The 52507-nt window shown below is 71.2% G+C and carries 65 protein-coding genes (1 of these 65 cut by a window edge); 30 read left to right on the forward strand and 35 right to left on the reverse strand.

The window, feature by feature from the left end; all coding sequences use genetic code 11:
• Positions 1-81: 81 nt before the first annotated feature.
• From B351_RS0101045 to B351_RS0101065, 5 genes are all read right to left on the reverse strand, one after another.
• Complete coding sequence (locus B351_RS0101045; RefSeq protein WP_039730704.1) at positions 82-666, reverse strand: hypothetical protein; 585 nt, start codon at positions 664-666, stop codon at positions 82-84.
• 41 nt (positions 667-707) lie between these two features.
• Positions 708-1142, reverse strand: coding sequence for a VOC family protein (locus B351_RS0101050; protein ID WP_019397202.1), 435 nt, complete (start codon positions 1140-1142; stop codon positions 708-710).
• 29 nt (positions 1143-1171) lie between these two features.
• The gene (locus B351_RS0101055) at positions 1172-1378 is read right to left on the reverse strand and encodes a hypothetical protein (RefSeq protein ID WP_019397203.1); all 207 of its coding nucleotides are present in this window, start codon (positions 1376-1378) and stop codon (positions 1172-1174) included.
• Positions 1379-1392: 14 nt separating this feature from the next.
• Positions 1393-1779: a hypothetical protein gene (locus B351_RS15975; protein ID WP_019397204.1), complete on the reverse strand. Its 387-nt coding sequence runs from the start codon at positions 1777-1779 to the stop codon at positions 1393-1395.
• A 91-nt stretch (positions 1780-1870) separates the two neighbouring features.
• Complete coding sequence (locus B351_RS0101065) at positions 1871-2692, reverse strand: transglutaminase family protein (RefSeq protein ID WP_019397205.1); 822 nt, start codon at positions 2690-2692, stop codon at positions 1871-1873.
• 128 nt (positions 2693-2820) lie between these two features.
• On the opposite strand from B351_RS0101065, the gene B351_RS0101070 reads away from it, so the two are divergent.
• Positions 2821-3165, forward strand: coding sequence for a cupin domain-containing protein (locus B351_RS0101070; protein WP_019397206.1), 345 nt, complete (start codon positions 2821-2823; stop codon positions 3163-3165).
• A 4-nt stretch (positions 3166-3169) separates the two neighbouring features.
• Here the strand turns inward: B351_RS0101070 and B351_RS0101075 are convergent, their stop codons facing one another.
• Positions 3170-4594 (reverse strand): GGDEF domain-containing protein, encoded by a 1425-nt coding sequence (locus B351_RS0101075; RefSeq protein WP_019397207.1) that lies wholly within the window; start codon positions 4592-4594, stop codon positions 3170-3172.
• 190 nt (positions 4595-4784) lie between these two features.
• Between B351_RS0101075 and gnd the strand changes: the two genes are divergently transcribed.
• Positions 4785-5684 carry a phosphogluconate dehydrogenase (NAD(+)-dependent, decarboxylating) gene (gnd, locus tag B351_RS0101080; RefSeq protein ID WP_019397208.1) on the forward strand — a complete coding sequence of 300 codons (900 nt, stop codon included), beginning with the start codon at positions 4785-4787 and terminating at the stop codon, positions 5682-5684.
• Between the two features lie 7 nt (positions 5685-5691).
• Here the strand turns inward: gnd and B351_RS0101085 are convergent, their stop codons facing one another.
• On the reverse strand, positions 5692-6750 hold the full coding sequence (locus B351_RS0101085; protein ID WP_019397209.1) for an oxidoreductase: 1059 nt from the start codon (positions 6748-6750) through the stop codon (positions 5692-5694).
• 162 nt (positions 6751-6912) lie between these two features.
• On the opposite strand from B351_RS0101085, the gene B351_RS0101090 reads away from it, so the two are divergent.
• Both B351_RS0101090 and B351_RS0101095 read left to right on the forward strand, forming a co-directional pair.
• Positions 6913-7263, forward strand: coding sequence for a BON domain-containing protein (locus B351_RS0101090; RefSeq protein WP_019397210.1), 351 nt, complete (start codon positions 6913-6915; stop codon positions 7261-7263).
• Positions 7264-7484: 221 nt separating this feature from the next.
• Positions 7485-9629: a glycoside hydrolase family 3 N-terminal domain-containing protein gene (locus B351_RS0101095; RefSeq protein WP_407059570.1), complete on the forward strand. Its 2145-nt coding sequence runs from the start codon at positions 7485-7487 to the stop codon at positions 9627-9629.
• Positions 9630-9697: 68 nt separating this feature from the next.
• Here the strand turns inward: B351_RS0101095 and B351_RS0101100 are convergent, their stop codons facing one another.
• The 7 genes from B351_RS0101100 to B351_RS0101130 form a co-directional block, all read right to left on the reverse strand.
• Entirely contained in the window at positions 9698-10009 is a 312-nt protein-coding gene (locus B351_RS0101100; RefSeq protein WP_019397212.1) for a hypothetical protein, read from the reverse strand.
• An 89-nt stretch (positions 10010-10098) separates the two neighbouring features.
• A complete protein-coding gene (locus B351_RS0101105) occupies positions 10099-10596 on the reverse strand; it encodes a hypothetical protein (protein WP_019397213.1) in 498 nt (165 codons plus the stop codon).
• Between the two features lie 79 nt (positions 10597-10675).
• Positions 10676-11947 (reverse strand): dicarboxylate/amino acid:cation symporter, encoded by a 1272-nt coding sequence (locus B351_RS0101110; protein ID WP_019397214.1) that lies wholly within the window; start codon positions 11945-11947, stop codon positions 10676-10678.
• Complete coding sequence (locus B351_RS0101115; RefSeq protein ID WP_019397215.1) at positions 11944-12753, reverse strand: L,D-transpeptidase; 810 nt, start codon at positions 12751-12753, stop codon at positions 11944-11946. The genes B351_RS0101110 and B351_RS0101115 overlap by 4 nt, the downstream gene beginning before the upstream one ends.
• Before the next feature lie 3 nt (positions 12754-12756).
• Complete coding sequence (locus B351_RS0101120) at positions 12757-13602, reverse strand: MurR/RpiR family transcriptional regulator (RefSeq protein ID WP_026010208.1); 846 nt, start codon at positions 13600-13602, stop codon at positions 12757-12759.
• A gap of 44 nt (positions 13603-13646) precedes the next feature.
• Positions 13647-14744 carry a dipeptide epimerase gene (locus B351_RS0101125; protein WP_019397217.1) on the reverse strand — a complete coding sequence of 366 codons (1098 nt, stop codon included), beginning with the start codon at positions 14742-14744 and terminating at the stop codon, positions 13647-13649.
• A gap of 10 nt (positions 14745-14754) precedes the next feature.
• Entirely contained in the window at positions 14755-16200 is a 1446-nt protein-coding gene (locus B351_RS0101130; RefSeq protein WP_037035043.1) for an SH3 domain-containing protein, read from the reverse strand.
• Positions 16201-16448: 248 nt separating this feature from the next.
• On the opposite strand from B351_RS0101130, the gene B351_RS0101135 reads away from it, so the two are divergent.
• The 9 genes from B351_RS0101135 (at position 16449) to B351_RS0101175 (ending at position 25915) form a co-directional block, all read left to right on the forward strand.
• Entirely contained in the window at positions 16449-17858 is a 1410-nt protein-coding gene (locus B351_RS0101135; RefSeq protein WP_019397219.1) for a transglutaminase domain-containing protein, read from the forward strand.
• A 30-nt stretch (positions 17859-17888) separates the two neighbouring features.
• Positions 17889-20918: a TonB-dependent receptor domain-containing protein gene (locus B351_RS0101140; protein WP_019397220.1), complete on the forward strand. Its 3030-nt coding sequence runs from the start codon at positions 17889-17891 to the stop codon at positions 20916-20918.
• Between the two features lie 56 nt (positions 20919-20974).
• Positions 20975-22534, forward strand: coding sequence for a serine hydrolase (locus tag B351_RS0101145; protein WP_026010210.1), 1560 nt, complete (start codon positions 20975-20977; stop codon positions 22532-22534).
• On the forward strand, positions 22488-23234 hold the full coding sequence (locus tag B351_RS0101150; RefSeq protein WP_019397222.1) for a M15 family metallopeptidase: 747 nt from the start codon (positions 22488-22490) through the stop codon (positions 23232-23234). Before B351_RS0101145 ends, B351_RS0101150 begins: the two co-directional genes overlap by 47 nt.
• Positions 23235-23247: 13 nt before the next feature.
• Positions 23248-23436 carry a CPXCG motif-containing cysteine-rich protein gene (locus tag B351_RS0101155; protein WP_019397223.1) on the forward strand — a complete coding sequence of 63 codons (189 nt, stop codon included), beginning with the start codon at positions 23248-23250 and terminating at the stop codon, positions 23434-23436.
• 54 nt (positions 23437-23490) lie between these two features.
• On the forward strand, positions 23491-23883 hold the full coding sequence (locus B351_RS0101160) for a hypothetical protein (RefSeq protein WP_019397224.1): 393 nt from the start codon (positions 23491-23493) through the stop codon (positions 23881-23883).
• Positions 23884-24090: 207 nt separating this feature from the next.
• Positions 24091-24441, forward strand: coding sequence for an EF-hand domain-containing protein (locus tag B351_RS0101165; RefSeq protein WP_019397225.1), 351 nt, complete (start codon positions 24091-24093; stop codon positions 24439-24441).
• A gap of 116 nt (positions 24442-24557) precedes the next feature.
• A complete protein-coding gene (locus tag B351_RS0101170; RefSeq protein ID WP_019397226.1) occupies positions 24558-25280 on the forward strand; it encodes an HAD family hydrolase in 723 nt (240 codons plus the stop codon).
• A 65-nt stretch (positions 25281-25345) separates the two neighbouring features.
• Positions 25346-25915, forward strand: a complete 570-nt coding sequence (locus tag B351_RS0101175) for a hypothetical protein (protein WP_019397227.1) — start codon at positions 25346-25348, stop codon at positions 25913-25915.
• Positions 25916-25941: 26 nt separating this feature from the next.
• Here B351_RS0101175 and B351_RS0101180 read toward each other — a convergent pair whose 3' ends face one another.
• Genes B351_RS0101180 through B351_RS0101195 form a run of 4 tightly spaced genes read right to left on the reverse strand, consistent with a single transcriptional unit; the run spans position 25942 to position 27055 of the window.
• The gene (locus tag B351_RS0101180) at positions 25942-26184 is read right to left on the reverse strand and encodes a hypothetical protein (RefSeq protein WP_019397228.1); all 243 of its coding nucleotides are present in this window, start codon (positions 26182-26184) and stop codon (positions 25942-25944) included.
• Entirely contained in the window at positions 26181-26600 is a 420-nt protein-coding gene (locus B351_RS0101185) for a hypothetical protein (protein ID WP_125076984.1), read from the reverse strand. The genes B351_RS0101180 and B351_RS0101185 overlap by 4 nt, the downstream gene beginning before the upstream one ends.
• 43 nt (positions 26601-26643) lie before the next feature.
• Positions 26644-26835, reverse strand: coding sequence for a hypothetical protein (locus B351_RS15980; RefSeq protein ID WP_028915483.1), 192 nt, complete (start codon positions 26833-26835; stop codon positions 26644-26646).
• 10 nt (positions 26836-26845) lie between these two features.
• A complete protein-coding gene (locus B351_RS0101195; protein ID WP_019397231.1) occupies positions 26846-27055 on the reverse strand; it encodes a hypothetical protein in 210 nt (69 codons plus the stop codon).
• A gap of 575 nt (positions 27056-27630) precedes the next feature.
• On the opposite strand from B351_RS0101195, the gene B351_RS0101200 reads away from it, so the two are divergent.
• From B351_RS0101200 to B351_RS17490, 5 genes are all read left to right on the forward strand, one after another.
• Complete coding sequence (locus tag B351_RS0101200) at positions 27631-28923, forward strand: peroxiredoxin (RefSeq protein ID WP_019397232.1); 1293 nt, start codon at positions 27631-27633, stop codon at positions 28921-28923.
• A 150-nt stretch (positions 28924-29073) separates the two neighbouring features.
• The gene (locus tag B351_RS0101205; RefSeq protein WP_026010212.1) at positions 29074-30360 is read left to right on the forward strand and encodes a dipeptidase; all 1287 of its coding nucleotides are present in this window, start codon (positions 29074-29076) and stop codon (positions 30358-30360) included.
• Between the two features lie 63 nt (positions 30361-30423).
• Complete coding sequence (locus B351_RS0101210; protein WP_019397234.1) at positions 30424-32973, forward strand: TonB-dependent siderophore receptor; 2550 nt, start codon at positions 30424-30426, stop codon at positions 32971-32973.
• A 368-nt stretch (positions 32974-33341) separates the two neighbouring features.
• Positions 33342-34247: an SDH family Clp fold serine proteinase gene (locus B351_RS0101215; RefSeq protein WP_019397235.1), complete on the forward strand. Its 906-nt coding sequence runs from the start codon at positions 33342-33344 to the stop codon at positions 34245-34247.
• A gap of 22 nt (positions 34248-34269) precedes the next feature.
• A complete protein-coding gene (locus tag B351_RS17490) occupies positions 34270-34464 on the forward strand; it encodes a hypothetical protein (protein ID WP_125076988.1) in 195 nt (64 codons plus the stop codon).
• A gap of 135 nt (positions 34465-34599) precedes the next feature.
• Here the strand turns inward: B351_RS17490 and B351_RS0101220 are convergent, their stop codons facing one another.
• From B351_RS0101220 to B351_RS0101290, 14 genes are all read right to left on the reverse strand, one after another.
• A complete protein-coding gene (locus tag B351_RS0101220) occupies positions 34600-34827 on the reverse strand; it encodes a hypothetical protein (RefSeq protein ID WP_019397236.1) in 228 nt (75 codons plus the stop codon).
• Positions 34824-35342, reverse strand: coding sequence for a hypothetical protein (locus B351_RS0101225; protein ID WP_156810390.1), 519 nt, complete (start codon positions 35340-35342; stop codon positions 34824-34826). The genes B351_RS0101220 and B351_RS0101225 overlap by 4 nt, the downstream gene beginning before the upstream one ends.
• 104 nt (positions 35343-35446) lie before the next feature.
• Entirely contained in the window at positions 35447-37459 is a 2013-nt protein-coding gene (locus B351_RS0101230; RefSeq protein ID WP_019397238.1) for a ParB/RepB/Spo0J family partition protein, read from the reverse strand.
• A gap of 7 nt (positions 37460-37466) precedes the next feature.
• Positions 37467-37793: a hypothetical protein gene (locus tag B351_RS17495; protein WP_156810391.1), complete on the reverse strand. Its 327-nt coding sequence runs from the start codon at positions 37791-37793 to the stop codon at positions 37467-37469.
• Between the two features lie 125 nt (positions 37794-37918).
• Positions 37919-38155, reverse strand: a complete 237-nt coding sequence (locus tag B351_RS0101240) for a hypothetical protein (protein ID WP_019397240.1) — start codon at positions 38153-38155, stop codon at positions 37919-37921.
• Positions 38148-38630: a hypothetical protein gene (locus B351_RS0101245; RefSeq protein WP_019397241.1), complete on the reverse strand. Its 483-nt coding sequence runs from the start codon at positions 38628-38630 to the stop codon at positions 38148-38150. Before B351_RS0101245 ends, B351_RS0101240 begins: the two co-directional genes overlap by 8 nt.
• Positions 38627-38896, reverse strand: coding sequence for a hypothetical protein (locus B351_RS0101250; protein ID WP_019397242.1), 270 nt, complete (start codon positions 38894-38896; stop codon positions 38627-38629). The genes B351_RS0101245 and B351_RS0101250 overlap by 4 nt, the downstream gene beginning before the upstream one ends.
• Positions 38893-39183 (reverse strand): hypothetical protein, encoded by a 291-nt coding sequence (locus B351_RS0101255; RefSeq protein WP_026010213.1) that lies wholly within the window; start codon positions 39181-39183, stop codon positions 38893-38895. Before B351_RS0101255 ends, B351_RS0101250 begins: the two co-directional genes overlap by 4 nt.
• 14 nt (positions 39184-39197) lie before the next feature.
• On the reverse strand, positions 39198-39488 hold the full coding sequence (locus tag B351_RS0101260) for a hypothetical protein (protein ID WP_026010214.1): 291 nt from the start codon (positions 39486-39488) through the stop codon (positions 39198-39200).
• The gene (locus B351_RS0101265) at positions 39488-39781 is read right to left on the reverse strand and encodes a hypothetical protein (protein WP_019397245.1); all 294 of its coding nucleotides are present in this window, start codon (positions 39779-39781) and stop codon (positions 39488-39490) included. Before B351_RS0101265 ends, B351_RS0101260 begins: the two co-directional genes overlap by 1 nt.
• Positions 39778-40059: a hypothetical protein gene (locus B351_RS0101270; protein ID WP_019397246.1), complete on the reverse strand. Its 282-nt coding sequence runs from the start codon at positions 40057-40059 to the stop codon at positions 39778-39780. The genes B351_RS0101265 and B351_RS0101270 overlap by 4 nt, the downstream gene beginning before the upstream one ends.
• A 109-nt stretch (positions 40060-40168) precedes the next feature.
• Positions 40169-40354, reverse strand: a complete 186-nt coding sequence (locus tag B351_RS0101280) for a hypothetical protein (protein WP_019397248.1) — start codon at positions 40352-40354, stop codon at positions 40169-40171.
• On the reverse strand, positions 40351-40581 hold the full coding sequence (locus B351_RS0101285) for a hypothetical protein (protein ID WP_019397249.1): 231 nt from the start codon (positions 40579-40581) through the stop codon (positions 40351-40353). The genes B351_RS0101280 and B351_RS0101285 overlap by 4 nt, the downstream gene beginning before the upstream one ends.
• Entirely contained in the window at positions 40578-41069 is a 492-nt protein-coding gene (locus B351_RS0101290; protein WP_019397250.1) for a hypothetical protein, read from the reverse strand. Before B351_RS0101290 ends, B351_RS0101285 begins: the two co-directional genes overlap by 4 nt.
• A 233-nt stretch (positions 41070-41302) precedes the next feature.
• Here B351_RS0101290 and B351_RS0101295 point away from each other — a divergent pair, with 233 nt between their 5' ends.
• Positions 41303-41632, forward strand: coding sequence for a hypothetical protein (locus B351_RS0101295; protein ID WP_019397251.1), 330 nt, complete (start codon positions 41303-41305; stop codon positions 41630-41632).
• 6 nt (positions 41633-41638) lie between these two features.
• Here the strand turns inward: B351_RS0101295 and B351_RS0101300 are convergent, their stop codons facing one another.
• Together B351_RS0101300 and B351_RS0101305 are read right to left on the reverse strand one after the other, a co-directional pair.
• Complete coding sequence (locus B351_RS0101300) at positions 41639-42007, reverse strand: hypothetical protein (RefSeq protein WP_019397252.1); 369 nt, start codon at positions 42005-42007, stop codon at positions 41639-41641.
• Positions 42008-42024: 17 nt separating this feature from the next.
• Entirely contained in the window at positions 42025-42498 is a 474-nt protein-coding gene (locus tag B351_RS0101305; protein WP_019397253.1) for a helix-turn-helix domain-containing protein, read from the reverse strand.
• 71 nt (positions 42499-42569) lie between these two features.
• On the opposite strand from B351_RS0101305, the gene B351_RS15990 reads away from it, so the two are divergent.
• Both B351_RS15990 and B351_RS15995 read left to right on the forward strand, forming a co-directional pair.
• Complete coding sequence (locus B351_RS15990; RefSeq protein ID WP_019397254.1) at positions 42570-42806, forward strand: hypothetical protein; 237 nt, start codon at positions 42570-42572, stop codon at positions 42804-42806.
• Entirely contained in the window at positions 42796-43005 is a 210-nt protein-coding gene (locus B351_RS15995; protein ID WP_019397255.1) for a hypothetical protein, read from the forward strand. Before B351_RS15990 ends, B351_RS15995 begins: the two co-directional genes overlap by 11 nt.
• A gap of 65 nt (positions 43006-43070) precedes the next feature.
• Here the strand turns inward: B351_RS15995 and B351_RS0101320 are convergent, their stop codons facing one another.
• Positions 43071-43379, reverse strand: coding sequence for a hypothetical protein (locus B351_RS0101320; protein ID WP_125077006.1), 309 nt, complete (start codon positions 43377-43379; stop codon positions 43071-43073).
• A 225-nt stretch (positions 43380-43604) separates the two neighbouring features.
• Here B351_RS0101320 and B351_RS0101325 point away from each other — a divergent pair, with 225 nt between their 5' ends.
• The 9 genes from B351_RS0101325 to B351_RS17060 form a co-directional block, all read left to right on the forward strand.
• On the forward strand, positions 43605-44075 hold the full coding sequence (locus B351_RS0101325; protein ID WP_019397257.1) for a phage regulatory CII family protein: 471 nt from the start codon (positions 43605-43607) through the stop codon (positions 44073-44075).
• Between the two features lie 69 nt (positions 44076-44144).
• On the forward strand, positions 44145-44288 hold the full coding sequence (locus tag B351_RS17500; protein WP_019397258.1) for a hypothetical protein: 144 nt from the start codon (positions 44145-44147) through the stop codon (positions 44286-44288).
• Positions 44289-44487: 199 nt separating this feature from the next.
• Positions 44488-46944, forward strand: a complete 2457-nt coding sequence (locus tag B351_RS0101335; protein WP_019397259.1) for a DUF5906 domain-containing protein — start codon at positions 44488-44490, stop codon at positions 46942-46944.
• A gap of 330 nt (positions 46945-47274) precedes the next feature.
• Entirely contained in the window at positions 47275-47886 is a 612-nt protein-coding gene (locus tag B351_RS0101340; protein WP_019397260.1) for a hypothetical protein, read from the forward strand.
• A complete protein-coding gene (locus B351_RS0101345) occupies positions 47883-49847 on the forward strand; it encodes a phage terminase large subunit family protein (protein WP_019397261.1) in 1965 nt (654 codons plus the stop codon). The genes B351_RS0101340 and B351_RS0101345 overlap by 4 nt, the downstream gene beginning before the upstream one ends.
• 12 nt (positions 49848-49859) lie before the next feature.
• The gene (locus tag B351_RS0101350) at positions 49860-50180 is read left to right on the forward strand and encodes a hypothetical protein (protein ID WP_019397262.1); all 321 of its coding nucleotides are present in this window, start codon (positions 49860-49862) and stop codon (positions 50178-50180) included.
• 58 nt (positions 50181-50238) lie between these two features.
• A complete protein-coding gene (locus B351_RS0101355; RefSeq protein WP_019397263.1) occupies positions 50239-50457 on the forward strand; it encodes a hypothetical protein in 219 nt (72 codons plus the stop codon).
• Between the two features lie 29 nt (positions 50458-50486).
• Positions 50487-52058, forward strand: coding sequence for a phage portal protein (locus B351_RS16000; protein WP_019397264.1), 1572 nt, complete (start codon positions 50487-50489; stop codon positions 52056-52058).
• On the forward strand, positions 52055-52507 hold the beginning of the coding sequence (locus B351_RS17060) for a ClpP-like prohead protease/major capsid protein fusion protein (protein WP_019397265.1). 1869 nt of this gene lie beyond the right edge of the window; only the first 453 of its 2322 coding nucleotides appear in the window; the start codon lies at positions 52055-52057; its stop codon lies beyond the right edge, outside the window. Before B351_RS16000 ends, B351_RS17060 begins: the two co-directional genes overlap by 4 nt.

Raw genomic sequence — 52507 nt, forward strand, 5'->3', positions numbered from 1 at the left:
GTCCGGCGGCTGGCCGGCCTGGTTCATGGCCGGGGTGCTGCTGGCGCCGCTGCTTGCCGCGGCCGTGGTGCTGGCGCGGCGCTAGGGTCGCGGTGCCGCTTCCGGTGCGCGCGGCTTGCCCGCGCGCCTGGGCTTGGCGCCGCGGGGCGAAGCAGGCCGCGGGCGCGGTGCGGGCTTGGGCACGCGTGCCCGGGGCGCGGAGGGCTTGCTGGCCTCGGCAGTCGCGGCGCTGGCAACCAGGCCCGGCGGGATCGCGTCCCAGCCCTGGAACAGCGCGCCCCACATCGGGTTGTTGGCCGGGAAGCCGAGCCCGGCCTCGTCCAGCGCCGCGGCGGTATCGCGGCGCCAGTCGCGCATCGCGTCCTGCAGGCCGCGGGCGAACGCGGCCTGCACCGCCACCGCGACCTGGGCCGCGGCCTGCTGGTCGCCGAAGCGCTGTTGCACCTGGCGCCAGAACGCGTCGGCCGGCAGCGCGGCCAGCGCCTGCCAGTCGTGTCTGCCCAGCGCCTGCAGTCCGGCATCGCTTTCCAGCACGCCTTCCTCGACCAGGCGTTGCCAGAAATCCAGCCATTGCCGCGCGGTGTCCTGCAGCAGTGCGGCCAGGCGTGCCTGCAGTTGCAGGTTGGTGCGGTACAGCGCCTGCGGCAATGCGGTTTGCGCTTTCATTGCACTCCTCCCTGATGCGTGTGCGGCGGTGGCCGCGTCGCTCATTCCCGGAACCGGACGCGGACCGAGGCGGCGCTGCGTTCGGCGGGGCCGTGATGCACGGCCTCGATGTTGTTGCCGTCCGGATCAAGCACGAAGGCCGCGTAGTAGCCCGGGTGGTAGGGACGCAGCCCCGGGGCGCCGTTGTCGCGGCCGCCGGCCGCCAGCGCCGCGGCATGGAAGGCGTCGACCGCGCCACGGTCGGCCGCCTGGAAGGCCAGGTGCACGCGTCCGGTCGGCTCGCCGGCGGCGGCCTCGCTGTCGATCGCCGAGACGAACAGCTCGTCGATCCAGAACCAGCCTTCGCCGCTGCCGCCGAGGGGAATGCCGAGCGTCCCGGCCACCGCGGTGTAGAAACGCTGGCTGGCGGGCAGGTCGCGCACCACCCGCTGCAGGTGGTCGATCAGGCGGCCACGGTGAAGCTCCATCGTCTCCATGTCGGGCTCCGGCGGATCGGTGCAGCGGTTCAGCGGCGCGGACGGTCCGGGGACATGCGCTCGTAGTCCTCCGGCACCGCGTGGTTGCGCTCCGGATCGGTGTCGGGCATGTCCGGGCCCTTGTGCCGGCCCTTTTCGTTGGCGTAGCGGTCCGGGGTGTTCGGCTTGTCCTGGTCGGCGGCCGGGCGCTTGTCGCGGGTGCTGTGGGTTTCGGGCGGGGCAGAGGGACGGGTCATCCGGATCTCCTGGGCTACTTGCGCGGGCTGGCCGCGGCGTCGGGCTGCGGCTCGGCGGCCGGGCGCGGCTTGCCATCGTGTTCGTGCGCGCTGCCGGGGGTCAGGTGGTGGTGGCGCGCCGCCTGCAGTTCCTGCGCGGTGACGTAGCCGTCGCCGTCGGCATCGTGCGCGGCGAAGTCCTCGGCGGTGCGCTGGCTGCCGGCGGTGAACTCGGCCAGCGACAGGCGGCCGTCGCCATCGATGTCGGTGCCGGGCAGGGCATCGGCCTGCCCCGGGAGGCCGGCGTGCGCCTCCTGCGGCGCCGTGGTGGCGGGTGGGTCGACGTCCTGGTCCTGGGCCAGGGCAGGACCGCAGCCGAGCACGCCGGCCAGGGCCAGGATGGCGGGCAAACGGGTTTTCATGGCTGTTCCTCGCGGCGTGGGCGGCATGGCCGGACCGCCATCTGCGCACGCCGGGCGTAAAGACGGGGGCGAGGAAACGTGAAGGCCGGCCTCAGGACGCCAGCGCCAGGGCGGCCACGTCGATGCCGGCCGCTGCCGCCGCGGCCGCGGCCTCTTCCAGCGCCCAGACCTCCACGCTTTCCGGCTCGCACAGGCCGAAGGTGCAGCTGGTGGCCACGTCGGCGGCATCGCGGCCACGCGCCACCGGCACCCGTGCCGGGCAGGCGCCGCCGGTGCGCGGATCGAACGCATGCCAGCGGCCGTCGAACCAGGCCTCGATCCAGGCGGGAAAGCGCGGTTCCGGGGTGGTGCCAGGCGGCGGATAGCCGGTGCAGTAGCGCGCCGGCACGCCCACGCCGCGGCACAGGGCGATGGCCACGTGGGCGAAGTCGCGGCACAGGCCCTGGCCGTCCTGCAGGGCGCGCAGCGCGCCGCGGGTGCAGTCGGCGGTCTCCGGGACGTAGTCGATCGAGCGCGCCACGTGCGCGCAGATCGCCTGCACCCGCACCCGGTCCGAGGGCAGGTCGCCGAAGCGGGCCTGGGCATGGCGCAGCAACGGGCGCACCTCGCAGTGGCGGCTGGGCTGCAGGAACGGCCCCAGGTCCTCCGGCGCCGGCGCCACCGCCGGGCGGAAGCTGCCGTCGCGCACCAACGCCTCGCCGCGCAGCACCAGCAGCCCGGCCGGCGCCAGAAGCCGGGTGCAGGTATTGCCGAAGCGGTCGCGGTAGCGGTGCAGCGGCACCTGCGGCGAAGTCCATGCCGTCGGCCCGGACAGCAGGCGGTGGGCCTCGCTGTCGGCCACGTCGAGCATCGCCACCATCGGGGTGGACTGGGCGAAGCGGTAGGCGATGCGGAAACCCAGCCGGAATGGCATCGGGGCGGCCCGAGGGGGAAGTGGTGCCATTGGGCCGGGCGCGCACGCAAGGGCGCGTGAAGCGGCGCGGGTGACGGCCGCTTCACGCACGCCGCGCCAAGGTCGCCGGATCTTCGCCAGGAGTTCCCATGCGCCACCAGCGACTACGCTTCGGCCGCGGTTTCCGCGTGCTGTTCGAACACCGTCGGGTGCAGGCGGCGCAGATGGTGCTGGCGCCGGGCGCCAGCGAGGGCGGGGAGGGCAATCGCCACCGCGGCGCCGACCAGTGGCTTTACGTGGTTTCCGGCAATGGCGTGGCGATCGTCGCCGGGCGCCGGCAGCGGCTGGCGCCCGGCAGCCTGCTGCTGGTTGAGCGCGGCGAGGAGCACGAGATCCGCAATACCGGCCGCACCCCGTTGCGCACGGTGAACTTCTACGCGCCGCCGGCGTACACCGGCGCCGGCAACGAGCGCCCGGCCGGACGCCCGCGCTGAGCCGTCAGTGCACCGCGACCACGCGGTTGCGGCCGTCCTGCTTGGCCCGGTACATGGCGCGGTCGGCGCGGTTGAGCAGGTGCTCGCGGTCCTCGCCCAGCTGGCGCACGGCCACGCCGGCGCTGAAGCGTACCTCGATGCGCCGGCCCTCGTGCAGCAGCGGGCGCGCCGCCAGGGTGCGCTGCAGGCGCTGCAGCAGCGCGGCGGCCTCCTCGAGGGTGGTGCGCGGCAGCACGACCACGAATTCCTCGCCGCCGTAGCGGGCCAGCAGGTCGTCCTTGCGCAGGCCTTCGCCCAGCACCTGCACCACGTGGCGCAGGGCGGCATCGCCGCCGGCATGGCCGAAGCTGCCGTTGAGCCGGCGGAACTCGTCCAGGTCCAGCACCGCCACCGCCAGCGGCCAACCCTCGCGCTCGGCCCGCGCCAGCAGCTGCGGGTACTGCTCCTCCAGGCCGCGGCGGTTGAGCGCGCCGGTCAGCGGGTCGCGGCTGGCCAGTTCGCCGATGTCGCGCAGCTGCGCTTCCAGCTCGCGCACGCGCGCCTCGGCCGCCTCCACGTCCGCCCGCGCGGCCTGCAACTGCTCGTGCGAGCGCAGCGCCTGTTCCTGCAGGCGGCGGGTGTCGTCGAGCACGTCCTCCAGGCGGTGGCCGAGGTCGGCGATGGTGCGCGCCTCGCGGATCGCCGCCAGGTGCGCCTGCAACCGGTCCTGGTACTCGCCGGCGCGGGCGGCCATGCCGTCCAGGCTCTCGACGAAGGACACCATCATCACCCGCATCGCGTCCTTGGACTGTTCGATGCCCTGGCGCAGCAGGCCCTGCTGGTAGGCCAGCTCGCGCAGGCCCTGGCGGGTGGCTTCCAGGGTCTGCAGGTCCGGGTCCTGGCCCAGCAGGCGGCGCACCGCGGCGACCTGGCCGCGCAACCAGCTGCCGTCGTCCAGCAGTTCGAACAGGTTTTCCAGCAGCAGATCGAACAGTTCCAGCAGCAGGCGCTGCTGTTCGGCGGCCTCGCCGGCGTGCACGCCGACCTGGTGGCACAGCTCGCGCACCCGGGTCGCCAGCGGCGACAGGTCCGCGCCGGGCGACCAGCGCTTGAGGTCGCCGGCCAGGGCGGTCGACTCGTCGGCCAGGGCCGGAAGCGGCCGCAGCAGCGAGGCCAGGGCCACGCCCACCGCCTGCCGCAGCAGGTCCCGCAGCTGCTCGGCCTCGGCCGCGGCCGGCGCATCCAGGGCGGCGGCGAAGTCGCGCAGGTACTTGTCCAGGAACTGGTGCAGCACGCGCGCGGCGGTGGCCCAGTCGGCGGCATCGGTAGCCGAGGCCAGGCGCCGGCCGAGGTCGCCCAGCTCGCCCGGCAGCGTGGCCATGCCGCGCGCGAACACGGGCAGCACGTTGCCGGCGTCGGGGACGACGCCGTCGCTGGGGACGGAGCGCACTGCGGACTGGCCGCTGGCGGCTCCGCGGTCTCGGAGGGACATGCGCATGGCTCTCGGGCGCGGAACCTGGCTGGAGGAACGCCTCGTTAGCGGCCGCCGGCGGCCGGGGTTTAGCCCGGGACGGACCTTTCCACGGGCGCTGGCGCCGGTTGTGCGAGGCTTGACGCCCCTACCCACGACAGGAGAACCCATGGATATCGGCATGGTCGGACTTGGCAGGATGGGCGGCAACATGGCCCTGCGCCTGGCCCGTGGCGGCCACCGGGTGGTCGGCTACGACCCCGGCGCCACCGCCCGCGGCGCGGCGCCGGAACTGGAAACCGTCGAATCGCTGCAGGCCCTGGTCGAGGCGCTGCCGGCCCCGCGCGCGGTGTGGCTGATGGTGCCGGCCGGCGCCCCGGTCGACTCCACGCTTGACCGCCTGCTGCCGCTGCTGCAGCCGGGCGACGTGGTGGTCGACGGCGGCAACTCCAACTACCGCGACAGCGAGCGCCGTGCCGCGCGCTGCCGCGACGCCGGCGTGCATTTCCTGGACTGCGGCACCAGCGGCGGCGTGTGGGGCCTGCAGGAAGGCTACAGCCTGATGGTCGGGGGCGAGGCCGAGGCGGTGGCGCTGCTGCGGCCGGTGCTGGAGACCCTGGCGCCGGCGCCGGACCGCGGCTGGGGCCACGTCGGGCCCAGCGGCGCGGGACACTTCACCAAGATGGTCCACAACGGCATCGAGTACGGGATGATGCAGGCCTACGCCGAAGGCTTCGCCATCATGCAGCGCAAGGAATCGATGGCGCTGGACCTGGCCCAGGTCGCCAGGATCTGGCAGCACGGCAGCGTGGTGCGTTCCTGGCTGCTGGACCTGGCGACCGATGCGCTGGAGCGCAACCCGACCCTGGAGGGCATCGCCCCCTACGTGTCCGATTCGGGCGAAGGGCGCTGGACCGTGGCCGAGGCGATCGACCTGGACGTGTCGGCGCCGGTGATCACCCTGTCGCTGCTGGAGCGGCTGCGCTCGCGCGAGAACGATTCCTACGCCGACAAGCTGCTGGCGGCGTTGCGCCAGGGCTTCGGCGGGCACGGCATCCGCCCGGGCTGAGCCGCGCTCAGCCGGAGTATTCGAAGGCCACCTCGCGGCGGCCGGCATCGCTGCGTTGCGCCGCCTCGATCAGCGCCATCGCCAGCAGCGCGCTCTCGGCGGTCACCGGCGGCAGGCCGCCGTGCAGGATGGCGTCGCGCACGCCGGCGTAGTACGCCGGCCAGTTGCCGGGCAGCGCCGGCGCGGCCGCGTCCTCGGCGACCGAGCCGTCGGCGCCCACCCGCAGCAGACTGCCCGGGCGTGGGTCGCGTCCCCACCCGCCGTGGCTGGGACGCAGGCCGGCGCGCAATGCGTCCTCCTGCGGATCCAGGCCGTGCTTGATCCAGCTGCCGGCGCTGCCGTGCACGGCGAAGCGCAGGCCGTGGCCGGGCACCAGCGAGCCGCCATGCAGCAGCACCCGCAGGCGTGGATAGCGCAGCTGTACGTGGAAGTAGTCCACCGCGGTGGCGCCGTGGCGCTGCATGCCCAGGTCGGCGGTCACCGCCAGCGGCGGGCCGAACAGCTGCAGCGCCTGGTCGGCCAGGTGCGGGCCGAGGTCGTACCACAGTCCGGCGCCGGGGCCGGCGCGGTCGCGCCAGCGGTCCGGCACCTGCGGGCGGAAGCGGTCGAAGTGCGAGTGCAGCTCGGCCACCTCGCCCAGCGCGCCGGCGTCGAGCAGGGCGCGCAGGGTGAGGAAGTCCGCGTCCCAGCGCCGGTTGTGGAACACCGACAGCACCTTGCCGGCCTGGCGTGCGGCTTCCGCCACCGCGCGGGCCTCGTCCAGGTGCAGGGCGAACGGCTTGTCCACCACCACATGCTTGCCCGCCTGCAGTGCGGCGCGCGCGATCGGCGCGTGGCTGTCGTTGGGCGTGGCCACCACCACCAGGTCCACGGCCTGGTCCTCCAGCACTTCGGCCACCTGCGCGCAAACCCGCGCCTGCGGATGGTCGGCGGCAATCTCCGCGGTGCGACTGGACACCACGCTGTGCAGGCGCAATCCGGGCGTGGCCGCGACCAGCGGCGCGTGGAACACGCGGCCAGCCAGTCCGTAGCCGACCAGGGCGACGTTCAGGACATCCGGGCTCATGGAAGAGATTCCAGCGGCAATGCGCCGATTAGACGTGCGCATGGCCGCCATCGCAACTGGTTCAGGCGCTTGAACCAATCACGAATCCATCGCGCGCGGTTCACCCGTGCTGGACGCTGCCCTGGCGGAGACTGGCCGCCCATTCGCCAAGGAGCCAGACCCATGCGCAAGAACGCCACCGTGCTCGCCGCCACCTTTGCCGCCCTGCTGTTCTCCGGTGCCGCCATGGCCGGCGACAACGATCCGCAGAAGAAGAAGGCCGCCGACGCCGATTCCAGCCAGCCGGTGTCCGACACCTGGATCACCACCAAGGTCAAGTCCAGCCTGCTGGCCGACAGCGACGTGTCCGGCACCAAGATCGAGGTCGACACCGTCGACGGCGTGGTCTACCTGACCGGCACCGTCGGCAGCCAGGCCCAGGCCGACGAGGCCAAGCGCATCGCCGGCGAGATCGACGGCGTGGCCAAGGTCGACACCAGCCGCCTGAAGGTCGACGCCCAGGCCTCGCGCTGATCGGCCTGCTGTTTTTTGCGGCACCCGTCACGGGTTGCCGCCGCGGCGCGGGGCCACGGCCCCGCGCCCTTCTTTTGTCCGCGGCACGGCGCGTGCCGCGGACAGCGAGCGTCAAGGGGCCGCGGTGGCCGCTCCGCTAGAATCGCCGCACCCCCGCACTGCCCGCACCGATGCCGACCACCCTTCCCGCCGACCCGCGGGTCGAATCCCTGATCCCGCGCATGACGCTGGAGGAAAAGGCAGGCCAGCTCGGCGTGTTCGCCGACATGGTCCGCCCCTTCGCGCCGGACGTGAATCCCGAGACCAACGTGCGCAATGCCACCGAAGTGCTGGAGCAGGTGCGCGCCGGCCGCGTCGGCACCCTGTTCAACGGCGTCGGCGCCGAGGCCGGGCGCGAGATCCAGCGCGTGGCGGTGGAGGAGAGCCGGCTGGGTATTCCGGTGCTGCTGGCCGCGGACGTGATCCACGGCATGCGCACCGTGTTCCCGATCCCGCTGGGCGAGGCCGCCAGCTTCGAGCCGGACCTGGCCGAGCGTACCGCCCGCGCCACCGCCATCGAGGCCACCGCCGCCGGCATCCACTGGACCTACGCGCCGGCGGTGGACATCGCCCGCGACCAGCGCTGGGGCCGAGGCGCCGAGGGCGCCGGCGAGGACGTGTACCTGGGCCGCCGCTTCGCCGCCGCGCGCGTGCGCGGTTTCCAGGGCCCGGACCTGCGCGCGCACGATTCGTTGCTGGCCACGGCCAAGCACTTCGTGGCCTACGGTGCGGTGAGCGCGGGCCTGGACTACAACTTCGTCGAGATCGCCGAAGGCACCCTGCGCGACGTCCACCTGCCGCCGTTCAAGGCAGCGGTCGACGCCGGCGCGCTGGCGGTGATGACCGCCTTCAACGACATCAACGGCATCCCGGCCAGCGCCAACCACGCGCTGCTGACCGGAGTGCTGCGCGGGGAATGGGCGTTCGCCGGCGTGGTCGTGTCCGACTACACCGCCGACATGGAGCTGATCGCGCACGGCTATGCCGCCGACGAGCGCCACGCCACCGAGCTGGCGTTCTCCGCCGGCATGGACCTGAGCATGCAGAGCGGCTTCTACGCCGCGCACCTGCCGGCGCTGGTGGAATCGGGCCGCATCCCGATGGAGAAGCTGGACGCGGCGGTGCGCCGGGTGCTGTCGCTGAAGGCGGCAATCGGCCTGTTCGACGACCCCTACCGTTCGCTGGACCCGGCGCGCGAGGCCGATGCCTCCTGGCGCGAGGCGCACGAGGCGCTGGCGCGCGACGCCGCGCGCCGCTCGATGGTGCTGCTGAAGAACGAGGGCGGGCTGCTGCCGTTGCGCCGCGACGCGCGCATCGCCCTCATCGGCCCGTTCGCGCGCGACCTGGACAACATCGAAGGCTGCTGGACCCTGTTCGGCGACCGCAGCCGTTACGTCAGCCTGGAAGCCGGCCTGCGCGCGGCGCTGCCGGACGGCGGCGCGCGCCTGCGGGTGGTGGATGGCTGCGGGCTGGAGGCGCCATTGCAGGGCGGCATCGAGGCCGCGGTCGCGGCCGCGCGCGAGGCCAACGTGGTCGTGCTGGCGGTGGGCGAGCCGCAGCGCTACAGCGGCGAGGCGCAGTCGCGCACCCAGATCGTGCTGCCGCCGGCGCAGCAGGCGCTGGCCGAGGCGGTGGCGGCCACCGGCACGCCGGTGGTGGTGCTGCTGCGCAACGGCCGCGCGCTGGCGCTGCAGGGCGCGGTGCGCGACGCGCAGGCGATCCTGGTCACCTGGTTCCTGGGCAGCCAGACCGGGCACGCGGTGGCCGACGTGCTGTTCGGCGACTACGGCCCTTCCGGGCGCCTGCCGGTGAGTTTCCCGCACGATTCGGGGCAGCAGCCGTACTTCTACAACCACCCGCGCACCGGCCGTCCGGAACTGCCGGACATGAAGGAGTTCAAGGCGCGTTGGCGCGAGCACCCGCACCAGGCGCTTTATCCCTTCGGCCATGGCCTGACCTACGGCCAGGTCGAGTACGGGCCGACCACGGTGGAATCCCCCGCGGTGGCCTGGGACGGCGAGGCGGTGTTGCGCGCGACGGTGCGCAACAGCGGCACGCGCGCGGTCGAGGAGGTGGTGCAGCTGTACGTGCACGACCGCGTCGCCAGCCGCGTGCGCCCGGTGCGGGAACTGAAGGGTTTCGCGAAGCTGGCGCTGCAGCCGGGCGAAGCACGCGAGGTGGAATTCCGGCTGTCGCGCGCGGACCTGGCATTCACCCGCGCCGACGGCACGCAGGGTGCCGAGCCGGGCTGGTTCGACGCCTGGATCGCGCCTTCGGCGGTGGCCGGCGAACCTGCCGCGTTCGAACTGCTGCCGCCGCAGGGCTGACGCGCGGACGCCACGCCGGTGGCCGGCGTGGCGTCCCTGGACGAGGTATCGGGCAGGCGCCGCGAAGACTACATGCCGTGCGGATCGGCGCCGCGTTCCCAGGCACGCAGCACCGCCTGGCGCGCGCGGGTCCAGTCCAGCCGCGACTTGCCCTTGCGGGTTTCCCATTCGCGCCGCAGCTGCTCCTCGGCGGCGGCGAACTCGGCGGCCGGGTCGCGCTGGCGGAAGGCATAGCCGGTCTCGTACGCGGCGGCGTAGTCGTCGTAGGTATCGCCTTCCATGTAATAGGGCTCGCTGCGGTACTGCTGGTTCCAGTAACCGGAGTCGGGGAACTGCTCGGTGGCCGTGCGGCCGGGCACCTGGTAGCCGGGCGTGCTCATCGGCGTCTCCTCTGCGGTGGGTGGAACGCCACGCTATCGGGGGCGGCGTTAAACAGGCCGATCCGGCGGGTGAGCGCGGTGTTAGGCATTCAGCTGGCCGCGCTGCTGGCCTCGTACGGCAGCAGGATGGCGCCGGTGCGCACGATGGCCGCGTCGGCCACCGCCAGCTCCTGCTCGTCGCCGTCGACCACCAGCAGCACCTGCCCGTCCTCGATCGCCTCCTCGAACTTGCGCCGCACCGGATCCTGCACGGTCGCGCCCATCAGCGCCGACGACCAGCTGCCGACCGCGGCGCCGACGCCGGTCATCAGCGCCGCGCCGGCCAGGGTGATGCCCAGCGGCGGCACCGCCACCGCGACCAGGCCCGCGACCAGCCCGATCGCGCCGCCGCCGGCGGCACCGCGCAGCGCCGCGGGAACCATGTCGGTGTGCGCCTCGCGCAGGTCGTCCGGCACCGAATCCATCTCGATGTCCGCGCGCGCGATCAGCGACAGGCAGTCGCGCTCGATCCCGGCGTCGTGGGCGGCGCCCAGCGCGGCCTGCGCCGTGGCCAGGTCGGGGGTGGTGTAGATGCGCCGCTGCTTCATCGCGGTGTCCTCCTGCTTCGGATGCAGGGGAATGTGGAGCGCGCGCGGTGACACCTGCGTGAGCGGGCGCCGCGCGCGTTCAGGCGGCGTCCTTCGGCTCCGCGTCGGCGTCGGCGGCGTCCGGGCTGTGCCGCGAGACGATGCCCGCCGCGGCCAGGTCTCCGGTGACGTTGCCGGTGGTGGCGAACACGTCGGGGATGGTGTCCACCGCCAGCAGCAGGCCCAGCGGTTCCACCGGCAGGCCCATGGACTGGGTCACCGGCAACACCGTGGCCATGAAGCTGACCTGGCCGGGCAGGCCGACCGAGCCCAGGCTTATCACCACCGCCAGCGCGGCGCCGGCGGCCAGCTGCAGCGGGGTCAGCTCGATGCCGTAGGCCCAGGCCACGAAGCACGCCGCGGTGACGTACTGGATGGGGCTGGTGATGCGGAACAGGGTCACCGCCATCGGCAACACCAGGCCGGCGACCGCGCGCGGGATGTGCAGGCGCTCGCGCGCGCTTTCCAGCATCGCCGGCAGCGTCGCCAGCGAGGACTGGGTGCTGGCGGCCACCACCTGCACCGGCAGCGCGGCCCTGGCGAAGGCCAGTGGCGAGCGGCCGGCGAACAGTGCCACCAGCAGGTAGCAGATCGCGGTCGCGCCGAGGTACAGCCCGCACTGCAGGCCGATGTAGCCGGCCAGCGCGCCGACCACGCCCAGGCCCGCCTGCGCGCACACCGCCAGCATCAGCGCGAACACGCCCAGCGGCGCGGCCAGCAGCACCCAGTGCACGATCACGATCATGGTGTCGGCGATGGCCTGGCACAGGCCGGTCACCTGGGCGCGGCGCTCGGCGGCGATGCGGGTGAGGGCGAAGCCGAAGAACAGCGCGAACACCACCAGCGGCAGCATCGCGCCCTGGGCCGCGGCCATGATCGCGTTGGACGGGATCACGTTGCCGATCCACTGCGCCAGCGTGGGCGCGGTGCCGGCCTCGACCGCGGCGGCGCTGCCCTGCAGGGTGGCGGCCAGCTGCGGGTCGGGCGCGACCCAGGCCAGCACCGCCGGCGCGGCCAGCGCGGCGTAGCCGGAGAACAGCGACAGCAGGACGATGAACACCACCATCGCGCGCCGCGCCACGCGCCCGGAGGCGGCGGCGTTGGCGGCGTTGGCCACGCCCAGGATCACCAGCGACAGCACCAGCGGCACCACGGTCATCTGCAGGGCGCTGAGCCACAGCCGGCCGATCGGCTGGGCGATGGCGGCGGCGGTGGCGGCCGCCGCCGCGCTGGTCGCGGCAAGGACCAGGCCGGCGATGGCGCCGGCGGCCAGCGCCAGCAGCACCCGCGCGGTGGCGCCCGGCCACCTCATCGCGCCGACCCCGCGGCCGGCAGGCCCCAGCGCGGCGCCAGGCGCGCGTACTCGGCGCGCGGCAGCAGCACCAAGCGCGGCTGCGCCGCCGGATCCAGCCAGGCCAGCAGGCGGCGCATGTCGGCCTCGGCCATCGCGGTGCAGCCGGCGGTGGCTTCGCCGGGCTGGCGCCAGAGGTGGGCGAAGATGCAGCTGCCGGCACCGGGCGCGTTGTCCGGGTTGTGCGCGATCACCAGGCCCAGGCGGTAGCGCGGGTCGCCGTCGTGGTGCAGGTCCAGGCGCATCGGCTCGCTGGAGCCGGCCACCGCGGCCTCGCCGACCTCGCGGGCGTCGACGATGCGGTTGTAGTGCGGCGACTCCGGCACGTCCATGCACCAGTGGCTGGCATCCATCTGCCGGTAGGGCAGGGCGGTGGCGACCTCGCCGGCCGGCAGGTAGCCGAACGCGCTTCCCAGCGCGAACACGCCGGCCGGGCTGCGGCCGTCGCCCTCGCGTTTGGCCGGGCCTTGGCCCTGGTCGGCGGCCGGGTGCAGGCCCTGGCCCCAGGCCGCGCCATTGCGGCCGATGGCCACCGCGAAGTGGCCGGCCTCGCGCCAGGGCGATTGCGCGCCTTCGCGTTCGTAGTAGCGCAGGGTGCCGGTGGCGGCGTCCCAGCCGGCGGTGGTCACCACCACCAGCTGGCGCGGCGCGGGCTCGCCGGCGCCGGGCAGCGCCGCCAGCACGGTCGCGGCCACCAGCAGCAGGGCCAGGGCCGCCAGCAGGCGCAGCGACGGGGGCAGGCGGTGGGTGCCGGGATGCGGGGCCATGGCTCAGCTCTCGATCAGGTGCTGGATGCGTTCGAGGTTGATGTTGAGCTGGCGGTGCCGGTCCGGGTTGGCCTGGCACAGCAGCACGAACAGGAAGTCGAGCAGGTACTGCAGCGAGGAGCGGTACAGCAGCTGGGCCACGTGCGGCGCCGGGTCGTGCGCGGACACCACCAGGGCGGCGTCGGCCTGGGCGCGCAGCGGGTTGGCGGTGTGCCGGGTGATCGACACCACCTTGCCCTCGCAGGCCTGGAACTGGCGGCTGAGCTGGTGCAGCGGCGCCAGCTGGCCGAACTCGGAGAACAGCAGCAGCACGTCGCCGGGGCGGGCCGCGGAGATGTTGGCCATCATCAGGATCGGGTCGGCGTGGTGCACCACCAGCACCCCCAGCAGCGACAGGCGCATGGCGAACTCGCGGGCGAACAGGCCGTCGTCGCCGAGGCCACAGACGAACACCTTGCCGGCGCCGTCGAGCATGCCGACGATGGCCTCGATCCGCTCGCGCGGGTTGATCAGGCGGGTCTCCTCCTCGGCCGCGGCCTTGGAGCGGCGCAGGGTTTCCTCCAGCCGCGCGTAGGCATCGCCGGGCTCCTCCGGGACCCCGGCCGGGGCGTCGCCACCGTTGCGCGCCAGCGCCTGGCCGATGCTGAACTTCAGGTCCGGGTAGCCGCGGAAGCCGAGCTTCTGGCTGAACTTGACCACCGAGGACTGGCTCACGCCCAGGGCGCTGGCCAGCTGCTGCGAGGAGTAGTCACGCAGCAGGTGGGCGTTGTCGAGGATGAAGTCCGCGATGCGGCGCTCGATCGCCGACATCTGGTCGCGTTCGGAACGGATCTTTACCAGGGGCGGCATGGCGGCGATCTTCATCCGGAGTGCCGGCACGTGGCAACCGGCGCTCAGCGCGCCAGCGGCTCCAGGCCGCGGATCTGGCGGATGCCCAGGCCCGGCGCCTCGGTGATGCTGATCTCCGACTCGTTGAAGATGACCCCGCCCTCGACCGGGTTGAACTGGCCCAGCGAGGGGCCGTCCAGGTCGACCTTGCTGATCGCGTCGGCCTTGGCCACCGCCAGGTGCACCGCCGCGGCCACCGAGATGGCCGACTCGATCATGCAGCCGATCATGCACTGCACGCCGTAGATGGAGGCGATGTCGGCGATGCGGATGGCGTTGGACAGGCCGCCGGTCTTCATCAGCTTGATGTTGATGATGTCCGCGGCGCGGCGCTGGATCAGGTCGAACACCTGGTCCGGGCCGAACACGCTCTCGTCGGCCATCACCGGGGTGTGCACGCGCTCGGTGACGTACTTCAGGCCCTCGATGTCGGCGGCCTTGACCGGCTGCTCCAGCAGCTCCAGCAGCACGCCGGCGTCCTCCAGCGCGTGCATGGCGTAGACCGCCTGCTTCGGGGTCCAGCCCTGGTTGGCGTCCAGGCGCAGCAGGGCGCGGCCCTCGACCGCGGCGTGGATCGCCTTGACCCGCTCGATGTCCAGGCCGATGTCCTTGCCCACCTTGATCTTCAGCGAGTCGAAGCCGCGCTCCACCGCCGAGATCGAGTCGGCCACCATCTTGTCGATGTGGTCCACCGAAATGGTGATGTCGGTGGTGATCACCGGGTCGCCGCCGCCGAGCATCTTGTACAGCGGCGCGTCGTACAGCTGCGCCCACAGGTCGTAGACCGCGATCTCCACCGCCGCCTTGGCGCTGGTGTTGCGCTCCAGCGCGCCCTGGATCAGGCTGCAGATGCGGTTGAGGTTGGCGATCTCCTGGCCGATCAGGCGCGGCTTGATGAAGCGCTCGATCGCCTCGGCGATCGAGCCGTGGGTGTCGCCGGTGATCACCGCGGTGGCCGGCGCCTCGCCGTGGCCGGTATGGCCGGTGTCGGTGCGCACCAGCACCACGATGTCCTCGACCGTGTCGACCGTGCGCAGCGCGGTCTTGAACGGGGTCTTCAGCGGCACGCGCAGCATGCGCAGTTCGATGTCGGTGATCTTCACTTGGGCTTTCTCAGCGGGAAGGGCGCGGGCGGACGCGCTGGATGCTGGTCATACGGTCCACGTAGGTCTGCTCGTCGTTGAACAACAGCGGGTCAAGCGGGGTGAGCGACACGCCGTTGAGGCCGGCGGACACGCGGCCGCCGTCCGGGCCGCGCCAGCCGCCGCCGTTGGTGTCGTGGATGACGTAGGCCATGCCGTCGCGATGGCCGATGGCCATCATCACGTGGCCGGGGATGTAGACGAGGTCGCCGACCTGCAGCCCGCGCACCGCGGCCTGGCGGCGCGCCGGGTCGTCGCCGGGCTCGAAGCCGATCCGGTCCAGCGCCGGGCTCACCGCCTGGTCGCGGGTGTTGCGCGGCATGAGGATGCCGAAGCTGCGGTAGACCTCGGACACGAAGCCGCTGCAGTCCCGGGCGTCGTAGGAATGGCCCCAGCCGTAGCGTTCGCCGAGGAACTTGAACGCCTGGGCGATGAGGTTGGCCGGGGTCAGCGGCAGGTAGTCGGCGGCGACGTCGGCCGAGCGCGGGACGAGGGCCGGCACGAACTCCAGGCTGCCGTCGGCGCGGCGCGCCGGCAGGTCGACCACGTGCGAGGCGTAGGGATGCTGGCCGTTGACCGTGCGCGACGGGTCCAGCCCGGTGCGCAGCGGCAGGCGCAGGCCCATGTCCAGCTGCAGCGCCGACACCCGCGGCTCCTCCGGGGTGTAGGTGGTGCGGACGGTGGCGCCGGTGACCACGATGTACGGCGTGCGGCTGGCATAGCCCAGTACTTCCTCACGCGTCCCGATGGCCACGTGCCGGGCCTCGATCCACGCGGAGTAGCGCTCGGAGGCCACGAACAGCCATTGCCGGCCGCGGCTTTCGTGCAGCACCGCCACCGCGTCGCCGGGGAACAGCGCCGATTCCTGGAAGCGGTCGATGTCGGTGTCGCCGGGCGAGGAGAACACCCGCAGCGAGGTCGGGAACGCGCGCAGCGCGGCGCGGTGCACCACCAGGCCGTAGCGCAGCGGGCGGCTGGCGGGGATCGCGTCCAGCGCCAGCTCGCGCTGCAGTGCCGCCAGGGTGCGCGCCGGCACCGGCTGGCCGCGTTCGTCGTAAAGGGTGCGCGCCGGCGGCGAGGACAGCTTTTCCACCTGCGCGCGCACGAACTGGCGCGGCAGCGGATCGGGCAGGGCGGCGATGTCCTGGATCGAGGGATCCTCGGCGCGCATTCGCGCGTTGAGCGCGGCGATGCCCTCGCGGTCCAGGAGCAGCTGGTGTGGCTGTTCCAGCCTGGCGATCCAGCTGGCCGGGTCGAGGTCGGACAGGCGCACGCCGACCACGGCGGTGTGCCCGTCCGCGTCCGGGGACAGCGACCAGGCCGGCGCTGCAGCCAGCAGCAGGCTGGCCAGCAGCGGAGCCGCCAGCCGGGCCACGCGCTTGCGAACCGGGGTGTTCCGCGCGGATAGCGCTTTCATGGTGACGGCCTCCCCTTGGGCGGGTGTTCCGAAAGAATAGTTATTCCAGCTATTCAGTACGTCAAGAATAAATTATTGACCGCGCCCCCGGTGCGTGTTACATCGGCATTACCACCGCACCGGGAAGTGTCGTCGTGGAAGCCTCTCCTCGCCAACCAGCGGCACACGCCAACGCGCGGACCCCGGTCCGCGGCGGGCGCGCATCCCGCCTGGCCGCCGGCCTGCTGCTGTGCCTCGCGCTGGGGAGCGTGCAGGCCCGCGCGGGCGATCCGCTGCCGGAGATCGTGGCAGCGGTGGACGCCGGCCGCTTCGCCGAGGCCGAGGCCCGGATCGCGGCGCTGCTGTCGCAGGGCGATGCCGCGCAGCGGCGGGCGCTGGAGTTCGAGCGCGAGCGCATGCGCCGCATCCGCCTGGACTTCAGCCTCGACCGCGCGGCGGTGCTGGCACAGCTGCGCCGGCAGATCCCGGACCTGCGCGAGTCCGAATTCGACGCCTGGGACGCGGCCGGCCTGGTCGAGCACATGGACATCGACGGCGAGCGCCGCTGGTTCAAGCGCTCGGTGTCCAACCTGTTCCGGCTCAGCCCCGAGGCCGCGGCACGCCGCGCGCCGCCGGTGCGGCCGTTCTCCGAAGGCCCGTTCGAGCGCCTGCATCCGCACCACGCCGAGGTGCTGGCCGCGGCCGCCGGCGGCGCCACCAGCGTGGCCCCGCGGCGGCTGGAAGTGACCCAGTCGCTGGTCGTGGACGCCGACGCGGTGCCGGCGGGGGAGACCGTGCGCGCCTGGATCCCGTACCCGCGCGCGATCCCGGGGCAGCAGGAAAACATCCGCCTGGTGCGGACTTCGCCGGCCGGCGGCCAGGTCGCGCCGGAAGACGCGCCGATGCGCACCGTGTACCTGGAAGGCCGCGCCGAAGCCGGCAAGCCGACCGAGTTCTCCATCACCTACGAACTGACCGTGTACGCCCGGCACTTCGCGGTGGACCCGGACAAGGTGGTGCCGGTGGACCGCACCGACCCGGAGCTGGCGCCGTACCTGGCCGAGCGCCCGCCGCACGTGGTGTTCACCCCGCAGCTGCGCGCGTTCTCGCGCCAGGTGGTGGGCGGGGAGACCAATCCGTACCGCATCGCGCAGAAGCTGTTCGCCGCGGTCGACCGCATCCCCTGGGCCGGCGCGCGCGAGTACTCGACCATCTCCAACATCAGCGACTACGCGCTCAACGCCGGCCATGCCGACTGCGGCCAGCAGACCCTGCTGCTGATCAGCCTGCTGCGGCTCAACGGCATCCCCGCGCGCTGGCAGTCCGGCTGGACCTACTCCGACGAGGACGTCGGCTACGACAACATGCACGACTGGGGCTGGCTGTACCTGGCCCCGTACGGCTGGCTGCCGATGGACGTGACCACCGGCCAGCTCGACAGCGACGACCCGGCGCTGCGCTGGTTCTACCTGGGCGGCCTGGACGCCTACCGCATCGCCTTCAACGACGACTACGCGCGCGACTTCGTGCCCGCCAAGACCCATTTCCGCTCCGAGACCGTGGACTCGCAGCGGGGCGAGGCCGAATGGCGTGGCGGCAACCTGTACTTCGACCAGTGGGACTACCGGTTCCAGTGGCGGATGCTGCCGCCCGAAGGCGGGCGGACGGGCGGGGATTGACCTCAACACCACTGTGGGAGAGACACGGGGATGAACAGCAGGATCCTGAGGAAGGCGGCGCTGGCGATGGCGCTCGGCGCGTGCCTGGGCACGATGGCACCGATGGCGATGGCGCAGAGCGCCACCGGCGCGGTGGCGGGCCGCGCCGAGGCCGGGGCCAGGGTGACGATCACCAACCCGGCCACCGGCTTCACCCGCACCGTCACCGCCGGCGAGGACGGCAGCTACCGCCTGCCGTTGCTGCCGCCGGGCACCTACACGGTGCAGGCCGAGGGCGGGCAGCAGGCCACCGTGACCGTCACCCTCGGTGCCACCGCCTCGGTCAACCTGGCGGCCGAGCCGGCGACCCTGCAGAGCATCGAAGTGGTCGGCACCCGCTTCGTCACCCCGGTGGACGTGACCTCCACCGAGTCGGCGATGAACATCAACGCCGAGGAGCTGGCGCGCCTGCCGGTGGACCGCAACGTCACCTCGGTGGCGCTGCTGGCCCCGGGCGTGGCTTCCGGCAGCGCCTCCTTCGGCGGCATCTCCTTCGGCGGCTCGTCGGTGGCCGAGAACGCGTTCTACGTCAACGGCCTCAACGTCACCGACTTCTACAACCGCGTCGGCTTCTCCGAGGCGCCGTTCGACTTCTACGAGGACTTCCAGGTCAAGACCGGCGGCTACTCGGTGGAGTTCGGCCGCACCACCGGCGGCGTGGTCAACGCCGTGGCCCGCTCCGGCACCAACGAATTCCACTACGGCTCCAAGCTGGTGTGGGGCCCGAAGGACTGGGAGTCCTCGGCGCGCGACAGCTACCTGGACGGCGAGCGCTACCTGACCCGCAGCAAGGACAAGACCGACTCCACGCGCCTTAATGTGTGGGCGTCCGGCCCGATCGTGAAGGACCGGCTGTTCTTCTTCGCCATGTACGAGGGCCGCAAGGTCGAGCCGGAGAACACCAACGACGCCGGCACCTCGTTCAACCGCGGCGACTCGGACGACGGCTTCTGGGGCACCACCCTGGACTGGCAGGTCACCGACCGCAACCTGCTGAGCCTGATGGCGTTCTCCAACGAGAACCGCACCGACACCACCACCTACGCCTACGACTTCGACAGCGGCAAGGTCGGGCAGAAGCTCAGCGACTCCTACTCGGAGACCGGCGGCACCAACTGGGCGCTGACCTGGAGCTCGTACCTGACCGACAACCTGTCGATGAAGGTGATGCACGGCCGCAACGAGCGCAACAGCGTCACCGGCTCGCCCAACGACGTGGACTGCAACTACGTCACCCGCGCCTCCGGCGTGCCGGACCCGGGCGTGCCGCTGGGCTGCACCAACAACGCCACCGTCTACGACCGCAACGACGAGCGCAAGCAGAGCCGGATCGACTTCGAGTGGGGCCTGGGCGACCACCTGCTGCGCTTCGGCATCGACGACGAGCGCAACACCTCCGACCTCGACCAGGTCTACTCCGGTCCCGGCGGCGTGCAGTACAACGTCTATACCGCCACCCCGCTGACCAACAACTCCAACTGCGGCGGCTTCCTGGTCCCGGCCGGCTACACCGCCTGCGTGCGCGCCCGCCAGTACGCGATCTTCGGCGAGTTCGAGTCGACCAACCGCGCCTACTACGTCGAGGACAACTGGTCGATCACCGACAACCTGGTGCTCAACCTGGGCCTGCGCTACGAGGAGTTCGACAACAAGGACGCCGAGGGCCGCACCTACATCAAGATGGACGACATGTGGGCGCCGCGCCTGGGCTTCTCCTGGGACCCGGTCGGCCAGGGCACGATGAAGGTGTTCGGCAACATCGGCCGCTACTTCCTGCCGGTGGCCAACGTCATCAACATCAAGCAGGGCGGCGCCCTGCTCGACGCGCGCACCTACTACGGCCTCGACGGCTGGGAGATCCGCGAGCGCGACGGCGTCCAGTACGCGGTGCCGGTGCTGGGCCAGTACATGGGCTTCGACGACGACCAGGGCGACGGCACCGTCGGCGACCTGCGCGCCGAGGTCGATGCCGACATGGACCCGGTCTACCAGGACGAGCTGATCCTGGGCTTCCAGCAGGTGCTGGGCGAGAAGTGGTCGTGGGGCGCGCGCGGCATCTACCGCAAGCTGCACAACGCCATCGACGACATCAACATCACCGCCACCCACTGCGGCCGCGTGCCCAGCGTGTGGGTGATGGGCAACCCGGGCAAGGACGTCACCATCTGGGGCGACACCGACTGCGACGGCAGCAACGACGGCTACATCACCGTCGATACCTCGAAGGGTGGCTACTGGACCGAGTCGGACGATTACGAGTACATCGACGGCGAGTGGGAGTACGTGGGCTCGACCCCGACCGGCCAGCGCGGCTGGAGCAAGCCCAAGCGCACCTACAAGGCGCTGGAGCTGCAGCTGGACCGCGCATGGGATGGCAAGTGGGCGTTCAACGCCTCCTACACCCTGTCCTGGAGCGAGGGCAACGCCGAGGGCCCGGTCAACACCGACACCAACTTCGGTGATACCGGCCGCACCGAGAACTTCGACGACCCGTTCGTGAACTACCGCGGCCATGGCCCGCTGGCCAACGACCACCGCCACCAGGTCAAGCTGCGCGGCACCTACGCCCTGACCGAGAACTGGAGCCTGGGCGCGACCGTGGACGCCCGCTCCGGCGGCCCGATCACCGGCTTCGGCGTCGGCAACCCGTACAACTGGAAGCTCTACCACAGCTACTTCGTGTGCGTGGACAAGTGCACCCCGGAGGAGGCCTTCGCCAATCCGCAGGAAGGCGACACCTGGAGCACCTCGGACCGGGTGTACGAGCATTCCGCGCGCGGCGGCGCCGGGCGCATGCCGTGGTACATCGACGTCGGCCTGAGCGTGGGCTACGAGCGCCAGTTCGGCCCGGCCAGGTTCTCGGCCAAGCTGTCGGCGTACAACATCTTCAACCGCCAGCGCCCGGTCTGGGTCTACCAGGACCTGGAGTCGAGCATCGGCACCCGCGACGAGTTCTTCGGCCGCGAGCGCTTCCTGCAGTCGCCGCGCTACGGCCAGCTGGTGCTGGCGCTGGAGTACTGACAACCGGACGACGCGGGCCCGATCATGGACGACAGGCCCGCATCGAGGAGCAGGTGATGCTGCGTTTCCTCCCTCCTGCGGCCGCCCTTGCGGCCGCTTTTTTTGCCGCGCCGGCCGTGGCCGGCGCAACGCTTCCCGGCCCCGCGCAGGCGTTCGTCGAGCGCACGGTGGACGAGGCGGTCGCCCGCTACGACCTGCCCGGCATCGCGGTCGGTGTGATCGAGGACGGCAAGGTCGCCGCGGTGGTGGCGCGCGGCGAGCTTGCCGCCGGCAGCGGCGAGCCGGTGACGCCGGAGGCGCTGTTCAAGATCGCCTCCAACAGCAAGGCCATGACCGCGGCGGTGCTGGCGCGGCTGGTCGACCAGGGCCGGTTGCGCTGGGACGACCCGGTGGTGAAGCACCTGCCGCAGTTCCGCATGCACGACCCCTGGGTCACCGCCAACATGCAGGTGCGCGACCTGCTGGTGCACAACAGCGGCCTGGGCCTGGGCGCGGGCGACCTGATGCTGTGGCCGGAACCGAACGATTTCACCCGCGCCGACATCATCGCCGGGCTGGCGCACCTGGAGCCGGTGACCAGCTTCCGCTCCGGCTACGCCTACGACAACCTGTTGTACGTGGTCGCCGGCGAGGTCGCGGCCGCGGCCGGCGGCAAGCCCTACGCGCAGCTGGTGCGCGAGGAGGTGTTCGCGCCGCTGGGCATGGACGGCTGCCGCGTGGGCAGCTGGAACGCCGGCGAAGCCGGCCCGATCGCGCGCCCGCACCGGCGTGTGGACGGGCGCAACCTGCCGGCGCCGCCGGAGCGGGGCGTGGTCCCGGACATCACCTCGATGGCCGCCGGCGGCATCCGCTGCAGCCTGGAGGACATGCTGCGCTGGGTGGGCGCCTGGCTGGATCCGGCGCAGCCGTGGCTGTCGGCGGAGCAGCGCCAGCAGGCGTGGACCGGGCACATGCCGATGCCGGTGGGCCGGCGCATGCGCGAGTGGGACAACAGCCACTTCCATGCCTACGGCTACGGCTGGCGCCTGTCCGACATGGACGGGCATTGGAAGGTGGCCCACACCGGCACCCTGTCGGGCATGTATTCCTCGGTGATCCTGCTGCCGGACCTGCGCACCGGCATCGTCATCCTCATCAACGGCGAGGCCGAGGACGCGCGCACGGTGCTGGGCCAGGTGCTGGCCAAGCGCTACACCCGCCCGGATCCGGCCCTGGACGTGGCCCACTACGCCGCCCTGCTGGAGCGCGAACACGCCCTGCGCCGCCAGGCCGAGCCGGCGCCGGACACCCGCGCGCGGCGCCCGGCCACGCGCCGCGAGGCCGCGGCGTTGCTCGGGATCTGGCGCGATCCGTGGTTCGGCGAGGTGGCGCTGTGCCCGCGCGCCGACGGCATCGGCTTCGCCTCGGTGCGCTCGCCACGCATGCGCGGGCGGCTGATGCGGGTGGGCGAGCGCTGGCTGCTGGACTGGGACGACGACGGCATCGACGCGGAGGCCTGGCTGCACCCGCCGGAGGCGGGCGGGGGTACCCTGCGCCTGTCCAAGGTCGATCCGGAAGCGGACTTCAGCTATGACTACCAGGACCTCCGTTTCGTGCGCGAGCGCGACTGCCCCTGAGCGCCTGTGCGCGCTGCTGGCGGCGCTGCTGCTGGCGCCGGCGGTGGCCGGCGGCGAACCGGTGCGGGTGTCGCCGGCACGCGACGCCGCCGCGGCCGGCCTGGTCGAGGTCCGCACCCTGGCCCCCGGCATCCGCGTGGAGGCGCGCTATGCCGGACCGGACAACTTCACCGGTGCGCCGGTACCCGGCTACGAAGGCAACGCCTGCCTGCTGCTGCGGCCGGTGGCCGAGGCCCTGGCCCGGGTGCAGCAGGACCTGCAGGCCGAGGGCCTGGGCCTGCTGGTCTACGACTGCTACCGCCCGGTGCGTGCGGTGCAGGCCTTCATGCACTGGGCGCGCGCCGACGACGACCCGGGACAGAAGGCACGTTGGTACCCGCGGGTGGACAAGGACGCGCTGGTGCCGGAGTACATCGCCGACAGTTCCGGCCACAGCCGCGGCGCCACCGTCGACCTGACCCTGGTGCGCTGCGACGGCGACGGCCGCTGCGAGCCGCTGGACATGGGCACCCCGTTCGACTTCTTCGACCCGTCCGCGCACACCGACGCCCCGGTGGCGCCGGCGCAGCAGGCCAACCGCCAGCGCCTGCGCGCGGCGATGGTGGCCGGCGGCTTCCGCAACTACCCGCGGGAGTGGTGGCATTACACCCTGGACCCGGAACCGGATCCGACCCTCGCCTACGACGTCCCGGTGCGCTGACGGAGGTGCGCTGATGGAAGAGTGGCTGACCGTGCAATGCCCCTGGTGCGGGGAGAGCTTCGAGACCCCGGTGGATCCCAGTGGCGGCAACCAGCAGTACGTGGAGGACTGCCAGGTCTGCTGCCAGCCGATCCTGCTGGACGTGACGGTGGACGCGGACGGCCAGGTGGCGCTGGCCGCCCGCCGCGAGGGCGAGGACTGAGGCGACCGGCCCGGCTAGACTTGTCGGCCCGTTTGCCCAGGTCCCGCCCGCCCGATGAACCTTCCGCTGCACACCGGCCTGCTTGGCTGCCTCGAAGCCGGACTGATCGCCTTCCTCGTCGGCGTGCTGGTGTACGCCGGATGGGCCTGGCTCGGGCGACGCACCGGCATGCAGATCGGGCACGTGGTTGGCTGGGGCGCGGTCATCGCCACCGCCATCGCCGCGGGGCTGGATGCCTGGAACCTGTTCTACATCGGCATGGTGAAGCTGGAGTCGCCGCTGTACGCGCGCCTGGCCCTGGCCGGCATCCACGACGCCGACAACCTGGGCACCCGGGTCCTGCTGGAAGTGATCGGCGCCACCTCCGGCAGCGTGCTGGGCTGGTGGCTGTTCAGCCACCGGCGTGCCCCCGGCGGGAACTCCACCGGGCCCGACGAGGCCCGCTAAAGCGGTTACATGGCGTCCTTGAAGACGCCCCTAACCTGGCGTCCACGCGCCGCTAACCAGCGGCTACAACGCAGCGCGGACGCTGTGGTTAACGCCGCGTTCGCGGCGCGGCCGCGGCCCAAATCCGGTTCATCCGCGACGTTGCAAGGTGCGACCCGTGTTCTGCAAAGCAAGCAGTCACGTCCTTCCACCCGACGGAGTACGCCAATGAACAAGCACCACACCCGCACCCCGACCGGCCTGCTGTTCCTGGGCATGATTGCCGCCGCGCCGCTGGCGTTCGCGCAGAGCACCACGCCCACCGAGCAGCAGACCCCGACCCAGGCCCAGGCCGGCGCGGCACAGCAGTCGCAGGCCGGCGCCAGCGGCCAGGGCCAGAGCTGGGCCGACCTGGACACCGACGGCAACGGCAGCATCAGCCGCAGCGAGGCCCAGGCCCACTCCGCGCTGTCCAGCGTGTTCGCCACGGCCGACGCCGACGGCGATGGCGAACTGACCCCCGAGGAGTACCGCACCTTCATCCAGAACCAGCAGCAGGGCGGCGCGCCGCAGGAGTAACGCGGCACCCCATGCATGACGGAAGCGGGCCCCGGCCCGCTTCCTTTTTTCCCGGGGCCGTCCCCGCTGCTATCCTGCACGCCCGCCGTGATGGCGCCCGCGTTCCGGATACCCCCATGCACGACATCCGCCTGGTCGGCTTCGATGGCGACGACACCCTGTGGCGCAGCGAGGACTACTACCGCGCCGCGGAGAAGCGCTACGAGGAAATCATCGGCCGCTACATCGACCTGCACGACGCCGGCACCCTGCGCCACCTGCTGGAGGTGGAGCGCCGCAACCTCAAGGTGTTCGGCTACGGCGTCAAGGGCATGACCCTGTCGATGATCGAGGCGGCGATCGAACTGACCGAAGCGCGCATCAGCGCCCGCGACCTGCAGCAGGTGGTCGACATCGGCCGCGACACCCTGGCCCATCCGGTGGAGCTGCTGGACGGCATCCGCGACGCGGTGGAGGCGGTGGCCGCGCGCTGGCAGGTGGTACTGGTGACCAAGGGCGACCTGTTCCACCAGGAGGACAAGATCGCCCGTTCCGGCCTGGCCGACCTGTTCCCGCGCATCGAGATCGTGTCCGAGAAGGACCCGCCGACCTATGCGCGGGTGCTGGCCGAGTTCGGCATCGCGCCGGAGCAGTTCGTGATGGTTGGCAACTCGTTGCGCTCGGACATCGAGCCGGTGGTGCGGCTGGGCGGCTGGGGCGTGCACATCCCCTACGCGCTCACCTGGGCCCACGAGGCCGACCATGGCCTGGCCGAGGCGCATCCGCGGGTGCGCACCGTGGCCAGCGCGGCGGAGCTGCCGGAAGCCATCACCCGGATCGCCGCCGGCACCGCCGCCTGATCCCGCACACGGCCCGCCGGCGGGAGCTGCGCGCGCCGCGCCCGCGGCCGCGGCACAATGCCGCCATGGCCCGCTTCCGCTTCCCGCACGCGACGTACCGCCGGATCCTGTTCGTAACCCTGTGCCTGGCCGCCTGCGGTGCGGGCATCCCGCTGCCGCTGGCGGCGCAGGCCCGCGCCACGGCCACCGCAACGCCGGAGCCCGGACCCCGTTACGACACGGGCGATGCCTGGATCGACGGCCGCCTGGCCGACATCGACCGCTACGCCCGCGCCTATCCGGAGAGCTTCGCCGCCGAGGTCGAGCGCTATGCCGGCGCCTCGCGCGCCTATGTGCGCGGACTGCTGGCGCAGCCGGGCTGGAATCCCGGCGACGCCTGGTATGCCTGCTTCCTGGCGCGCGCGCTGGACACCGACTGCCGCAGCGTGGTGCGCGCCCGCGCGCGCCTGGGCCGCGCCGGCAGCTGGGCCCAGGCGACCTCCGCGCTGCGCGGCGAGGACAAGCCGGATCCATATCCCGCGCTGCGCCTGGCCCTGGCCGACAGCTACCGCCGCTGGGATCGCTCCCTGCAACCGGACGCCGCCCTGCGCCGCGCCCTGCAGCAACGCCAGCGGGCGGCCGGCGAAGGGCGCTAGCCGGCGGTGCGTTGGCGGACTGGCGCCTAGCGGCTGTCCGGCTGCCCGGGCTTGCGTGCCGACAGCCTGCGCATCAGCGGATCGCGCTCGCCGTTGAGCGCGAAACGCCCGAACATCCAGGTGCCGCAGGCGGCGCCGGCCAGCACCGCGTATTCCAGTGCCGAGGCCTGTGCATCGCCCTGCACCAGCTGGATGAGCCGGGAGACCAGGACCACGACGCCGGCGAGGGACAGCATCGCGGCGAGGATGCGGATCACGACGCTTTTCATTGGCGGTCCCTCCTGGGGCCTGACGGGGCAATGCGACGGCCGGGAGCCACACCGCCGCGCATGCCGGCAACGGCGTACACCAGGTCGAAGGCCAGCTCGGCCAGCAGTATGCCCGGAAGCGCATAACCGCCGAACAGCAGGACCGCGCCGGCAAAGCCAAGCCACAGTACCAGCCGGATGCGGCGGGCATCCTTGCGGAAGACGGCAGGCAGGCGCCCGGCCAGATCGAGCAAGCCCAGGCCTGCGAACAGGACGCATAGGAAGACGTTGTCGAACCCGTCCATGGCGGTGGCCAGGGCGAGACGGGCTGCGGGGGAGTGCAGCGCGAGCGCCAGCACCAAGGCGGCCGAGGAAACGACGAGGAGTTCCGCAATGCTCCTGCGGGTACCTGGGGCTGGTTGGCCGTGTGCAGTCATCGGTCTCGATGCCCCGCGCGCTTGCGCGCGCGGGGCCAGTGGCTCAGTTCAGCAGCCAATCCAATCCGGCCTGGATCTCATCGTCATAGGTCCGGTAGATGGCAGAGCCTATCGCCCAGCCGAGTGCGGCCGAGCCGGCCACCGCCCGTGCCGGCAGGCTTACCTGCCAGATGGTGCCGAGCACGGAAGCACCGCCATTCACGTCATGGAGCTCACGACAGGTCAGTTCGCGCATTTGCGTGTCCTCACTTGGTGATGTACTCGACGTACTTGAAGCCGGCGCGGGCGAACGTCACCCCGAGCATGGCGCTGCCAACCGGACCGCCCGCAGCGCCAAGGAGGGCGCCAACCATTCCCGCGGCACCCGCCATGATCAGGCCGGCGGCAAGTTCGCCGCCGGTGTCGATAACGCCGGCGGACGCAACCGCAACTTCGTTAGTGCTCAGTTCGCGCATATCAACCTTCCTTAGTGGACGCAGTGCCCCTGCGTTTGGGGCCAGATCACCCTGGCGGATGCATGAAGGCCCACACCTCGCGCGGGAGCGGGGATTCCGCGTCCGGTTCCCGTCCCGGGAGCTCGCCACGCAGTTGCGCGCCATCTCCCGCATTGCCCCCGGTAGAGAGCGACGACGATCGTGCGGCTGCCCGGATTGCATGGGGAGGTTTGCATTTGCGGTGAGGCGATTCAATGCCAAAACCACTTGCATCACGCGCGCTGATGTCAGGCCAGGTTGCGCAGGGTGTTCGCGCAAGTCCAACTGACTGGTCGACGCGCCGCATGACTGGGGCTGTGAGGCTGCGCGTGTCGCGTGAGGGACGCGGACGTCCATTCGGCCACGACCTGCTGGCCGGGTCGGCCGTGGCCATGCAGCGGAGGCCGCCGCTCATTTCCTTTGGAGCAATCGTCATCAGTTCCGGGGTGTTGGCCTCTGGATTGCGCCGGCGGGCGCTGCCTACAGTTCATGAGCCGCCAGCGCAGCGCATCGACGGATGCAAGCCGGCGGAACCTTCCTCCGCCACGGGAACCGGCATGAGGCATGCATACCGCTCCATCCTCCGCCACGGACTGGCCCTGCTGCTGGCGCTGTGCGCCGCGCATGCGCTGGCCGGCACGGTCGCGCCCGCCGAGGGCCTGTGGCGCGGCGAGTTCACCGTCAACGGCGAGGCGCTGCCGTTCAACTTCGAGTTGGCCGGGCTGGAAGGCGCGCAACCGCGCCTGGTGCTGCTCAACGGCAGCCGCCGCGACGAGTTCGAGGTCGAGAAGCTGGCCGGTGGCGGCATCCGCGCGGTGATGAACACCTACGACGCCGCGCTCGAGGCCACGGTGGAGGAGGGTTCCGGCGGCAAGCGCCTGGTCGGGCACTACCGCGACCTGGTCCCGAAGCGCAACGGCGCCAACGACCTGCCGTTCACCGCCGAGCATGGCCAGGCCTGGCGCTTCGTGCCGCCGGAGCGGGATGCCGGCAGCGCCGCCAACCTCGACGGCAAGTGGGCCATCCTCAACCGCGACCGCAGCGCCGGGCCCAACCAGGTCGCGCTGCTGCGGCAGGAAGGCACGCGCCTGACCGGGGTGTTCATGACCGTCGTGGGCGATACCCGCGAGCTGGAAGGCGTGGTCCAGGGCGACCGCTTCTGGCTGTCGCACTTCAGCGGGCCCAGCCCGGTGCTGGTCCGCGGCACCATCGAGGACGGCCAGATCCAGGGTGCGATCAGCTTCGGCATCTACAACGTGGCCAGGTTCGAGGGCCACCGCAGCGACGAGGTGGAACTGCCTGATCCTTACCGCCTCACCTACCTCAAGGATGGCCGCCGCAGCATCGACTTCAGCTTCCCCGACCTGGAGGGGCGGCCGGTGTCGCTGCGGGATGACAAGTACCGCGGCAAGGTGGTGATCGTCGAGGTGATCGGCACCTGGTGCCCCAACTGCACCGACCAGACCCGGTTCCTCGCGCCCTGGTTCCGCGAGAACCGGCAGCGCGGGGTGGAGGCCATCGCCGTGGCCTTCGAGCAGGAGGACAGCTTCGAGTACTTCCAGCAGCGCCTGCGCAAGTTCCGCGACCTTTTCGACATCCGCTACGACATCGTCCACGGCGGCGTGGCCGACAAGAAGCTGGCCACCGAGAAGCTGCAGGGCCTGAACTACATGGCCGCGTTCCCGACCACCATCGTGATCGACCGCCGCGGCGAGGTGCGCGAGATCTATACCGGCTTCACCGGCCCGGTCACCGGCGGCTACTACGAGGAGTACGTGGCCCGCTTCAACGCGTTGATGGACGAGCTGCTGGCCGAGCCGGATCCCTACGCGGCCACCGCGGGGCAGTGATGAGCCGCTGCCCGCCGCCGCCCTGCCGCCCCGCGCGATGTAGCCGCGCCGCGCGCGCGGCCTGATCCGGCGCCACCCCGGTCCCGCCAGGGCTGCCGTTCGCGGCGGCCATGGCCCCGCCTTGCCTGATGAAACCCCACAGGAATGTCCATGTCCGCATTGCATCCGCGCTCCACGCTCCCGCTTCCCCGTCCCATCGCCGCCTTGGCCCTGGCGCTGGCGCTTGCCGCCTGCGGCGGCCGCGACGCCGCCGCCGGGGCCGGTACTGCCGCCGCTCCCGCGCCGGAGTCCGCCGCCGACCCGGCCGCCGTCCACCAGGAGATCCTGGTGCTGGACGGGCACGCCGACGTGCTGCTGCCCGACACGCCGAAGCGCTACTGGCTGCCGGACGGCGGCAAGCGCACCAGTTTCGAGCGGGTGCGCCAGGGCGGGGTGGACGCGATCGTGTTCTCGATCGCGGTCGGCCCGGGCCCGGAGGACGCGCAGGGCCTGGCCAAGGCCCGCCAGGACGCCGAGGCCAAGCTGGCGGCGGTGCAGGAATGGATCGCCGGCAGCGGCGGCCAGGCGGAACTGGCGCGCAGCGCCGACGACATCGAGCGCCTGCACCGCGAGGGCAAGGTGGCGGTGCTGCTCGGCTTCCAGAACGCACGCATCCTCGGCACCGACCTGGCCGCGTTCGACCGCTTCCACCAGGCCGGCGTGCGCGTGGCCGGGCTCGCCCACGCCGGGCACAACGCGTTTGCCGACTCCTCGCGGCCGCAGGACGGCGTGGCCGAGCGCCACGGCGGGCTCAGCGAGCTGGGCCGCCGGGCGGTGGCGCGCTTCAACGACCTGGGCGTGCTGATCGACGTATCCCAGCTGACCCCGGCGGCGCTGAAGCAGACCGTGGAGCTGAGCCGGGTGCCGGTAGTGGCCACCCATTCCAACGCCCGCGCCCTGGTCGACAACAGCCGCAACCTCAGCGACGGGGAACTGGACCTGATCAAGGCCAAGGGCGGCGTGGTCCTGGTGACCCCGTTCAAGCCCTACCTGCGCGCGCCGGACGACGCCTGGCGCGCGAAGATCGCCCGCCTGCGCGCGGAGTTCGGCCTGCCGGAGCAGTTCGCGGTGGCCAACGAGGGCAGCGACGCGCAGGATGCGCCGACCCGCGAGCGCTTCCACGACGCGCTCAAGCAGAACGAGCAGCCGGCCACCCTCTCCGACCTGGTCGACCACCTGGACTACATCGCCAGGCGCATCGGCGTGGAGCACGTCGGGATCGGCAGCGACTTCGACCACGGCGCCGGCGTCACCGGCTTCGACAGCGAGGCCGACGCGGCCAACGTCACCGCCGAGCTGCTGCGCCGCGGCTACACGCGCGAGCAGGTCGCCGCGATCTGGGGCGGCAACTTCCTGCGGGTGGTGCGTGCCGCCGAAGCCGGCCGCCGCCAGGGCTGATCCCCTTCCCGGGCGGCCGCCGCGGCCCGCGCGGCGCCGCCCCCTGCCGAGGAATTCCCCCGCATGAGCAATTCCCCGCGGGCCAGCGTGCTGGCCCTTTCCATCAGCCTGCTCCTCGCCATCCCCGACCTGCACGCGGCCGGGGGCGGCGAGCCGGAGCCCGGCGGCAGCGGCGCCGCCACCACCCTGGACCGGGTGACCGTCACCGGCGCCCGTGCCGCCGGCCGCACCATCGGCAACAGCCCCGCGCCGATCGACGTGATCAGCGCGCAGGAACTGGAAAGCACCACCCGCACCGACCTGTTCGAGGCGCTCAACGCCACCCTGCCGGCCTGGAACACGCCGGTGCGCGCCAACGCCACCGACCTGGGCAGCATGGTCCGCGTCGGCCAGCTGCGCGGCCTCAGCCCCAACCACACCCTGGTGCTGGTCAACGGCAAGCGCTGGCACACCACCGCCCTGTTCGGCGCCGGCGGCCTGACCGGGCAGGCGCCGGTGGACCTGGCCACCTTCCCGACCGGCGCGATCCAGCGGATCGAGGTCCTGCGCGACGGTGCCTCGGCGCTGTACGGCTCGGACGCCATCGCCGGCGTGGTCAACATCATCACCAGCCGCCAGGCCGAGGGCGGCGAGGTGGCCTACCGCTACGGGGTCAACGACGGCGGGGAGGGCGGGCTGCACACCCTCACTGCCAGGGCCGGGTTCGGCCTGGGCCGAGAGGGCTACATCAACTTCGCCCTCCAGTACGACGACCAGGACCCGACCATCACCAGCAGCCCGGTGCCGCTGGACTATCCGCTGTTCTTCCTGCGCGACGCCGACGGCAACCCGGTCGTGCCCGGCGGCTCGGTGTGGCGGCCGCAGATCCCCGCAGGCGCCAGCCTCGACCCGCGCGAGTACGAGGTCGACCGCGGCAAGTGGCGCTGGCCGATCAATGGTCGCCGCAAGTCCCGGCTGCGCGGCTTCACCGCCAGTGCCGGCACCCCGCTGGGCGAGTCGCTGGAACTGTTCGCCTTCCTCAACCACGCCGGCCGCCAGGCCTGGGCACCGCAGTTCTACCGGCCGGTGTGGCGCGACGAGGTGGTGCGCGCGATCCATCCGGACGGCTTCCAGCCGAAGGAGGAGATCAGGGAGCAGAGCGTGGGTGCCACCCTCGGCCTGCGCGGCACGCTGGCCGCGGACTGGGAATGGGAAGCCAGCGTCACCAACGGCCACGACGCGATCCGCGCCTACATCCACGACTCGATCAACCCGACCTTCGGCCTGGACAGCCAGACCAGCTTCTACCTGGGCAAGGTGCGCTACGAGGCCACCACCTGGAACCTGGACCTGCGCCGCGGCTTCGAGGTGGGCCTGGCCGGGCCGCTGGAACTGTCGCTGGGCGCCGAGGCGCGCCGGGAGTCCTACCGCAAGTGGGCCGGCGATCCGCAGTCCTACACCCATGGCGGCGCGGTGATCCTGGACGGCCCCAACGCCGGCAAGCCCTTCAGCCGCGCGGTGGGCTACTCGCAGGCGCTGGCCGGGTTCAGCCCGGAAGACGCGGTGCAGGTCGAGCGCGACAACTGGGCGGTGTACGCCGGCCTGTCGCTCAACCCGGTGCGGCGCTGGACCGTGGACCTGGCCGCGCGCCACGAGGACTACGAGGACTTCGGCACCGCCTCCACCTGGCGCGTTTCCTCGCGCGTGGAGCTGGGCCGGCGCTGGGCCGTGCGCGGCACCGCCAGCACCGGGTTCCAGGCGCCGGCGCTGGCCGCACAGGCGCACAAGTTCACCCAGAACTCGCCGGCCGGCGTGACCTACACCCTGCAGGTCGGTTCGCCGCAGGCGCAGGCCCTGGGCGCGCGCCCGCTGCGGCCGGAGGAATCGGAGAACTACAGCCTGGGCATCGTGTTCCAGCCCTGGGACGGCGCCACCGCGGCGGTGGACGTCTACCGCATCGACGTGGACAACCGCATCGCCACCTCCACCTCGATCTCCGGCGACAGCTACCCGGGCGCGCTGCCGTTGCTGCAGTCGCTCGGCTACGGCCCGGCCGACGCGGTGTCCTACCTGCTCAACGCCGCGCATACCCGCAACGAGGGCGTGGAAGCCACGTTCGAGGCCGCCAGCGACTTCGGCCGCTTCGGCAGCGTGCGCTGGACCGCGGCGGGCAACTGGACCCGCGGCGAGCTGCGCGGCGTGGCGCCCACCCCGGACGGGCTGACCGACTACGGCGTGCCGGGGTTCAGCCGCAGCAACGCCAACCTCCTGCTGCTGCTGTCGCCGAAGAGCAAGCAGGTGCTCAGCGCCGACTGGCGCCTGGGACGCTGGAGCGCGCTGCTGCGCCTGACCCGCTACGGCTCGCTGGAGCGCTACGGCGTCCCGGTCGGGCGCCCGGCCTCGGAGGAGGTGGCGTACACCATCGACCCGATCTGGCTGACCGACCTGGACCTGGGCTTCCAGGCCAGCGAACGCCTGCGCCTGTCGCTGACCGCCAACAACCTGTTCAACCGCCTGCCGGAAAAACTGCCGCAGGCCCTGGTCCAGCCGGGCCAGTACTACGCGTACCCGGTCAACGGCCCGGTGTCCGGCGACGGCGGGTTCTATTCGGCCAGCGTGGAGTACCGCTGGTAGCGGCGGGTGCGCGGCGCCCCGCACCCGGCCGGCGGTTCCGTGGGGCGGCCGGGTGCGGCGGCGACCCGCCGTTCAGCCGGGCGGTTAGAACTGCCGCGGGCGATCGGGGACAATCCCCGCTCCCCACCGGTCCCCGCCATGCCTGCCGTTCCCGCTTCCTACGCCGCTTCCGCCCGCCTCTCCGTCGCCCCGATGATGGACTGGACCGACCGCTAGACCCAATGAGGGCTCCGGCCGATCTGGTACTCCAATGGTGCACCCCGGCCCTCCCTTGGCGTTGCTCCCCCGTTACCTACGGGTTATGGACAGCCGTTAAGGTTGCTTATAATGTGCGGTTAATTTAGTCGGGGTCTGGGGGACAGGCTGGAATGGAGCGCCTGAGAGCGGAGTCCATCGTTGATGGGTTCTTAAACAACTGCAACATGGATTTGGGCCGAGCGCTGGCCGCGGATGTGCTCTCTATTGTCGGTCCCATGGCCCCGCCTTGGGACGACGTCGTGCGGCTCGCGATCGAGGAGCTGGCCGAGGCGCGGGACGATGATCCTGCCGCCGGCGCTGAGAAGCTGGCTGTCGTCCTCGAAACGACTGGCGGCTACATCGAGACGGTTGAGCGCATGGTTCGTGCGATGCGCCAGCACTACCAGGAAGTGATCTTCATCATTCCGAACTTCGCCTATAGCGCGGGTACGGTTCTCGCGCTATCCGGCGATGACATCTACATGGACTACCACTCGGTGCTGGGGCCGATCGACCCCCAGTACGGGGCTTCGAACGGCGAGTATGTGCCCGGAATGGGCTACCTGGCCAAGTACAAGGAGCTGGTGCAGACCATCAATGCAGCGCCTGATGCTGGCCACGTTCGGGCGGAGATCTCGTATCTCATTGAGAAGTTCGATCCGGCCAAGCTCTTTCACATCGAACAAGCGATCGAGCATTCAAAGTCGCTTCTGCGGGAGTGGCTGCCCCGCTACAAGTTCAAGAATTGGCATGCCAGGTCGACTTCCGGCGCGGCTGTCTCTGACGCCGACAAGCAGACCAGGGCCAACGAGATTGCCGAGGTCCTGGGTGACGCCCAGCGCTGGCATTCGCACGGTCGCGGCATCACGTGTGATGACCTTGGAAGTGAAGAGATCAAGCTAAAAATTAACAATTACGGAACGGACGCCGAACTCAAAAGGTCCATCCGCAACTATCACAACCTTTTGGTTGACTATATGGGCAAGCGAAGTTGGCCCGCAGCCATCCACACGAAGTTAGGCCTGCGGTCCTCATGATCAGGGTGACAATATGAATAGGTTGAACCAGCACGAAGAAACGCTCAGCAACATCCGTCGTATGGCTGATGGGCTAGGGGATCTTGGTCGTGAGCTGGAAGTGTCGGCCGAGGTTCGCAGCGTCGCTCGCGAGCTCAATCGGCAGGATCAAGCAGGAACCTATCGGCTGCCCTATACCAGCCGCCCTGACTTCATCGGTGATCGCTGGAACATGTGAGGCGACCCGGCGCAGCAGTAAGAAAGGGGCCTTCGGGCCCCTTTCTTGTTCCTCAGTTGTCGCGACGACCGCTCCATTGAGCCGCCATGGAGACCTAGCGTCGAAGCGTCTGCTCTGCGCGGCGCTGCCGCTAGGCTATCCCGCCGCTTCCCGTGCGCGTTGGCCATCCCACCACGCAGCGACGTCACGCGTGTCGTAAACGTCACCAGTTCGCGGAGGAAGAAGGCCCGCACTGTGCTTGTTCGCCATGGTCTTCATGGCCGCGTGCGGAAAGAACGCCTCGCGCAGCTGCTCGATCGTCATCGTGGGGCCGTACTTGCCGAAGAGCAGCCAGAAGGTGGAGTAGTCGTGGGCGGCGCTCATGCTGCCTTCCTGAACTTGTTGCGGAGCCATGCGGTCGCGCGGGCGATCGCGTCGTCGTCGATACAGGCGCGGAGCTTCCAGTGGTTCACCACCTGGTCGAGTTCGGCCATCAGGCGGATCTCCGGGATCAGGTCGTCCGTGTCGGCCGATTGCGTGGCGCGCGAGGAATCGATGGGAGGCGGGGCGGCCGCCTGGGGGCCATCCTGCTGCTGTCCCGGCTCCTTCACGTCCGCCGGCTCGACGGGCGATGCGTGGGGCGGTGACGCGCTCACCGTCGAGCACATACTTACCTTCGCGATCGGCGCCTTCGGCTCCTGCGTCTTCGCCTTGGCGCCGAGCCGGTAGCGGACCCAGCGGGTATGCCCCATGGCTTCGATCATCCCCGTGTCGCGCAGCTGCCGGATGGCCTCCTTCCAGTTTTCGGGGCGGCGCGGGTTGATCGCCTCGCGCAGCACTCCGGAGGGCGTCCAGCCGGTCCGCGAGGCCAAGGCCTTGAGGATCTGATTGGCGACCATGGTGGCGGTCTCCTTGGGCGGCTCCTGCTTGGCCGCCACTGGGCCAAGGGCCGGCGCTGGGGGCGTGCCCAGCGGCATCCCGGTGAGAGGAGGGCGAGGGACGCTCATGCCTGGGTCGCCTTCTTCTTGGACGTCTTCTTCGCGCCCTTGGCGCCCGCCTTCCTGGTCGGCGCGATCTTCTTCTTCGCGGCGGCCTTCGTGGCCTTCTTCGGCGCCTTGTCCTTCACCGGCTTGGCTGCCTTTGCGGGCTTCTCTGCCTTGGCGACGTCGGCCGCGGCCTTCTTGCCGTAGCTGGGGCCGCGCAGCGGCTTCGGCAGCCAGCCGGTGCCGGCCAGCAGCTTGGCGGCGGTGGCCACGCGGTCGGCCTTCTTGAGGCCCCTCAGCTGCGCGGCAGCCTCCTTCCCGCGCGCCTCGATCACGGCCTCGGCGACCAGGTCGGCATGGATGCGGCCGAGGAAGTCGTCGGTGGTCGGATTCCAGTGGTCGGCCATGTTGTAGCCGGTGACGGCGTGGATCGCCGCCACGCCCTCATGCCCAGTCTCGCTGCCGGTGGTGCCGTTGAAGTGGGCGACCACGAGGGCAGCCTGCAGTTCAAGACGCCACGCATCGGTCTGCTGCAGCAGGAACTGCAGCGTGCCCTTCTTCGGCACCTGGTCAATGATCTGCAGGCGTGCGGCGATCGCAGCGCGCAGCGCCTCGTGGATCTCGGCGCTGCCGTCCTGCAGGTGGTTGACTCCCGCAAGGCTGAGCGAGAGGCCGTTGTTGCCGAAGCGGTCCAGGCAGTGCGAGTTCAGCATCTGCTCCAGCAGCACGCAGTGGGCAAGCGTGGGGTCTTTGGCAAGCTGCGCCGCTGCGGCCGCGCTGCGGTGCACGGAGAGGGTGCGGCGCACGGCCTCGGACAGATCGGGCTTGCGGGTCCGTGCATCGGCGGCGCTGGGCGCCTGCGGGTCGCCCTTGATCTTGCCGGACTTCGCTACGCTCTGGCCCGGCCGCAGCCGGCCGTCGCAGATCTCCAGCGTCCCGCCATGACCCACGGTGAGCAGGACGCCGGCGACGGCCTTGATGGAGGCCGGCCACACGGCCCTGGCGCTATCCTCGATCTCGTCGCGCTCGATCGTGAGGTTGTCGTACTCGGCGTCGAGGTCTTCGCGCTCGCCAGCGGACAACGTGCTGTCGTCGATGGCATCGATCTCGCGGAGTCGCGCGTCGATCGCCTCGATGCGTTCCGCGTGCGCCGGGTCGGAGTACTCCCGGTCATCCGGCTGCGGAAGCTGCGGGTATTGGGCCTTGACGTCGTATGAGAGGTCGAGCACGGGTTCCGCCCACGACCAGCCAGCGGCCCTCAGCTTCTCGGCTTCCGCCTCCAGCTTGTCCATCGCCAGCTTGTCCACCAGCGCCGGGTCGGCGAGCCATGCCTGCGTGCTGAAGAGGTCCTGGACCACTTCACCGCCTGCCGCGCGGTACGCCTCGATGCCAACGAAGCGTGCGAGCCGCGAGTTGCTGGGCACCTTCTCGCGCATGATGAACTCGCGCAGGCTGCGGGCGCCGCGGTTCCAGGGATCGAGGGCGGAGTACCACGCCTGGCGCTGAAGCTCGTGGTTGTCGGTCGTCGCCAGCGCCTGCAGCTGTTCCAGGTTCATCTCGTCGTCGCGGTACATCTGCAGGAACTCGGGGCGCACCCGGGCCAGGCGCAGGCGCTGGCGGACGAAGATCTCGGTGACGCCGAAGCGCGCGGCCACCTCGGTGATGGAGCGGCCCGCGTCGACGAGCGCCTTGAACGCTTCGAACTGATCGGCTGGGTGCATGGCCTCGCGGATCGTGTTCTCGGCGAGGCTGGCTTCGCCGGCGACATCGGCCGGCACCACCTGACACGGCACGGCCGCGAGGGCTTCCGGCAGCCGACCGTCCTGATCGAGCAGCTGCAGGGCGCGGAGGCGGCGACCGCCGGCCTCGACCTCGTACAGGCCGTCGTTGGCCGCGGTCACGACGAGGTTCTGGAGCAGGCCCTCGGCCGCGATGCTGGCGGCGAGTTCGTCGATCGCCTGGCCACCGGTCTTGCGGGCGTTGCGGGGTGAGATGCGCAGCTGCGCCAGCGGGATGTGCTGGATGTTGGCCATGGGCGGGCTACTCCGTGTCGGTCTGGTTGACGGGGGTGAACACGCCCGCTTCGGCGGCAGCCTGGGCGTAGGGGATGACGCGTAGGCCGCCGTGGTCGGAGCGCCCGCGGAGGTCGACGCTGGTGAGGATCAGCGTGTCGGTGGCCACGCCCGGCGGCAGGGCGAAGGGGTTCTGGTCGTCGAGGATCCTGGCCAGGCCGAAGTGCCTGGCGATCGACACCGCGTTGAGCGTCTTCCCGCACCCGGCTGGGCCGAAGACGATGATGGACTCGTGCATGGTGGTCGGTTCCTTCGCCGCCGCGGCGCGGCTGGCGTTGTGGAGACGGATCCGCATCAGCAGGTCCGTCGGGCAAAGGTGGTCGGGCAGGTCGTGCAGGGCGCGCTCGGCTTCCTGGAGGAGGCGGTCGGCGCGGCGGAGGCGGCGGTGCAGCTGGCGAACCGGCCGGTCGGGCCGTTCCGTCATGCGGGCGCCGCGCTCGCTCGTCGGCGGCCGGCCTTTCGGTTGCGCTGGGCCAGCTGGTGCGCGAACTCACGGAAGTCGCGGTCCTCGCGCAGCTCGGTGTTCCCGGTCAGCACCTCGATGGTGTTGCCGCGCTGGCGGAACGCCTCGACATCGGCGGCCAGGCGCTGCCGCTCGGCCTCCTTGGCGGCGATGCTGGTGGCGTGGATGGAGACGGGGGTGGGGCGGTCAGACATGGGGCTGCTCCAGCTCATTGCAGTACTGCGCCTTGCGCCCTTCGCCGCAGCGGACCAGGGAGAGGCAGTACTCGTCGGATACGTGGGTGTTGCCGGCCTGCAGGGCGTACTGCCCGTTGCGCCAGGCGGCGGCGAGGGTGATGTCGTGCTGCTCCATCAGCCGGTAGATGCGCTGCCCGATCTCGCCGCTGAAATCCGGCGTGACGGTGCGGCGGGTGCGGTGCGACTCGATCAGCACCTCGTAGCCGTCGGCGGTCTGCACGTACACCTGGCCGCGCTTGCCCTTCCACACGACCCACAGCGTGGCGCCGCGCTTCAACAGCAGGGCGTCCAGGTCGTTGAGGAAGTCGCGGGCGAAGAGCGCGGCGGCAGCGCGCTCGATCAGCGCGTGCTTGCCACTCCGGCGCGGCCGCGCCTTGGCGCGACGGGCGCGGTAGCGCGCGCGGGCGGCGTCGAGCTGGGCTTGCAGGCTCATGCGATCGCCCGCCCGTGCACGTGGTACAGCAGGTCCAGCAGCTCGCGGGGCGCGTTCTGCATGCGGCGCAGCGCGGCCTCGGCCTGGTCCACGATGCCGCGCAGGCGGCTATCGTCGCCGTCGCCGGCGCCCAGGCCGCTGGGCAGCACGCCGCAGGCGGCCGCCAGCTCGGCCACCTCGCCTGCGGACAGCTCGCTGACGATCTCGTCGATGTCGACGTCGACGTAGGTGTCGACGGGGATGCTGATGCGGCGGCGCAGGCTCATGCTGCACCCGCCTTCGCCTTCTCCGCGGCGACCAGCTGCTCCGCCGCGGCGATGCCGCGGGCGTTGAGCGTGATGGTGGTGGGGAACTCGGGCTCGTCCAGCGTGACCAGCCCGGCCTCGTCCAGGCGGTTGATCGTGCGGCGGGTGAACGCCTGGTACTGCACCGGTCCGCTCTTGCGGATAGTGCTGTCGTACGCGATGTAGCCACCGGGGCCGCGCTTGAGGGTGCGGCTGGGCGTGTTGTACGCGGCCACCACCGCGGCGCGCATCATCGGTTGCAGGTGCATGCGGGTTGCTCCAGTCAGGCCGCCAGCGCCGCGGCAGCGAACTGCTCGCGGGCACGGCGGAGTTGGGACAGGGGGATGCGGTAGGCGCCGCTCGGGTCGGTCCAGCGGGATTCGGCGATGGCGCGGCTGGGGTGCGGCACGGTGGCCACCTGGCAGCGGCAGCACTCGATGTGCCACGTGACCGGCACGGCGCCACCCAGGCGGTGGCTGGCCGGGGCGCCGTGGGTGCGCACCAGGTGCGGGTGGTGGCCCGGCACGGCGCAGCCGGGAATCGATGCGGGTAGCGGCTCGGCAACCTGGTACATCAGGCCACCTCGCTGCGGTAGATGGCCGACTCGCTGACCAGGTCGGCGTTGCCGCGCAGGATGCCGTCGTTGGCCGCCGCGGCCTGGTGGACCAGCTCGGCCTCGTTCATGGCGCGGATCGCCACCACGCAGTCGCCCATCTCGTCGATGCAGGCCTGCTTGATGTCGTGCCACATGGCCGCCTCGATCGGCAGGCCGGCGAGGTCGGCGATCCGCTGCCGGCGCCAAGCCAGTTCGTGTGCCATCTGCGCGGCGGTCGCCCGCTCCAGGGGCGTGGCTTCAAGCTCGCTCATCGGGTTACCTCGGTGGTGATGCGCACGCCCCGGCGCTCGAGCCACAGGACGGCGCGGCGCAGGTGGGTGCGGTGGTGGAAGCGGAAGGCCTGGCCGCCGACCAGCAGCTGGTTGCCGCGGGTGCGGACGCCGGTACGCCGGGCGGCCACGCCGATCTCCAGCGGGGCCCTGGCCTCGGCCTTCGGGTACAGGCCGGCCCAGACGATGTGCCGCTGCGCCTGCAGGCACAGCACGGCGGCGCCGCGGCCGGTGGGGATATGGGTCAGGGCCAGGCTCACCAGCGGGCCCTCCAGTGCGGACGCGGGAGGTCGCGGGAGCCGCGGACCAAGGCGATGACGGCCAGCACCAGCACCACGTAGCCGGCGGCCAGGCATGCGTGCAGGTAGCTCATGGCGCCTCCGGAGTGGCGGCCTGGCGAGCACTGGCCACGTACTCGCTGGCGGCGCGGCGCACCGTGGCGTCCAGCGACTCACCGCGCACGCGGGCGATGACCACCAGTGCGTCGTACAGATCGGTCGGCAGGCGGACGCGCACGCGCGTCTTGAGGCGGCGGGAGCGGGTGGACTCGGTCACGCCGCACCGCCCGCCCAGCCGCTGGCCGGGTAGTCGCGCAGGGTGCTGTTGGCCAGCGCCACGGCGGCGCCGCTGGAGCGCCCGGCCCGCATTTCCTCCAGCAGGGTCTGCAGGGCCAGCCTGCGCCGCTCCGGCGTGCAACCCAGCTGGCGGGCGCGCTGGCGCACGGCGTCCAGCCCCGCGTGGAACCGGCGCACGTCCGAGGGGAGGTGGACGACGGTGCTCACCGGCGGTCCTCCACAGCGGCGTCGTTGGAGCGCAGCCAGTCGCACACGCGGCTGGCGATGTCCACCGACAGGTTGACGGAGGCGTCGCCGAACAGCAGGCAGTCGTCCTCCATGCGCAGCACGGGAGCGCCGGATCGACCCATGGCGACCACGGTGCGGCCAGCCGCGCGCAGGTAGGCAAAGGCGCCCCAGGGCGAAGTCGACACCATCAACTCCAGGCCATTGGGCATCTGGAATCGGGTGCTGGCGAACCGCCCGCCCTGGCGCGCCTCCTGGCTGAGCGCCGCGGCATCGGCCTCGCGAGCGGCGCTGTGGCGCTTCAGGCGCACAGCGCGGCGCTCCAGGCAGCGGTGGTTCTCGCCGCCGCTGTGTTGGCGCAGGGCCTCGGCGTGGGTGTGGTCGGCGCGGCTGCTGGCGTGCAGGCAGCGAGTGGCCGCATGCGGCAGGGGTTCGTGCTCGAGGGGCTGGTGGCCGCTGGTGTCGAACATGGCGCTCTCCTGGTGGAAGGAGGGCGCCGGCGGGTCACGCTGGCCTGGGGAGGGGCCGTCAACCGGTCAGGGGATGGACCGGCGGCGCCCCGCCGGTCGCCCGCCAGCCGGGGGAGTGGCTGGCGGAGGAACCTTAAGCGGCCTTAAGCGAGGAAGTCAAGCGCCCTTAAGTTTGGACCCCGGAGGGCGGCTTGGATACGCTTTCCGCTGGTCGGGGCACGGGGGAGGACGCTATGCGGATGGCACTGGTGGCGGCGCTGGTATGCGCTCTAGCGGGTTGCGTAACGATGGAAGGGGGCGCCGCCTTCGACGCGGGGGCCGCCGCGCGCTTCGAGCCAGGTGTGGCCACGCGCGCGCAGGTGGAAGCTGCGCTGGGCCCGGCCGCCAGCATCACCCAGGCTGCAGATGGCTCCACGGTCCTGGCCTACTCGCACATCGTGAGCAAGGCGAACGGCTTCACGGGGAAGGCAGCTGCCCAGGGGCACAGCGCGGTGTTCGTGTTCGACCGCGCTGGCGTGCTCGTCAGGAAAAACATCAGTAGCCCTACCGCGACGACGCGGTAAGCCCGCTCAGCGGGCGGCAGGCATGTCGGGCGGGTCGCAGCCGTCCTGGACGCAGTTCTCCAGCATGACCATGCGGCTATGGAGTGCGTCGAGCTGCTCATCGCTCAGGCAGCGGATGCTGGCTGCCCCGAAGCGATCCAGTTGGTGCTGGAGGTCTTGGATCCACCCGTAGGTGCAGGCGATGCGGTTGATGTTGCGGACCTTGCGCGCGTAGTCGCTGTCCTCTACGGGGGGCAGCGGGTCGTTGGCCGCGTAGTGCTGATAGCGGCGCCATGCATCCACTTCCAGGTCACTCGGAGGCGCTTGCATGGCCACGGATTCCTGGATGATCTGGCGCAGCCGGGTGACCCGCGCCTGCAGGTCGACATCGTGCATTCAACTCCCCCTTGCGGCTAGGCCGCAGCTGACACGACGAAGCGCAGCACCTTCGCCTTCGGCAGTCCCTCCTGCAGGAGCTCCATCGCCAGCATCGCCAGTTCGGCCCGCTTGGAGGGTGGCAACGTGCGGCCGCGCTCGCGGAGTGCGTCGTCTGCCTCGGTTGCCAGCTGAATCGCCAGCGTGAGGGTCTCGCGTTTCAATTCCTGCGACCCGTACTCGGCGCCCGGCTCGTGAACCTTTGCCGCCTTTGGCGCTTCGCCAGTCAGGAGGTACTGGGGGTCGATCTCCAGCGCGTTGGCGATGTTGAACAACTGCATGGCCTTCACGTGGGCCAGCTGCACGTTGTCGTTGAGCCAATTGCTGATCGTGGCCTCGGTGGTCTTGGCCCGGCGGGCCAGTTCGGCCGCGTGCATCGACCGTTCGGCCATCCGGTGCGCCAAGCGCTGCCCGAGAGTCGTGGGGGCGGGGGTGGGGTGGGGCATAGCCATAAGGCAGCTTAAGTTTTGCGGCCTCACGCGGGCTTGACTCCGGCCTTAAGCGTTCTTAAGCTCCGGGGCCCATGACCCAGATCACGAAGCGCCAACTCCGGGAGGCCCTTGGTCCCAAGACCAGGGACGTGACCATTGCGTCGTTCTTCGGCATCACGCAGGCGGCGGTGTCCCAGTGGGGGGAGGACGACCCGATCCCCGAAATGCGGGCGCTGCAGGCCATCCAGAAGCGGCCGGACCTCTTCGGGCCGAATGCCCGAGCCGCCGCGAACGCGCCAGCCCACGAGGGGGATTCCCATGCCGCATAGCCGCCGGTCACGGGCCCGCACGGTCGTCCCTCTGGACCCGCGCCTGGGCAACAGCGAGGTCGCCGTCCTGCTGGAGGCGCCGCGTCTGGAAGGCGAGGAAGTCGAAGACCTGGTGCTGACCAGCGACCAGTGGGCCGCGCTTCTCGCCGCCCGCCGCCGCGCCGGCCGGCCGCTGCACTTCGTGGAGGTCCCAGCCTGATGGACCTGCAGCGCACGTTCCCCAGTGGCGTCCTGGCGCTTTCGTATCAGCCCGCGGTGGCTGCGTCAGTGCGACTGGTGCTGGCCAAGGCCCTCCTTCAGGAGGAACTCCCGCAGACTGGTCGCGTCGGTCGCGGTCATGGTGAAGGCCAGCCAGCCGATGCCCTCGTTGCGGAGCCAGAACCGGAGGCCGCCGTTGGCTAGCTTCCGGATGGCGAACTTCGTCTCGTCCTGCACCAGGATGTCCCGCGGGTGCATTTCCGTCGGCGGGCTCAACGGCACCGCCGGCCCCGTCGCGGCGCGGGCCTGTGCCAGCTGCCCGATGATCTCTTCCAGCTCGGTGGCGGAGAACTCGCCCTCGAGGCTGATGCGCACTTTCCCCTGTTCCATGCCGGTCCCCGGTAGTGGTGGTGTGGTCGCACGCCCATCCTACCGGCAGGCCGGCGCCCAGCGGGCCGAAGAAGATGGCGGCGACCTCCTCGGTGCCGCGGCGCACGTCGACCCGGCGCAGGACGCCGAGGGCAGGGCGGGGTGTGGTCGTTTCCATGTGCCGAGCGTGCACGCCGTCCGCGCGCAGCACCACGTTCGCGGAGGTGCCCGGTGAACGTTGCCGACGCGGTTCGTGCCGTGGTGCGCGACTACCCCGGCGGGGCGGAGGCGCTCGCCGTGCGCCTGGGCATGCCGGGTGCGGTCCTGCGCAGCAAGATCAACACCCGGTGCACCACGCACCACCTGCGCCTCGACGAGGCGGTGGCCATCTCCGAGCTGACCGGCGATCCCCGGATCCTGCGTGCCTTCGCCGCGGAGACGGGGCGCATCGTGCTGGACGCGCCGTGCGAAGCGGACGGCGAGCCCAGCGACATGGCGGTGCTGGAACTGGTCGCCGCGGTGTGGGCCGGCCACGGCGAGCTGGGCGGGGTGATCCACCGCGCCCTGGCGGACGGCGTGCTCACCGCCGCCGAGTACGAGCTGATCAAGGAAGCCACGGCCAACACGCAGACCCGGCTCGCTTCGCTGCTGCGGCGCCTGGCTGGGATGGTCGAGCCGGTGCAGCCCGGGGTGGAGGCTTGATCCGCCATGCCCAGGGACACGCGCTGGATGTATCCACGCCCGCGTCCCACCCCGGCCGCGCTACGGGCAATGGCTGCCATCGCCGAGGCGCTCGATTCGCCGCCGGCCAATCGGTCGTCGGAAGACATGCTCGCCGAGCTCGAGGCGCGGCGACTCCAGGACGAAGCGCGGCGCTCCGCGCAGGGTGTGTTCCGTTTCGAGGGCACCGGCTGACCATGCAACTCGGGCAGGGGAATCCCCGCACCCCTGGGGTAGAGGGATGTGGGACGGCGGCGGCGGCAGGGAGCGTTTCAGTAACCCTGCGTCGTCGCGGGGCATGGCCCCACCGGGCATGGGTCCTCCCTGGGCAGGGCGGCATGCGGGTAGCACGGCCGCAATCCCCGGGTAGTCAGTGGGCCGCGGGGTTACTGAAATGATCGCGTCCAACCACGACGACGTCCTGCGCCAGCTGCTCGACGCCGGCCTGATCATCCCGCCGGGCGAGGGCCTGCGCGTCGGCACCCCGAAGCCTGTGCGCGTTCGCGTCCAGGACGGCGGCCGCGAGAAGCGCGGGTGGTACCTGCTCAAGGAGTGGAGCCCGAACGTCGACCGGCTGCTGATCGTCGGTAGCTACGGCATCTGGCGCGGCAACGACAACGGCGCGCAGAAGATCGCGCTGCCGAAGGACGACACCGGCCGCATCACGGACGAGCAGCGGGCGGCGATGAAGCGCGTGTGGCAGGAGGCGAACCGCCTTGCCGAGCAGCAGCGCCGCGCCGAGGCGGAGGCCGCGGCGGCGCACGCGGCGCGCGTGTGGGATCGGCTGCAGCGCGACGGCGACTCGCCGTACCTTGCCGCCAAGGGCGTGGGCGCCTACGACGTGCGCTTCACGGAGCACGGCACCGCGGTCGTCCCGCTGACCGACACCGCCGGCAAGATCCACGGCCTGCAGTTCCTGCGCACGCCCGCCCAGGCGAAGCAGGGCAAGCGGCCGGTGAAGGAGTTCTGGCCGGCCGGCCTGGCCAAGAAGGGGCACTTCCACCTGTTGGGCCACCAGCCGCACTGGATCGTCCTGGTCGCGGAGGGCTACGCCACCGCGGCCAGCCTGCACGCGGCCACCGGCTACCCCGTGGCGTGTGCCTTCGACGCTGGCAACCTGGCGCCGGTGGCCGAGGCCCTGCGCAAGCGGTTCAAGCGCGCGAAGATCCTGATCTGCGCCGACGACGACACGCTGGGCAAGTGCAAGAACCCGGAGTGCCGTGCGCGCATCGTCCTGCCGCTGCACCCGAAGGATTGCCCGGAGTGCGGCCACCCGCACGGCTACCGCAACAGCGGTGTCGAAGGCGCCAGTGCCGCGGCGATCGCCGTTGGCGGCGAGTGGATCCTGCCGCGGTTCTCCGCGGAGGACGACCGCCAGGCGCGGTGGCTCGAGGACGGCCGCAAGCTCACCGACTTCAACGACCTCCACGCCGTGGAGGGCCTGGCCGCCGTGGGCGCCCAGGTCACCGCCCGCCTCTCGGAGCTCCGTTGGGCGGCACCGGCGCTGCGCGCCGTTTCCTCCTCCACATCAGGGGGGCGGGGCGCGCCGCTGCGGCCGCTGCAAAGCGTCGACGAACTGCTGAAGCGCTACGCGCTCGTGTACGGCGGCAACGGCGCCGTGTTCGATCGGCAGGAACACTGCCTGCTGCCGCTGGGCGACGTGCGCAACGCCTGCATCCGGCAGGACGTGCACAAGGCCTGGATGGAACACCCGGACCGGGTGCTGGTGCGACAGTCGGAGGTCGGCTTCGACCCGGCCGGCGAGGATCCCAACATCACCTGCAACCTGTGGGGCGGCTGGCCGTCGGAGCCGAAGCCCGGCAAGTGCGATCGCATCCTCGGCCTGCTGGAGTACATGTGCAGCGGCGAGAAGAACAGCCGCGAGCTCTACACCTGGATCCTGAAGTGGTGCGCGTACCCGATCCAGCACCCGGGCGCCAAGATGAAGACGACCGTGGTCGTCCACGGTGGCCAAGGCCTCGGCAAGAACCTGTTCTTCGAAGCCGTGATGGCCATCTACGGACCGTACGGCCGGATCCTCGACCAGGACGCGCTGGTCGACAAGCACAACGACTGGGCCAGCCGCAAGCTGTTCCTGATCGCCGACGAGGTGGTGGCCAGCGCGCATCGCTTCGAACACAAGAACAAGCTCAAGACTTTGATCACCGGCACGATGATCCGCATCAACCCGAAGCACATCGCCGCGTATGACGAGGCCAACCACTGCAACCTGGTCTTCCTGTCGAACGAATCGATGCCGGTGGTGCTCGAGGAAGACGACCGCCGGCACTGCGTGCTGTGGATGGCCCAGCCCAAGCCCGAGGAGTACTACAAGGCCGTGGCGCAGGAAATGCGCGAGGGCGGCATCGCCGCGCTGCATGACTACCTGCTGCACCTGGACCTCGGCGACTTCAACCCGCACACCAAGCCACCGGCGTCGGAGGCAAAGCGCGACCTGACCGCGCTGGCCCAGGACAGCCCGGTGGACTTCATCGATGCGCTGGTCGAGGGCGACCTGGCGCCGCTGCGCAACCAGCCGGGCCTGACCATGGACTGGTTCCGCGTCTACCAGCACTGGTGCGTGAAGACTGGCGTGAAGCCGGCCTCCATGAAGCGCTTCGTCGACACGATCAAGCGCCGGCGCTCGATCGCCGCGTCCCGTGAGCGCTACCGGTGGATGGCCAGCATCGCCAACCCGGCCTCGGTGCTCCTGTTCGGCTTCCAGCCGCCGGAGGGCCAGTCCATGTCGACCTGGCTGGGCGAAAGCATCGAGAAGATGAAGGAGGCGATGTACGCCTACCTCAACGGCGCGCAACCCGGCGCCAACGAGGACTTCGGGGGTGATCCATGACCCGGTGTGCGGGATGTGCGGCATCGTGGGCGGGATCGTGTGCGGGCACGAAGCCTTGTGCCGCAAGGCTTGTGCGGGATGTGCGGGGTTATCGCGCGCCCGCGTGCGTGCGAGGGAACGGCCCTGCACCCGTGAGCGCGCCCGCGCGCGCACACGTGGACACACCCCGCACATGCCGCACATCCCGCACAGACGCAGGCGCGGCGCGGGTTTCCGCGTGCCGCATCCCGCACACGACCCCGCACGCGATCCCGCACAGCGCCGCTTCGCGTGCGCGCGCACCCATCTTCAGTTCAAGCCATCGGAAAAAAGGGGAGGGGAAGGTTTCGCATGGTTGAGCCGCAGCCCGCACCGGAGACCCTGGGCCTGCGCGAGTTCGCGGACCTCCTGGGGGTATCTCCCTCCTACGTCACCCAGCTCAAGCGCGAGGGCCGCCTGGTGCTGACGGAGGACGGCAAGCGCGTCCGGGTCGCCGAGTCGCAGCGCCTGATCGCCGACACCCGCAGCCCGACCAAGGCCGGCGTCGCTGCGCGCCACGCGGCCGCGCGCGGCGCCACCGTGCCCGGAGGCGGCGAGGAGGGCGAGGATGGCGAAGGCGGCGCGGGCACCGCGTCCGGTGCCCGCTCGGCGATCGAGGAAGCGCTCTCCACTCGCCGTGCCCGCGCCCAGGCCGAGCGCGAGGAGGCGCTGGCCCGCAAGGCCCTGCGCGACGAGCAGATCGAGCTCGGGCAGCTGGTCCCGGCCGACCAGGTGGCCGAGGTCGTGGCCGATGCCACTACCGCCCTGCGCACGGCCCTGGAGAATCTCCCCGCCACGATCGCGCCGCAGTTGGCCGCCGAGCCGGACGAGGACCGGGTGCGCGTCATGCTGTCGGACGCCCTCGAGCACATGCTGGAGGACCTGGCCCGCCGCTTCGCCTCCATCGGGAAGCCCAAGGCATGAACGCTGCCGCACCGAACGCCGCCGGCTACGCCGACGCCCGCACCATCGTCGCCCAGGCGATCGCCCGCGCGATCGCGCCGCGCAAGCCGATGCGCGTAAGCGAGTGGGCCGAGCGCCATCGCGTGCTCTCGCAAAAGGGCAGCTCCACGCCCGGCCGCTGGCGCAACGACCGCAACCCGCTGCAGGTCGAGCCGATGGACTGCTTCTCCGCGCGCAGCCCGGTGCACGACGTCGTCTGCCTGTTCCCCATCCAGTTCGGCAAGTCGGAGCTGGAGTCGAACATCCTCGGCTACAGCATGTGCGAGAACCCGGGGCCGATCATGGTCGCGCTGCCGGGCGAGGTCTCCCTGAACAAGTGGGTGGACCAGAAGCTCAACCCGATGCTGGAGGAGACGCCGGCGATCCAGCGCGTGCTCACCAGTGTGGCCAGCAGGGAGTCGAGCAACCGCCGCTTCTTCAAGGACTTCCTCGGCGGCCAGCTGTACATCGAGCACGCCGGCAACCCGACCCGCCTGAAGTCCACCTCGGTGAAGCTGCTTCTGGTCGACGAGTTCTCCTCCTTCGCCAACCAGCTGCGCGGCGGCGACGACCCGGATGCCATGCTCGATGGTCGCACCTCGGCGTTCCCAACCGGTTACAAGCGCCTCAAGGTGGGCACGCCGGACACCCTCGGCACCTGCCGCCTGACCATGCTCTGGGACAAGTCGGACCAGCGCCAGTGGCACGTGCCGTGCCCGCACTGCGGCCACGAGCAGCCGCTGGAGTGGTCCGGCCTGCAGTGGACGCCGGACGCGACGCACTGCTGGTACTGCTGCCGCGAGTGCGGCGGCGTGATCGAGGAACACCAGAAGCCGCAGATGATCGCCGCTGGCCGCTGGGTGCCGGCGCACCCGGAGCGCAAGATCCGCGGCTACCGCGCCAACTGCCTGTACTACCCGCTGGGCCTCGGCCCGCGCTGGCTGGACCTGGTGCACATGTGGCGCGACGCCCAGGCGGATCCGGCCAAGCTCAAGACGTTCGTCAACGACCGCTTGGCCGAAGCCTGGGAAGACCCGGCGATGCGCGCGGTGAAGCACAACCTGGTCGCCGACCGCGCTGAGCCGGTGCCGCTGCGGCCGGTGCCTAACTGGGTGCTGGCGGTCACCGCCGGCATCGACACCCAGGACAACCGCCTGGCGGTGCACATCCTTGGCTGGGGCCGCGGCATGGTGTGCTGGCCGATCGACTACGTGGAGCTCCCCGGCGACCCGGCCAACGACGAGGTGTGGGCGGCGCTGGTGGACCTGCTGAGCCGCCCGATCGAGCGCGCCGACGGTGCGGTGCTGCGCGTGGAGGCCAGCGCCCAGGACATGCTCGGCCACCGCACCGAGGCGGTGAAAGCCTTCGTTCGCTCGCGCCGGCTGCGCCGCCACGTGGCCATCTTCGGCGCCACCGCGAACAACGCCCCGCCGCTGGGCAAACCGCGCCTGCACGACATCAACTGGCGCGGCCAGCTGGACAAGCGGGGCGTGCACGCCTACCCGGTGGGCACGGTGGCCATCAAGCACATGCTCTACGGCTGGCTGTCTTCCGATGCCGACAAGGAACTGGAGGACCGCCGCCTGCGCTTCTCCAACCAGCTGGACGACAGCTACTTCGGCGGCCTCACCAGCGAGACCTACAACCCCACCCGCAACCGCTTCGAGAAGCGCCGCAACGCCCCGCGCAACGAACCGCTGGACACCTGGGTCTACGCCTACGCGGCCGCGCTGCACCCCGAGCTGCGCCTCCACCGCTGGACCCACGCCCAGTGGGACGCCCGGGCCGCGCAGCTGCTGGCCCAGATCGACCGGCGGCCTCTGGATTCCCGTGAAACACGGCCCGATCCGCCCCCGCCGGTTCCCGCGCGCCCGGCGCACCTGGATTCCCGTGGAACACACCACCGCCCGCGCCGCCGCGGCGCGGTCATCGACCCGACCTGACGGAGCCCGACCATGGCCGATGACGCCAAAGCCGATGAATACCTAGACCAGCTGCGCACCGGCTTTGCCGAGCGCATCCGCGACGCGGTGCGCGACCTCCCGGCGCACCAGGCCCTGCAGTTGGCCGACGCTCTCTGCGCCGTCCAGCTCGACCTGCTGGCCGGCATGCGTGTGACCTACCGGGCCAAGCCTGCGGTGGATGCCGCCCAGGTCACGGAGGATTGGCGCCGCGGGCTCACGGTGTCCGAGATCATGCGGAAGCATGGGATCACGAAACCGACGGCCTACAAGTACCACCCGAATCGGGCAAAGATCAGCCGCCGCGCGGGCTGAAGATAGTTAACGATTTCTCCGTGACCTTTAACTCGGTCATGGATAGCTTTCCGCGTCCATGTCGACCACACAACAGCGACTGGACGCCTACCTGGATGCCGAAGCCCGCGTGCTCGCGGGCCAGAGCGTCCGCCTCGGCGACCGCCAGGTCACCCTCGCGGACCTGTCGGAGATCCGCAAGGGCATCGCCCAGCTCCGCAGTGAGCTGGCGGCCGCGCAGGTCACGGGGCCAGCCCGCGGCAGTCTGCGTTACCGGACGGCGGTGTTCGACCGATGAGCAAGGATCGCTCCCACTCCCTCGTCCGCATGTCCGCGCTCGACCGCGGCATCGCCGTGTTCGCCCCGCGCTATGCCGCGCGGCGCATGTTCGCCCGCTCGGTGCTGGCCTGCTACGAAGGCGGGCGCAGCACCAAGCGGCGCAAGAAGTCCACGAACAACAGCACGGGCGAGCGGCTGGTCGTCCGCGACGCCGCTACCGTCCGCGCGACGGTGCGCGACCTGGAGCGCAACTACGACCTGGTCGACGGCGCGCTGTCCTCGCTGGTCCGCAACATCATCGGCCCCAACGGCATCAGCATCGAGCCGACGCCGCGCAATGGCACCTCCGGCGAGCAGTTCGACGACATCGACGACGACTTCGCGCGGGACCTGCTGAACGAGTTCCGCGAGTGGTCGCGGGCGCCGGAAGTCACCCGCACGCTGAACTGGGTACAGGCCCAGGAACTGGCCTGCCGGTCCTGGCTGCGCGACGGCGAGATGTTCACCCAGCTGGTGGAAGGCAACGCGCAATGGATCCGCCACGCATCCGGCGTCCCGCTCTCGCTGGAACTGCTCGAGGCGGATGTCGTGCCGCTCGATCACGAGCGCACCAGCCCGAACATTCAGGCCGGCATCGAGCGCAACGAGTGGGGCCAGCCGATCGCCTACTGGTGCTACCGCCACCACCCGGGCAACAGCCTCGGCTTCATCGAGAACGACCTCAAGCGCGTGCCGGCCGAGCGGATGCTCCACGTGGCCGTGCGCCGCCGCCTGTCCGGCCTGCGCGGCATCAGCCTGTTCGCCTCGGCCATCGACCGGCTGCTGGACATCAAGGACTACGAGGAAAGCGAGCGCATCGCCGCCCGCATCGCCGCGCGGATGGCCTGGTACATCAAGCGCGACAAGGACATGGATGGCTGGACGCCGCCTGTCGACGAGGCCGGGCAGGCGGTGGAGCGCGACTTCACCCTGGAGGCGGGGGCGATCTTCACCGATACCGCGCCCGGTGAAGCGATCGAGATGATCAACGCCAACCGGCCGAACACCGCGCTGGAGCAGTTCCGGCGCGCCATGCTGCGCGCGGTTTCGCGCGCCATCGGTCTGAGCTACTCCACGCTGGGCGGCGACTACGACGGCACCTACAGCGCCCAGCGCCAGGAGCTGGTGGAGGCGTACGACGGCTACCGGATGATGACCGCCACCTTCGTGGCGCGCTTCGTTCAGCCCATCTGGGAGCGCTTCGTCCATCTCGCCATCGCGTCCGGCCGGGTCAAGGTGCCCCCGCACATCAACCCGGCCACCGTGGCCCAGGCCGTTTTCCGCGGCCCCCGCATGCCGTGGATCGACCCGAAGAAGGAGGCCGATGGCCTCCGTGCGCTGCACGAGTCGCGAGTGCAGTCGGTGACGCGCTCCATCGCTGAGCGCGGCGACCGGATGCAGGACACCTTCGAGGAGATCGCCCGCGAGCGCCGCCTGGCGGCCGAGCTGGGCTTCTCCCTCGACACCGGCAATTCCGCCGGCGCGGCCGAGCCCGCCGATCCCGAGACCACGCCCGCGAGCCAGGCCCGGCAGCGGGAAGCCCGCATGCGCCTGGTGCGCACCTCCGGAGACATCCCGTGAAGAAGACCCTCCTGGCAACCGCCGTTCTGGCCTCGCCGGCGTCCCCGCCGCAGGCCGCGCCGCGCGGGCCGCAGCGCCCGCACATCGAGCCGCTGATGCAGCTGCGTCCGGTCAGCGAGGGCGGCGACGCCTACGAACTGCTGATCTACGGCGAAATCGGCGACAGCTGGTGGGGCGAGTCGGTCACCGCCCAGTCGGTCGCCCAGCAGCTCAACCAGCTGGACGCGTCGGTGGCCACCATCAACGTGCGCATCAACAGCTACGGCGGCAGCGTCGCCGATGGCCTGGCCATCTACAACGCGCTCAAGCGGCACAAGGCGACCAAGGCCGTCACCGTCGACGGCGTGGCCATGTCCAGCGCCTCGCTGATCGCCATGGCTGGCGACACCGTGACCATGCCGCCCACGTCGATCCTGATGATCCATGCCCCGTGGGGCGGCTGCTACGGC

Source organism: Pseudoxanthomonas sp. GW2 (genome assembly GCF_000283075.1).
GTDB lineage: Bacteria > Pseudomonadota > Gammaproteobacteria > Xanthomonadales > Xanthomonadaceae > Pseudoxanthomonas.

What these genes read in the sequence shown, in the direction of transcription:
- B351_RS0101140 (WP_019397220.1), top strand. Translation starts at nt 17,889, where the DNA reads ATGAACAGCAGGATCCTGAGGAAGGCGGCGCTGGCGATGGCGCTCGGC.
- B351_RS0101115 (WP_019397215.1), bottom strand. Translation starts at nt 12,753, where the DNA reads ATGGCCCCGCATCCCGGCACCCACCGCCTGCCCCCGTCGCTGCGCCTG.
- B351_RS0101130 (WP_037035043.1), bottom strand. Translation starts at nt 16,200, where the DNA reads ATGAAAGCGCTATCCGCGCGGAACACCCCGGTTCGCAAGCGCGTGGCC.
- B351_RS15995 (WP_019397255.1), top strand. Translation starts at nt 42,796, where the DNA reads ATGCCGCATAGCCGCCGGTCACGGGCCCGCACGGTCGTCCCTCTGGAC.
- B351_RS0101205 (WP_026010212.1), top strand. Translation starts at nt 29,074, where the DNA reads ATGTCCGCATTGCATCCGCGCTCCACGCTCCCGCTTCCCCGTCCCATC.
- B351_RS0101155 (WP_019397223.1), top strand. Translation starts at nt 23,248, where the DNA reads ATGGAAGAGTGGCTGACCGTGCAATGCCCCTGGTGCGGGGAGAGCTTC.
- B351_RS0101230 (WP_019397238.1), bottom strand. Translation starts at nt 37,459, where the DNA reads ATGGCCAACATCCAGCACATCCCGCTGGCGCAGCTGCGCATCTCACCC.
- B351_RS0101200 (WP_019397232.1), top strand. Translation starts at nt 27,631, where the DNA reads ATGAGGCATGCATACCGCTCCATCCTCCGCCACGGACTGGCCCTGCTG.
- B351_RS0101265 (WP_019397245.1), bottom strand. Translation starts at nt 39,781, where the DNA reads ATGAGCGAGCTTGAAGCCACGCCCCTGGAGCGGGCGACCGCCGCGCAG.
- B351_RS0101110 (WP_019397214.1), bottom strand. Translation starts at nt 11,947, where the DNA reads ATGAGGTGGCCGGGCGCCACCGCGCGGGTGCTGCTGGCGCTGGCCGCC.
- B351_RS0101175 (WP_019397227.1), top strand. Translation starts at nt 25,346, where the DNA reads ATGGCCCGCTTCCGCTTCCCGCACGCGACGTACCGCCGGATCCTGTTC.
- B351_RS0101160 (WP_019397224.1), top strand. Translation starts at nt 23,491, where the DNA reads ATGAACCTTCCGCTGCACACCGGCCTGCTTGGCTGCCTCGAAGCCGGA.
- B351_RS0101195 (WP_019397231.1), bottom strand. Translation starts at nt 27,055, where the DNA reads ATGCGCGAACTGAGCACTAACGAAGTTGCGGTTGCGTCCGCCGGCGTT.
- B351_RS0101255 (WP_026010213.1), bottom strand. Translation starts at nt 39,183, where the DNA reads ATGCACCTGCAACCGATGATGCGCGCCGCGGTGGTGGCCGCGTACAAC.
- B351_RS0101210 (WP_019397234.1), top strand. Translation starts at nt 30,424, where the DNA reads ATGAGCAATTCCCCGCGGGCCAGCGTGCTGGCCCTTTCCATCAGCCTG.
- B351_RS0101355 (WP_019397263.1), top strand. Translation starts at nt 50,239, where the DNA reads ATGTCGACCACACAACAGCGACTGGACGCCTACCTGGATGCCGAAGCC.
- B351_RS17495 (WP_156810391.1), bottom strand. Translation starts at nt 37,793, where the DNA reads ATGCGGATCCGTCTCCACAACGCCAGCCGCGCCGCGGCGGCGAAGGAA.
- B351_RS0101070 (WP_019397206.1), top strand. Translation starts at nt 2,821, where the DNA reads ATGCGCCACCAGCGACTACGCTTCGGCCGCGGTTTCCGCGTGCTGTTC.
- B351_RS0101150 (WP_019397222.1), top strand. Translation starts at nt 22,488, where the DNA reads ATGACTACCAGGACCTCCGTTTCGTGCGCGAGCGCGACTGCCCCTGAG.
- B351_RS0101095 (WP_407059570.1), top strand. Translation starts at nt 7,485, where the DNA reads ATGACGCTGGAGGAAAAGGCAGGCCAGCTCGGCGTGTTCGCCGACATG.
- B351_RS0101340 (WP_019397260.1), top strand. Translation starts at nt 47,275, where the DNA reads ATGGTTGAGCCGCAGCCCGCACCGGAGACCCTGGGCCTGCGCGAGTTC.
- B351_RS0101045 (WP_039730704.1), bottom strand. Translation starts at nt 666, where the DNA reads ATGAAAGCGCAAACCGCATTGCCGCAGGCGCTGTACCGCACCAACCTG.
- B351_RS0101170 (WP_019397226.1), top strand. Translation starts at nt 24,558, where the DNA reads ATGCACGACATCCGCCTGGTCGGCTTCGATGGCGACGACACCCTGTGG.
- B351_RS0101050 (WP_019397202.1), bottom strand. Translation starts at nt 1,142, where the DNA reads ATGGAGACGATGGAGCTTCACCGTGGCCGCCTGATCGACCACCTGCAG.
- B351_RS0101290 (WP_019397250.1), bottom strand. Translation starts at nt 41,069, where the DNA reads ATGTTCGACACCAGCGGCCACCAGCCCCTCGAGCACGAACCCCTGCCG.
- B351_RS0101105 (WP_019397213.1), bottom strand. Translation starts at nt 10,596, where the DNA reads ATGAAGCAGCGGCGCATCTACACCACCCCCGACCTGGCCACGGCGCAG.
- B351_RS15975 (WP_019397204.1), bottom strand. Translation starts at nt 1,779, where the DNA reads ATGAAAACCCGTTTGCCCGCCATCCTGGCCCTGGCCGGCGTGCTCGGC.
- B351_RS0101090 (WP_019397210.1), top strand. Translation starts at nt 6,913, where the DNA reads ATGCGCAAGAACGCCACCGTGCTCGCCGCCACCTTTGCCGCCCTGCTG.
- B351_RS0101165 (WP_019397225.1), top strand. Translation starts at nt 24,091, where the DNA reads ATGAACAAGCACCACACCCGCACCCCGACCGGCCTGCTGTTCCTGGGC.
- B351_RS0101250 (WP_019397242.1), bottom strand. Translation starts at nt 38,896, where the DNA reads ATGAGCCTGCGCCGCCGCATCAGCATCCCCGTCGACACCTACGTCGAC.
- B351_RS0101260 (WP_026010214.1), bottom strand. Translation starts at nt 39,488, where the DNA reads ATGTACCAGGTTGCCGAGCCGCTACCCGCATCGATTCCCGGCTGCGCC.
- B351_RS0101185 (WP_125076984.1), bottom strand. Translation starts at nt 26,600, where the DNA reads ATGACTGCACACGGCCAACCAGCCCCAGGTACCCGCAGGAGCATTGCG.
- B351_RS0101245 (WP_019397241.1), bottom strand. Translation starts at nt 38,630, where the DNA reads ATGAGCCTGCAAGCCCAGCTCGACGCCGCCCGCGCGCGCTACCGCGCC.
- gnd (WP_019397208.1), top strand. Translation starts at nt 4,785, where the DNA reads ATGGATATCGGCATGGTCGGACTTGGCAGGATGGGCGGCAACATGGCC.
- B351_RS0101145 (WP_026010210.1), top strand. Translation starts at nt 20,975, where the DNA reads ATGCTGCGTTTCCTCCCTCCTGCGGCCGCCCTTGCGGCCGCTTTTTTT.
- B351_RS0101295 (WP_019397251.1), top strand. Translation starts at nt 41,303, where the DNA reads ATGCGGATGGCACTGGTGGCGGCGCTGGTATGCGCTCTAGCGGGTTGC.
- B351_RS16000 (WP_019397264.1), top strand. Translation starts at nt 50,487, where the DNA reads ATGTCCGCGCTCGACCGCGGCATCGCCGTGTTCGCCCCGCGCTATGCC.
- B351_RS0101085 (WP_019397209.1), bottom strand. Translation starts at nt 6,750, where the DNA reads ATGAGCCCGGATGTCCTGAACGTCGCCCTGGTCGGCTACGGACTGGCT.
- B351_RS0101100 (WP_019397212.1), bottom strand. Translation starts at nt 10,009, where the DNA reads ATGAGCACGCCCGGCTACCAGGTGCCCGGCCGCACGGCCACCGAGCAG.
- B351_RS0101120 (WP_026010208.1), bottom strand. Translation starts at nt 13,602, where the DNA reads ATGCCGCCCCTGGTAAAGATCCGTTCCGAACGCGACCAGATGTCGGCG.
- B351_RS0101055 (WP_019397203.1), bottom strand. Translation starts at nt 1,378, where the DNA reads ATGACCCGTCCCTCTGCCCCGCCCGAAACCCACAGCACCCGCGACAAG.
- B351_RS0101305 (WP_019397253.1), bottom strand. Translation starts at nt 42,498, where the DNA reads ATGGCTATGCCCCACCCCACCCCCGCCCCCACGACTCTCGGGCAGCGC.
- B351_RS0101345 (WP_019397261.1), top strand. Translation starts at nt 47,883, where the DNA reads ATGAACGCTGCCGCACCGAACGCCGCCGGCTACGCCGACGCCCGCACC.
- B351_RS0101180 (WP_019397228.1), bottom strand. Translation starts at nt 26,184, where the DNA reads ATGAAAAGCGTCGTGATCCGCATCCTCGCCGCGATGCTGTCCCTCGCC.
- B351_RS17500 (WP_019397258.1), top strand. Translation starts at nt 44,145, where the DNA reads ATGGCTGCCATCGCCGAGGCGCTCGATTCGCCGCCGGCCAATCGGTCG.
- B351_RS15980 (WP_028915483.1), bottom strand. Translation starts at nt 26,835, where the DNA reads ATGCGCGAACTGACCTGTCGTGAGCTCCATGACGTGAATGGCGGTGCT.
- B351_RS0101240 (WP_019397240.1), bottom strand. Translation starts at nt 38,155, where the DNA reads ATGTCTGACCGCCCCACCCCCGTCTCCATCCACGCCACCAGCATCGCC.
- B351_RS0101220 (WP_019397236.1), bottom strand. Translation starts at nt 34,827, where the DNA reads ATGAGCGCCGCCCACGACTACTCCACCTTCTGGCTGCTCTTCGGCAAG.
- B351_RS0101215 (WP_019397235.1), top strand. Translation starts at nt 33,342, where the DNA reads ATGGAGCGCCTGAGAGCGGAGTCCATCGTTGATGGGTTCTTAAACAAC.
- B351_RS0101065 (WP_019397205.1), bottom strand. Translation starts at nt 2,692, where the DNA reads ATGCCATTCCGGCTGGGTTTCCGCATCGCCTACCGCTTCGCCCAGTCC.
- B351_RS0101225 (WP_156810390.1), bottom strand. Translation starts at nt 35,342, where the DNA reads ATGGTCGCCAATCAGATCCTCAAGGCCTTGGCCTCGCGGACCGGCTGG.
- B351_RS15990 (WP_019397254.1), top strand. Translation starts at nt 42,570, where the DNA reads ATGACCCAGATCACGAAGCGCCAACTCCGGGAGGCCCTTGGTCCCAAG.
- B351_RS0101350 (WP_019397262.1), top strand. Translation starts at nt 49,860, where the DNA reads ATGGCCGATGACGCCAAAGCCGATGAATACCTAGACCAGCTGCGCACC.
- B351_RS0101335 (WP_019397259.1), top strand. Translation starts at nt 44,488, where the DNA reads ATGATCGCGTCCAACCACGACGACGTCCTGCGCCAGCTGCTCGACGCC.
- B351_RS0101300 (WP_019397252.1), bottom strand. Translation starts at nt 42,007, where the DNA reads ATGCACGATGTCGACCTGCAGGCGCGGGTCACCCGGCTGCGCCAGATC.